General features: G+C 41.7%; 63 protein-coding genes, 6 tRNA genes, 1 other RNA gene and 1 pseudogene (1 of these 71 only partly in view). 35 read left to right on the top strand and 36 right to left on the bottom strand.

Annotated features, from left to right (window positions below; all coding sequences use genetic code 11):
* Nucleotides 1-214 precede the first annotated feature (214 nt).
* From D6D85_RS12555 to D6D85_RS12565, 3 genes are read left to right on the top strand one after another with little or no spacing between them, the layout of a single operon-like run.
* Complete coding sequence (locus D6D85_RS12555) at nucleotides 215-874, top strand: Era-like GTP-binding protein (protein WP_337189974.1); 660 nt, start codon at nucleotides 215-217, stop codon at nucleotides 872-874.
* The gene (locus D6D85_RS12560; protein WP_125672388.1) at nucleotides 871-1,137 is read left to right on the top strand and encodes a hypothetical protein; all 267 of its coding nucleotides are present in this window, start codon (nucleotides 871-873) and stop codon (nucleotides 1,135-1,137) included. Before D6D85_RS12555 ends, D6D85_RS12560 begins: the two co-directional genes overlap by 4 nt.
* A gap of 18 nt (nucleotides 1,138-1,155) precedes the next feature.
* A complete protein-coding gene (locus tag D6D85_RS12565) occupies nucleotides 1,156-1,506 on the top strand; it encodes an OapC/ArvC family zinc-ribbon domain-containing protein (protein ID WP_161969868.1) in 351 nt (116 codons plus the stop codon).
* A 2-nt stretch (nucleotides 1,507-1,508) separates the two neighbouring features.
* Here the strand turns inward: D6D85_RS12565 and D6D85_RS12570 are convergent, their stop codons facing one another.
* The 3 genes from D6D85_RS12570 to D6D85_RS12580 are packed head-to-tail and all read right to left on the bottom strand — an operon-like array spanning nucleotide 1,509 to nucleotide 2,866.
* Nucleotides 1,509-1,838 (bottom strand): hypothetical protein, encoded by a 330-nt coding sequence (locus tag D6D85_RS12570; RefSeq protein WP_125672390.1) that lies wholly within the window; start codon nucleotides 1,836-1,838, stop codon nucleotides 1,509-1,511.
* A complete protein-coding gene (locus tag D6D85_RS12575; protein ID WP_125672391.1) occupies nucleotides 1,835-2,563 on the bottom strand; it encodes a helix-turn-helix domain-containing protein in 729 nt (242 codons plus the stop codon). The genes D6D85_RS12570 and D6D85_RS12575 overlap by 4 nt, the downstream gene beginning before the upstream one ends.
* Nucleotides 2,564-2,566: 3 nt before the next feature.
* Nucleotides 2,567-2,866 (bottom strand): TRAM domain-containing protein, encoded by a 300-nt coding sequence (locus tag D6D85_RS12580; protein ID WP_125672392.1) that lies wholly within the window; start codon nucleotides 2,864-2,866, stop codon nucleotides 2,567-2,569.
* A 156-nt stretch (nucleotides 2,867-3,022) separates the two neighbouring features.
* Between D6D85_RS12580 and D6D85_RS12585 the strand changes: the two genes are divergently transcribed.
* Nucleotides 3,023-3,559, top strand: a complete 537-nt coding sequence (locus D6D85_RS12585) for a GTP-dependent dephospho-CoA kinase family protein (RefSeq protein WP_125672393.1) — start codon at nucleotides 3,023-3,025, stop codon at nucleotides 3,557-3,559.
* On the opposite strand, the gene tgtA is transcribed toward D6D85_RS12585, so the two are convergent.
* Together tgtA and D6D85_RS12595 are read right to left on the bottom strand one after the other, a co-directional pair.
* Nucleotides 3,556-5,298, bottom strand: coding sequence for a tRNA guanosine(15) transglycosylase TgtA (gene tgtA / locus D6D85_RS12590; RefSeq protein ID WP_125672394.1), 1,743 nt, complete (start codon nucleotides 5,296-5,298; stop codon nucleotides 3,556-3,558). The two genes, D6D85_RS12585 and tgtA, sit on opposite strands and share 4 nt — an antisense overlap.
* Nucleotides 5,299-5,328: 30 nt before the next feature.
* Nucleotides 5,329-5,574, bottom strand: a complete 246-nt coding sequence (locus D6D85_RS12595; protein WP_125672395.1) for a hypothetical protein — start codon at nucleotides 5,572-5,574, stop codon at nucleotides 5,329-5,331.
* Between the two features lie 427 nt (nucleotides 5,575-6,001).
* On the opposite strand from D6D85_RS12595, the gene D6D85_RS12600 reads away from it, so the two are divergent.
* The 5 genes from D6D85_RS12600 (at nucleotide 6,002) to D6D85_RS12620 (ending at nucleotide 11,361) form a co-directional block, all read left to right on the top strand.
* Nucleotides 6,002-7,147 carry a geranylgeranyl reductase family protein gene (locus D6D85_RS12600; protein WP_125672396.1) on the top strand — a complete coding sequence of 382 codons (1,146 nt, stop codon included), beginning with the start codon at nucleotides 6,002-6,004 and terminating at the stop codon, nucleotides 7,145-7,147.
* Between the two features lie 7 nt (nucleotides 7,148-7,154).
* Nucleotides 7,155-7,931, top strand: coding sequence for a tRNA (adenine-N1)-methyltransferase (locus D6D85_RS12605; RefSeq protein WP_125672397.1), 777 nt, complete (start codon nucleotides 7,155-7,157; stop codon nucleotides 7,929-7,931).
* Nucleotides 7,932-8,100: 169 nt separating this feature from the next.
* On the top strand, nucleotides 8,101-9,813 hold the full coding sequence (locus D6D85_RS12610) for an APC family permease (RefSeq protein ID WP_125672398.1): 1,713 nt from the start codon (nucleotides 8,101-8,103) through the stop codon (nucleotides 9,811-9,813).
* A 328-nt stretch (nucleotides 9,814-10,141) separates the two neighbouring features.
* Nucleotides 10,142-10,768 (top strand): B3/B4 domain-containing protein, encoded by a 627-nt coding sequence (locus D6D85_RS12615; RefSeq protein ID WP_161969869.1) that lies wholly within the window; start codon nucleotides 10,142-10,144, stop codon nucleotides 10,766-10,768.
* The gene (locus tag D6D85_RS12620; RefSeq protein WP_125672400.1) at nucleotides 10,756-11,361 is read left to right on the top strand and encodes a LysE family translocator; all 606 of its coding nucleotides are present in this window, start codon (nucleotides 10,756-10,758) and stop codon (nucleotides 11,359-11,361) included. The genes D6D85_RS12615 and D6D85_RS12620 overlap by 13 nt, the downstream gene beginning before the upstream one ends.
* A gap of 263 nt (nucleotides 11,362-11,624) precedes the next feature.
* Here the strand turns inward: D6D85_RS12620 and D6D85_RS12625 are convergent.
* Nucleotides 11,625-11,727: transfer RNA gene (locus D6D85_RS12625), tRNA-Met, on the bottom strand.
* Between the two features lie 130 nt (nucleotides 11,728-11,857).
* On the opposite strand from D6D85_RS12625, the gene ffs reads away from it, so the two are divergent.
* Nucleotides 11,858-12,171, top strand: an RNA gene (ffs, locus tag D6D85_RS12630) — signal recognition particle sRNA.
* A gap of 20 nt (nucleotides 12,172-12,191) precedes the next feature.
* On the opposite strand, the pseudogene rpiA reads toward ffs, so the two are convergent.
* The 3 genes and pseudogenes from rpiA to D6D85_RS12645 all read right to left on the bottom strand — a co-directional run.
* Nucleotides 12,192-12,854 (bottom strand): annotated as a pseudogene (rpiA, locus tag D6D85_RS17260) (ribose 5-phosphate isomerase A); the annotation flags it as partial.
* The gene (locus D6D85_RS12640; RefSeq protein WP_125672401.1) at nucleotides 12,847-13,998 is read right to left on the bottom strand and encodes a TGS domain-containing protein; all 1,152 of its coding nucleotides are present in this window, start codon (nucleotides 13,996-13,998) and stop codon (nucleotides 12,847-12,849) included. The gene D6D85_RS12640 and the pseudogene rpiA, both read right to left, overlap by 8 nt.
* Nucleotides 13,976-14,527 carry a multiprotein bridging factor aMBF1 gene (locus D6D85_RS12645; protein WP_237558851.1) on the bottom strand — a complete coding sequence of 184 codons (552 nt, stop codon included), beginning with the start codon at nucleotides 14,525-14,527 and terminating at the stop codon, nucleotides 13,976-13,978. The genes D6D85_RS12640 and D6D85_RS12645 overlap by 23 nt, the downstream gene beginning before the upstream one ends.
* A gap of 81 nt (nucleotides 14,528-14,608) precedes the next feature.
* Here D6D85_RS12645 and D6D85_RS12650 point away from each other — a divergent pair, with 81 nt between their 5' ends.
* From D6D85_RS12650 to D6D85_RS12680, 7 genes are all read left to right on the top strand, one after another.
* Nucleotides 14,609-14,941, top strand: coding sequence for a nascent polypeptide-associated complex protein (locus D6D85_RS12650; RefSeq protein WP_237558852.1), 333 nt, complete (start codon nucleotides 14,609-14,611; stop codon nucleotides 14,939-14,941).
* Nucleotides 14,942-14,943: 2 nt separating this feature from the next.
* Nucleotides 14,944-15,426, top strand: a complete 483-nt coding sequence (locus D6D85_RS12655; RefSeq protein ID WP_125672404.1) for an HIT family protein — start codon at nucleotides 14,944-14,946, stop codon at nucleotides 15,424-15,426.
* A 56-nt stretch (nucleotides 15,427-15,482) separates the two neighbouring features.
* Nucleotides 15,483-15,556 (top strand) — tRNA-Pro (locus tag D6D85_RS12660).
* Between the two features lie 275 nt (nucleotides 15,557-15,831).
* Nucleotides 15,832-16,794: a pyridoxal-phosphate dependent enzyme gene (locus D6D85_RS12665; protein ID WP_125672405.1), complete on the top strand. Its 963-nt coding sequence runs from the start codon at nucleotides 15,832-15,834 to the stop codon at nucleotides 16,792-16,794.
* Nucleotides 16,791-17,867, top strand: coding sequence for a DUF1611 domain-containing protein (locus D6D85_RS12670; RefSeq protein ID WP_125672406.1), 1,077 nt, complete (start codon nucleotides 16,791-16,793; stop codon nucleotides 17,865-17,867). Before D6D85_RS12665 ends, D6D85_RS12670 begins: the two co-directional genes overlap by 4 nt.
* A gap of 5 nt (nucleotides 17,868-17,872) precedes the next feature.
* Nucleotides 17,873-19,342: a hypothetical protein gene (locus tag D6D85_RS12675; RefSeq protein WP_125672407.1), complete on the top strand. Its 1,470-nt coding sequence runs from the start codon at nucleotides 17,873-17,875 to the stop codon at nucleotides 19,340-19,342.
* A complete protein-coding gene (locus D6D85_RS12680; protein WP_125672408.1) occupies nucleotides 19,308-19,778 on the top strand; it encodes a GNAT family N-acetyltransferase in 471 nt (156 codons plus the stop codon). The genes D6D85_RS12675 and D6D85_RS12680 overlap by 35 nt, the downstream gene beginning before the upstream one ends.
* On the opposite strand, the gene D6D85_RS12685 is transcribed toward D6D85_RS12680, so the two are convergent.
* On the bottom strand, nucleotides 19,754-20,491 hold the full coding sequence (locus tag D6D85_RS12685) for an ATP-binding cassette domain-containing protein (protein ID WP_125672409.1): 738 nt from the start codon (nucleotides 20,489-20,491) through the stop codon (nucleotides 19,754-19,756). The two genes, D6D85_RS12680 and D6D85_RS12685, sit on opposite strands and share 25 nt — an antisense overlap.
* A gap of 21 nt (nucleotides 20,492-20,512) precedes the next feature.
* Nucleotides 20,513-21,478: an ABC transporter transmembrane domain-containing protein gene (locus tag D6D85_RS12690; RefSeq protein WP_125672410.1), complete on the bottom strand. Its 966-nt coding sequence runs from the start codon at nucleotides 21,476-21,478 to the stop codon at nucleotides 20,513-20,515.
* A gap of 82 nt (nucleotides 21,479-21,560) precedes the next feature.
* Here D6D85_RS12690 and D6D85_RS12695 point away from each other — a divergent pair, with 82 nt between their 5' ends.
* Nucleotides 21,561-21,797: a hypothetical protein gene (locus D6D85_RS12695; protein ID WP_125672411.1), complete on the top strand. Its 237-nt coding sequence runs from the start codon at nucleotides 21,561-21,563 to the stop codon at nucleotides 21,795-21,797.
* A 51-nt stretch (nucleotides 21,798-21,848) separates the two neighbouring features.
* Here D6D85_RS12695 and D6D85_RS12700 read toward each other — a convergent pair whose 3' ends face one another.
* Entirely contained in the window at nucleotides 21,849-23,216 is a 1,368-nt protein-coding gene (locus D6D85_RS12700) for a glycerate kinase type-2 family protein (RefSeq protein ID WP_125672412.1), read from the bottom strand.
* The gene (locus D6D85_RS12705; protein ID WP_125672413.1) at nucleotides 23,207-24,451 is read right to left on the bottom strand and encodes a Clp1/GlmU family protein; all 1,245 of its coding nucleotides are present in this window, start codon (nucleotides 24,449-24,451) and stop codon (nucleotides 23,207-23,209) included. The genes D6D85_RS12700 and D6D85_RS12705 overlap by 10 nt, the downstream gene beginning before the upstream one ends.
* A gap of 107 nt (nucleotides 24,452-24,558) precedes the next feature.
* On the opposite strand from D6D85_RS12705, the gene D6D85_RS12710 reads away from it, so the two are divergent.
* Nucleotides 24,559-25,131: an adenylate kinase family protein gene (locus D6D85_RS12710; RefSeq protein ID WP_125672414.1), complete on the top strand. Its 573-nt coding sequence runs from the start codon at nucleotides 24,559-24,561 to the stop codon at nucleotides 25,129-25,131.
* Nucleotides 25,132-25,140: 9 nt separating this feature from the next.
* On the opposite strand, the gene D6D85_RS12715 is transcribed toward D6D85_RS12710, so the two are convergent.
* From D6D85_RS12715 to D6D85_RS12730, 4 genes are all read right to left on the bottom strand, one after another.
* Nucleotides 25,141-25,214 (bottom strand) — tRNA-Phe (locus tag D6D85_RS12715).
* A 7-nt stretch (nucleotides 25,215-25,221) separates the two neighbouring features.
* Nucleotides 25,222-25,295 (bottom strand) — tRNA-Ala (locus D6D85_RS12720).
* A gap of 21 nt (nucleotides 25,296-25,316) precedes the next feature.
* Nucleotides 25,317-25,481 (bottom strand): 50S ribosomal protein L37e, encoded by a 165-nt coding sequence (locus tag D6D85_RS12725; protein ID WP_125672415.1) that lies wholly within the window; start codon nucleotides 25,479-25,481, stop codon nucleotides 25,317-25,319.
* Entirely contained in the window at nucleotides 25,478-25,723 is a 246-nt protein-coding gene (locus D6D85_RS12730) for an LSM domain-containing protein (protein WP_125672416.1), read from the bottom strand. Before D6D85_RS12730 ends, D6D85_RS12725 begins: the two co-directional genes overlap by 4 nt.
* Nucleotides 25,724-25,800: 77 nt before the next feature.
* Between D6D85_RS12730 and sepF the strand changes: the two genes are divergently transcribed.
* On the top strand, nucleotides 25,801-26,169 hold the full coding sequence (gene sepF, locus D6D85_RS12735) for a cell division protein SepF (RefSeq protein ID WP_161969870.1): 369 nt from the start codon (nucleotides 25,801-25,803) through the stop codon (nucleotides 26,167-26,169).
* A 5-nt stretch (nucleotides 26,170-26,174) separates the two neighbouring features.
* On the opposite strand, the gene D6D85_RS12740 is transcribed toward sepF, so the two are convergent.
* On the bottom strand, nucleotides 26,175-28,055 hold the full coding sequence (locus D6D85_RS12740; protein ID WP_161969871.1) for a beta-CASP ribonuclease aCPSF1: 1,881 nt from the start codon (nucleotides 28,053-28,055) through the stop codon (nucleotides 26,175-26,177).
* 2 nt (nucleotides 28,056-28,057) lie between these two features.
* On the bottom strand, nucleotides 28,058-28,693 hold the full coding sequence (locus D6D85_RS12745) for a proteasome subunit beta (RefSeq protein ID WP_237558853.1): 636 nt from the start codon (nucleotides 28,691-28,693) through the stop codon (nucleotides 28,058-28,060).
* Nucleotides 28,694-29,356: 663 nt separating this feature from the next.
* Here D6D85_RS12745 and D6D85_RS12750 point away from each other — a divergent pair.
* The 5 genes from D6D85_RS12750 to D6D85_RS12770 all read left to right on the top strand — a co-directional run bounded on the left by D6D85_RS12750 (nucleotide 29,357) and on the right by D6D85_RS12770 (nucleotide 33,756).
* The gene (locus tag D6D85_RS12750; RefSeq protein WP_125672419.1) at nucleotides 29,357-29,773 is read left to right on the top strand and encodes a glycine cleavage system protein H; all 417 of its coding nucleotides are present in this window, start codon (nucleotides 29,357-29,359) and stop codon (nucleotides 29,771-29,773) included.
* Nucleotides 29,751-30,143 carry a matrixin family metalloprotease gene (locus D6D85_RS12755; RefSeq protein ID WP_125672420.1) on the top strand — a complete coding sequence of 131 codons (393 nt, stop codon included), beginning with the start codon at nucleotides 29,751-29,753 and terminating at the stop codon, nucleotides 30,141-30,143. Before D6D85_RS12750 ends, D6D85_RS12755 begins: the two co-directional genes overlap by 23 nt.
* Nucleotides 30,144-30,268: 125 nt before the next feature.
* Nucleotides 30,269-31,366 (top strand): HD domain-containing protein, encoded by a 1,098-nt coding sequence (locus D6D85_RS12760; protein ID WP_272914443.1) that lies wholly within the window; start codon nucleotides 30,269-30,271, stop codon nucleotides 31,364-31,366.
* Nucleotides 31,367-31,400: 34 nt separating this feature from the next.
* Nucleotides 31,401-33,320, top strand: a complete 1,920-nt coding sequence (locus tag D6D85_RS12765) for a helicase-related protein (RefSeq protein WP_125672422.1) — start codon at nucleotides 31,401-31,403, stop codon at nucleotides 33,318-33,320.
* The gene (locus D6D85_RS12770) at nucleotides 33,280-33,756 is read left to right on the top strand and encodes a hypothetical protein (protein WP_125672423.1); all 477 of its coding nucleotides are present in this window, start codon (nucleotides 33,280-33,282) and stop codon (nucleotides 33,754-33,756) included. The genes D6D85_RS12765 and D6D85_RS12770 overlap by 41 nt, the downstream gene beginning before the upstream one ends.
* Here the strand turns inward: D6D85_RS12770 and D6D85_RS12775 are convergent, their stop codons facing one another.
* Entirely contained in the window at nucleotides 33,757-34,155 is a 399-nt protein-coding gene (locus D6D85_RS12775; RefSeq protein ID WP_125672424.1) for an Sjogren's syndrome/scleroderma autoantigen 1 family protein, read from the bottom strand. It abuts the gene before it with no gap.
* Between the two features lie 126 nt (nucleotides 34,156-34,281).
* Here D6D85_RS12775 and D6D85_RS12780 point away from each other — a divergent pair, with 126 nt between their 5' ends.
* Nucleotides 34,282-34,566 carry a UPF0147 family protein gene (locus D6D85_RS12780; RefSeq protein ID WP_161969873.1) on the top strand — a complete coding sequence of 95 codons (285 nt, stop codon included), beginning with the start codon at nucleotides 34,282-34,284 and terminating at the stop codon, nucleotides 34,564-34,566.
* A gap of 3 nt (nucleotides 34,567-34,569) precedes the next feature.
* Here D6D85_RS12780 and D6D85_RS12785 read toward each other — a convergent pair whose 3' ends face one another.
* On the bottom strand, nucleotides 34,570-35,718 hold the full coding sequence (locus tag D6D85_RS12785; RefSeq protein WP_125672426.1) for a tyrosine--tRNA ligase: 1,149 nt from the start codon (nucleotides 35,716-35,718) through the stop codon (nucleotides 34,570-34,572).
* A gap of 73 nt (nucleotides 35,719-35,791) precedes the next feature.
* Here D6D85_RS12785 and cysS point away from each other — a divergent pair, with 73 nt between their 5' ends.
* A complete protein-coding gene (gene cysS / locus D6D85_RS12790) occupies nucleotides 35,792-37,210 on the top strand; it encodes a cysteine--tRNA ligase (RefSeq protein ID WP_125672427.1) in 1,419 nt (472 codons plus the stop codon).
* Between the two features lie 55 nt (nucleotides 37,211-37,265).
* Here the strand turns inward: cysS and D6D85_RS12795 are convergent, their stop codons facing one another.
* Both D6D85_RS12795 and D6D85_RS12800 read right to left on the bottom strand, forming a co-directional pair.
* Nucleotides 37,266-37,742, bottom strand: a complete 477-nt coding sequence (locus tag D6D85_RS12795; RefSeq protein ID WP_125672428.1) for a Mut7-C RNAse domain-containing protein — start codon at nucleotides 37,740-37,742, stop codon at nucleotides 37,266-37,268.
* 20 nt (nucleotides 37,743-37,762) lie between these two features.
* Nucleotides 37,763-37,835, bottom strand: a tRNA-Gln gene (locus tag D6D85_RS12800).
* 265 nt (nucleotides 37,836-38,100) lie between these two features.
* Here D6D85_RS12800 and D6D85_RS12805 point away from each other — a divergent pair.
* Nucleotides 38,101-38,985 (top strand): hypothetical protein, encoded by an 885-nt coding sequence (locus D6D85_RS12805; protein ID WP_125672429.1) that lies wholly within the window; start codon nucleotides 38,101-38,103, stop codon nucleotides 38,983-38,985.
* Between the two features lie 614 nt (nucleotides 38,986-39,599).
* On the opposite strand, the gene D6D85_RS12810 is transcribed toward D6D85_RS12805, so the two are convergent.
* Nucleotides 39,600-40,340 carry a geranylgeranylglyceryl/heptaprenylglyceryl phosphate synthase gene (locus D6D85_RS12810; RefSeq protein WP_125672430.1) on the bottom strand — a complete coding sequence of 247 codons (741 nt, stop codon included), beginning with the start codon at nucleotides 40,338-40,340 and terminating at the stop codon, nucleotides 39,600-39,602.
* 53 nt (nucleotides 40,341-40,393) lie between these two features.
* On the opposite strand from D6D85_RS12810, the gene D6D85_RS12815 reads away from it, so the two are divergent.
* Entirely contained in the window at nucleotides 40,394-40,930 is a 537-nt protein-coding gene (locus D6D85_RS12815) for an endonuclease dU (protein WP_125672431.1), read from the top strand.
* Nucleotides 40,931-40,932: 2 nt separating this feature from the next.
* Here D6D85_RS12815 and infB read toward each other — a convergent pair whose 3' ends face one another.
* The 8 genes from infB to D6D85_RS12855 form a co-directional block, all read right to left on the bottom strand.
* Complete coding sequence (gene infB / locus D6D85_RS12820; protein ID WP_237558854.1) at nucleotides 40,933-42,714, bottom strand: translation initiation factor IF-2; 1,782 nt, start codon at nucleotides 42,712-42,714, stop codon at nucleotides 40,933-40,935.
* 116 nt (nucleotides 42,715-42,830) lie between these two features.
* Nucleotides 42,831-43,022, bottom strand: coding sequence for a 50S ribosomal protein L24e (locus D6D85_RS12825; protein WP_125672433.1), 192 nt, complete (start codon nucleotides 43,020-43,022; stop codon nucleotides 42,831-42,833).
* Between the two features lie 10 nt (nucleotides 43,023-43,032).
* Complete coding sequence (locus D6D85_RS12830; RefSeq protein ID WP_125672434.1) at nucleotides 43,033-43,251, bottom strand: 30S ribosomal protein S28e; 219 nt, start codon at nucleotides 43,249-43,251, stop codon at nucleotides 43,033-43,035.
* A gap of 67 nt (nucleotides 43,252-43,318) precedes the next feature.
* Nucleotides 43,319-43,711: a 50S ribosomal protein L7Ae gene (gene rpl7ae, locus D6D85_RS12835; RefSeq protein WP_125672435.1), complete on the bottom strand. Its 393-nt coding sequence runs from the start codon at nucleotides 43,709-43,711 to the stop codon at nucleotides 43,319-43,321.
* A 58-nt stretch (nucleotides 43,712-43,769) separates the two neighbouring features.
* Nucleotides 43,770-44,837 carry a type 2 isopentenyl-diphosphate Delta-isomerase gene (gene fni / locus D6D85_RS12840; RefSeq protein WP_125672436.1) on the bottom strand — a complete coding sequence of 356 codons (1,068 nt, stop codon included), beginning with the start codon at nucleotides 44,835-44,837 and terminating at the stop codon, nucleotides 43,770-43,772.
* Nucleotides 44,827-45,672, bottom strand: a complete 846-nt coding sequence (amrB, locus tag D6D85_RS12845; protein WP_125672437.1) for an AmmeMemoRadiSam system protein B — start codon at nucleotides 45,670-45,672, stop codon at nucleotides 44,827-44,829. Before amrB ends, fni begins: the two co-directional genes overlap by 11 nt.
* A complete protein-coding gene (gene rpsB / locus D6D85_RS12850) occupies nucleotides 45,672-46,289 on the bottom strand; it encodes a 30S ribosomal protein S2 (RefSeq protein ID WP_125672460.1) in 618 nt (205 codons plus the stop codon). The genes amrB and rpsB overlap by 1 nt, the downstream gene beginning before the upstream one ends.
* 40 nt (nucleotides 46,290-46,329) lie before the next feature.
* Entirely contained in the window at nucleotides 46,330-46,521 is a 192-nt protein-coding gene (locus tag D6D85_RS12855; protein ID WP_125672461.1) for a DNA-directed RNA polymerase subunit N, read from the bottom strand.
* Between the two features lie 77 nt (nucleotides 46,522-46,598).
* Between D6D85_RS12855 and D6D85_RS12860 the strand changes: the two genes are divergently transcribed.
* Both D6D85_RS12860 and D6D85_RS12865 read left to right on the top strand, forming a co-directional pair.
* Nucleotides 46,599-47,582: a replication factor C small subunit gene (locus D6D85_RS12860; protein ID WP_125672438.1), complete on the top strand. Its 984-nt coding sequence runs from the start codon at nucleotides 46,599-46,601 to the stop codon at nucleotides 47,580-47,582.
* Nucleotides 47,566-48,789: a replication factor C large subunit gene (locus D6D85_RS12865; RefSeq protein ID WP_125672439.1), complete on the top strand. Its 1,224-nt coding sequence runs from the start codon at nucleotides 47,566-47,568 to the stop codon at nucleotides 48,787-48,789. Before D6D85_RS12860 ends, D6D85_RS12865 begins: the two co-directional genes overlap by 17 nt.
* Nucleotides 48,790-48,792: 3 nt before the next feature.
* Here the strand turns inward: D6D85_RS12865 and D6D85_RS12870 are convergent, their stop codons facing one another.
* The 3 genes from D6D85_RS12870 to D6D85_RS12880 form a co-directional block, all read right to left on the bottom strand.
* On the bottom strand, nucleotides 48,793-49,095 hold the full coding sequence (locus tag D6D85_RS12870) for a winged helix-turn-helix domain-containing protein (protein WP_161969874.1): 303 nt from the start codon (nucleotides 49,093-49,095) through the stop codon (nucleotides 48,793-48,795).
* On the bottom strand, nucleotides 49,092-50,261 hold the full coding sequence (locus tag D6D85_RS12875; protein ID WP_125672441.1) for a Cdc6/Cdc18 family protein: 1,170 nt from the start codon (nucleotides 50,259-50,261) through the stop codon (nucleotides 49,092-49,094). Before D6D85_RS12875 ends, D6D85_RS12870 begins: the two co-directional genes overlap by 4 nt.
* 109 nt (nucleotides 50,262-50,370) lie before the next feature.
* Nucleotides 50,371-51,366: a hypothetical protein gene (locus tag D6D85_RS12880; protein ID WP_125672442.1), complete on the bottom strand. Its 996-nt coding sequence runs from the start codon at nucleotides 51,364-51,366 to the stop codon at nucleotides 50,371-50,373.
* Between the two features lie 144 nt (nucleotides 51,367-51,510).
* Here D6D85_RS12880 and D6D85_RS12885 point away from each other — a divergent pair, with 144 nt between their 5' ends.
* Entirely contained in the window at nucleotides 51,511-52,623 is a 1,113-nt protein-coding gene (locus tag D6D85_RS12885; RefSeq protein ID WP_161969875.1) for an ATP-binding protein, read from the top strand.
* A 122-nt stretch (nucleotides 52,624-52,745) separates the two neighbouring features.
* Here D6D85_RS12885 and D6D85_RS12890 read toward each other — a convergent pair whose 3' ends face one another.
* On the bottom strand, nucleotides 52,746-53,081 hold the full coding sequence (locus D6D85_RS12890) for a hypothetical protein (protein ID WP_125672444.1): 336 nt from the start codon (nucleotides 53,079-53,081) through the stop codon (nucleotides 52,746-52,748).
* A 407-nt stretch (nucleotides 53,082-53,488) separates the two neighbouring features.
* Between D6D85_RS12890 and D6D85_RS12895 the strand changes: the two genes are divergently transcribed.
* The 3 genes from D6D85_RS12895 to lysS form a co-directional block, all read left to right on the top strand.
* A tRNA-Val gene (locus tag D6D85_RS12895) sits at nucleotides 53,489-53,560 on the top strand.
* Between the two features lie 20 nt (nucleotides 53,561-53,580).
* Nucleotides 53,581-53,862 carry a PRC-barrel domain-containing protein gene (locus tag D6D85_RS12900; protein ID WP_125672445.1) on the top strand — a complete coding sequence of 94 codons (282 nt, stop codon included), beginning with the start codon at nucleotides 53,581-53,583 and terminating at the stop codon, nucleotides 53,860-53,862.
* A 169-nt stretch (nucleotides 53,863-54,031) separates the two neighbouring features.
* Nucleotides 54,032-55,488, top strand: the 5' portion of a protein-coding gene (lysS, locus tag D6D85_RS12905; protein ID WP_125672446.1) for a lysine--tRNA ligase. 145 nt of this gene lie beyond the right edge of the window; 1,457 of the gene's 1,602 nt are visible here — the first part of the coding sequence; its start codon is at nucleotides 54,032-54,034; the stop codon falls past the right edge of the window.

Below are 55,488 nucleotides of genomic sequence, written 5' to 3' on the forward strand. Positions count from 1 at the left end.
CTTTTCAGCCCGGAGCCTTATTCCAGCCTTTGGACATCCGAGCCACATCCGAGCGACACGCTCAACACAACTATCATGGGCTTGTATTTAAGCTTATCGGCAATTCATCCCACGGTTAAAACCGTAGGCTTTCTTGCCGAGTTTCTGTAAGGTAATATCTTGGTATTACATCTGGCTCTCTTACTTTTTATTTATCATGAAAAATTATTTGTCGATGACAATGAAGAGCGTTGAAGTCCGAAGAGGGGGAATCTCTAGTATAATAAGGAGGCTTTTCTCCATATTCTCCAAGAAGAAAAAGGTTGTCCTTGGAATATATGGACCCGTTAATTCCGGAAAGACGACACTAGCCAATAAGATATCCAGAGATTTTGCTGGAGTAAGCGTTGGATCGGTTAGCAGAATACCCCATGAGACTAGAAAGATACAATACGTGGAGAATGTCGAGATAAGAGTTCCTGGTGGAGGTAGGCTTCTCATGGACATAATAGATACCCCTGGTATAGCCACAAAGGTCAGTTATAGGACATTTCTTAGATATGGAATGAAAAAGGAGGAAGCAATAGAGAGAGCTAGGGAAGCTGCCCTTGGTGTTATCGAGGCTATAAAATCCCTAGATAGGGTAGACATAGCCCTCTTAGTGGTGGATTCTACAAAGGATCCAACTTCTCAGGTGAATTTTGTAATAGCAGGAAATCTGAAGTTTAGAGGGATACCCTACATAGTTGTGGCAAATAAGATAGATCTTCCTTACTCTAGGCCTGAGTCGGTGATAAAATCATTTCCTGAGGAGATAGTGGTCCCCATCTCTGCTCTTACAGGAGAGAACATAGAGTTACTTTATGAAAAGATATATGAGGTGGCCAAGAGATGAGGCTTATCATTCTTGGAAAGTTGATAGAGAAAGATCTCAATGAGGCTATTGAGATGGCTGATAAGAGGAATATAGTCATAATGGGCAGAGTAGAACCAGACCTCCATGCCAAGCTTATAGAGGTAGTAATGAGCAGAGTTGGACCTGATGGAACAGCTGATATAGAGATGGATTCCATAGGTCCTGATGGTCCTGTCGTCATGTGGAGAAGAGGTTCTATTAAAATGAGAAAGACCTCTAGAAGGATGGAGTTAAGTTTGTGAAATAAGATGGTGGTTATCTTGGTCTTCAAGGTTATGGTTAGGTGTCCTGAATGCCGCTTTTCCAAGATATTAATGGATCCATCGGAGATAATGGAGACCTGCCCCTCTTGTGGAAGTAATAAGCTGGAATACATTGCATTTTGGTCTGTAGAGAAAAAGAAAAGAGATAAAAAGAAATTTAAGATAAAAGAAACTGAAAAGACCAATAAGACTTTCATAGGACCCGCTATGAGATTACAAGAGGAGGGGACATGGGAGATCGACCTTGATAAGGTCATGAAAGAAGATGTCAGCATAGCTGAGGAGGAGGATGGCGAATATTCCCTCTTCTTCAGAATAAATCCTGAGAAATTAAAAGGAGAAAAATAAATTCAACCTTTTATAAGAGAGGACACCCAAGCACCATCGCTGGATATGAAAGTAACCTCGCAACCCTTAATGGAGGAAAGGTTAATCTCTACCTTAATGCTTTCATCTGGTTTCAAGTATAAATTGGGCTCTATTACGCTCATCACTTCCCCATTGCATCTTATGATCAGCATTTTTATATCTACTACATTTGTTCCATTATTTTTTAATAAAATTTTGTTATCATATACCTCTTTTATGAAGAAATTGCTTTTCTGCTCTATATGGGAATATAGCAAAATGAAGACTAGGAGGGATAAAGCTAAAATTAGAGCCACGATTAGCACCTTCAAGTCGATCCCCCGATTTTTGCAGAAATAGATTTCCTCAAGAAAGACTCAAATAAAGGATCAAAAAGCCTAGAAAGCTCATTCTTTACGTATATATAACTAGGCCTGCTTCCTTCTATCCCTAAAACAGCTTCTTTTCCATTGCATAATCCGAATATAAATTTATTTCTAACCTTTCTAACCCTAAGATTTTCTTTCTCCTCAAGCTCCTCAGCTAACTTACTGTCCAGATCCACTAGAACTAGAGCACTGCTTCCTTTTTCTATCCTCTCCACCATATTTTTGTATTGGAATGAGATAGATGTTGGAATTAATACTCTGAGGTCTGATTTCCTTGATAGTATCCATTCCAGCACAACAGGCACGGATTTTCCGCCTATCTTCATTATATCCGGGAGATAGTCCCTCATCATATCTATTAATAGTGGATTATTAGATATTTCTGAGAAAATCGACCAAATTCTCACGATATCATCCATTTTCTCCTGAATTTCCATCGAGATGATCTCGATTGGATACCTTGCTGCATACCTTACAGGCCTTCCTCCAACAGCTTTTACAAAGCCCCTGTCAACTAGACGCTTCGTCACTTTATATGTTGTTGTGACTGGAATACCTGATATCTTAACTATCTCTGCTATGCTTAACGGCTTCTCTGAGGAGATTAAAGCCATAAATATCTTTTTCTCAGTTTTTTTAAGCTCTAATTTATCAAGAAAATCCTCCATTGCCTATTCCCTTATTATATTGGCTACTATCCTGTTATCCTTTATTTTAAGCACCCTTGCTCTCACTGTTTCACCGGGATCAGCAGCTCCATTCACTATAACTTTCATTCCCATATAATTTCCTACTCCCTCACCTCTTCTAGTTACTGAGGTCACTAGAACTTCTATTTCGTCTCCTGGCTGTACTATCTGTTTTTCCTCTTTATTAAAGGGAGTTCCATACACAAGGCCAGTAGCTTTCCTTCCAAGATTTCCTCTCCAACTGGAAAAGACGTCCTCATTCTTCGGATTCTTCCTAGGCATCTAAACTTTCTTAAAACCCAATCCTTATTAACTTTACTGTCTATTTAAATAAACTAATAGATATCTTTTATATTTGTTTAAGCCAGGAGGGGGATTAAAGTTTATGCTAGAATTTATTATTGATCAACTTTTTATTTTGTTAAGTTCCGGCATCATATGATTTTCTCCGGAAGGGCTGGAATTTATGAGCTTTCATCCGATATAAAACTGAGAATAGAGAAAGCAGATGAACTCAGAAAAGCAAGAGGAAAATTATCTCAATCTATATTGGGGGAGATATCCTCTAAATTCATCATAACAGTAGGGGATAGAGTTCTGAAGTCTGCTATTTCAGCAGGTTTTATACCTAATGTATGCATATTTGATATGATGGAAGAGAGGAATTTCATAGGACCTCCTGAGAATATCTCAGGATTTCTGCTTCTAAGAACGAGAAATGAGAGAGGAACTATATCCAAGGATGCTTGGGCATCCGTTAGAGATGCGATAATAATAGCCTCTAGAGGCATAAGAACTGCTGTATTAGTGGAAGGAGAGGAGGATCTTCTCGGTTTCCCTGCTGTAATTATGGCCCCAGAAGGATCATATGTTCTTTATGGCCAGCCTAAGGAGGGAATAGTTCATGTCCTAGTGACAGATGATGTGAAGGATGAAGCTATAAAGCTTCTTTATGAGCTCTTTGAAGTAGTTTAGTTTCTGTGTAGAGAATGGTGTCTTATTATCACAAACGGATGTCTCTCAAAATATCTAACCTCGGATGCTGAGAGAATTGTTTTTCCGGTTGCCAAGACTTCATCCAGCTTGTTCACAACTATGACCTCACTATGGGGCCTTATATTTGGATCCAACTCCTCGACAAAGTTGGAGAAAACAGTTGTTCCCCTCGCCACCTCATCTTCATGCTCCTTCTTTACCACAACTCTGCACATTGGCCAAGGAAGTACCTTAATAAGCAGCTTAGCTCCTTCTATAGAGGGAATAAAGAAGCCATCATGCGGCCTTATGAATCCAATCCTGATATCATCGCTATAGACATCTCTAGGCATTCCGGTTCTTCTAGATCTCCTCACTTTCAAGTTCCTGAATGCTCTTGTTGCTTCAACCCCAAACTGGTATGACAATATGCTTAGGATCATCTCCTCATCCGATGGCTCGTCCTTCACATCCTCGTCCATTGACACTGTTTGACCGAACGGAAAGGTATACTTGAGCCCCAGAGGAACATCGCCGTATATCGATGTCCTGAAGAATCTCTTTGCTTCAAGTTTTCTCACAATCCTTCTTGCACGAATAACTTCAGGTCTCATCAGAGTTTCAGGTCCGCTGTAGAATATTGCACTTCTTTTTGTGACGGGCTCTCTTTCCTCAAGCTCATCTCTATATCTCCATAAGATGTGAATAAGTGCTTTTAGTAGTTTTGGATGTGCTCTAGTTCTCTCCTGAACTAAATTCCACAGCCATCCCTCTCTTATAGCTGTCCTTATCTTTTTCATCTCTTGAACGCTTACATATAGGTTGTGAATCGAGATTAACCTCTCTCTTTCCCTTCTCTCCATCTCCTTTATCTCCTTAGCGGAATACTTCGAGCATACAGGACAGCTACAGGGAAGCTCCTCCAGCTCTTCTAAAGGTATTGTCCTCTCAGGAGTCATGTATCTTCCCTCGGCCGCATAGAGAGCATATGATGCGGAGTCAAAAGTATCTGCTCCCAGCGCAACGAAAAGAGAGAAGCTGGATGGAAGGCCTATGCCCCAGAAGTGAACCGGCTTATTTGGTTGAAGGAACATTCTCACTTTCATCAGCAAATCTGCCTGCATAGTGAAGTTATATTCTTCAAGCGCCACTTTTATCGATCCGACACCGTAGTAATCAAACCCAAGTTCAGAAATTCTTTTTGCAGATTCGCGTACTAAATCATCATAAGGGCCACCCTGCGGCGTGCCTAACCATAGAGTCCCCCTAAGTTCATTTGATAGAGATTTCCATTCCATAGCATGTTCTATTGTTATATTAACTCCTCTCTCAGCTTCCTCCCTGCTCATATCGGATGACATAGGCACATCCAGTATGGTTCCTATATCAGTTCCTATAGCATGCTGAAATCTCAGTATCTCTTTATTGCTTATCTCAACATCACCATACCTGTAGAGCTGATAAGCACCTGAATCCGTCATTATTATGCCATCAAAGCCTATTGCTGAATGAATTCCGCGCCTTAGGGCATCCTCTCTTAATTTCTCGTTTTTATAAATTATATATGAATTCGTTATTATTGCCTCAACCCCTATTCTCTTCATTTCTTCGGGAGTTACAACAGGCTTATTCGGGTTGAACACAGGAAAGAAATTGGGCAACAGGAGCTTCCCGCTCTTCGTGCTTAGCTCGGCAATTCTGGCTGAGGCATCCCTTCTCTTCACCTTTAGGTCGGGCATCAACTTACCTCATTAATAAAAAATAGGGGGTCATGAGACTATTTCCTCTCCCATCGACTTTAGAAGAATTAGCCCCTTCTTCGTTATGAAAACTCTTTCTCCCCTGAACTTCTTTCTTCTCTTTATTAAGCCATCGCTTGAAAGCATCCCCAAAACCAGTTCTCTTGCCTCCCTGCTTGGAATAAGTTCAGATGCAACAACCCCGTCCTCTCCCGCTTTTTCCAGCCTTTTTAGAATCCTAAAGTGCGCACCTAACAGAGTTCTCAATACAGGCACCCTTCCCCCCTCTCAGGTCTCCTCAGCTCCCCCCACAAGTTTATAGGAGCTCTTGGCTTAATAAAGATTAGCATTTGACAGTTTCCTTGTCTGCGATTGACGAATAAGTTCTCCTCAACATTTAAAATAATTAGCAAGACCGTGCAGGAGCTTCTCTTGATATTGATAATAGTTTGAATGAGCTTTTTCTGCTAAGATAATAGATTTACAAGCCTTAATACTGGCTAAGAGTCCGTTTGGAAGTCGAAGCCCCATCTATTCAGCTTGAAATATTTCATGATTATGGTTTTAGTAGAATATCTTACTGAATATTCTAATTTTAGTTAACATAGGAGATAAGCTCTACTTTTCGAATATACAAACTTATCTGGAAGTTTCTTCCGCAACAGATTTATAGAACCCGAGAAAGGTAGAAAAGGGGAGTTTCATGGAGAGATGGGATGTAATAGTAGTCGGGAGTGGGCCAGCTGGTGCTGCTGCAGCGAAATCTTCTGCTGAAAAAGGTGCAAAAACTCTTCTTATAGAGGCAAAACCTGAGATAAAGGCATGGAAACCATGTGGAGAGGGAGTGAGCAAGGAGACTTTTAGGACAGCTGGAATAGAGCCTGAACCTGGCATAGTATCAAATGAGTTGAATATGAGAGTTTATGCACCAAACGGAAAATATGTAGAGATAGGACAGACCGGGTATGCTATAAACAAGGATCTCTTTCTGCTTGAACTTGCAAGAAAGGCCGTTGAAGCAGGCTCAGATCTTATAGTAGGCGAGCCTGTGGAGTCAGTGTACTTCAAAGATGGAAAAATTTCCGGAGTTAAAACAGTTAGATCGATATATGAGGCTAAGGTTGTCATAGGAGCGGATGGATACAACTCCGTTGTCGCCAAGTCCTGTGGAATCAACAACAAGACAGAGCTAATACCAACATACCAGTATAAGATGACTGGAGTGAAGATAGATTTCCATTCAGGACATATCTTCTTAGGAAACAACATTGCGCCCGGTGGATATGCATGGATATTCCCGAAATCAGATAGGATATTCAATGTAGGCATAGGGGTTAGACCAGGGAGCCCGAAGCTTTATCTGGATAAGTTCATTAAAGATCATCCAGAGTACTTCAGCGGAGCTAAGATATTGGGGGCTGGAGGTGCAGCTGTTCCAATAGGTGGTTTAGCGAAGGAGATAATGGCAGATGGGGTTATTCTAGTCGGGGATGCAGCAGGTACTGTTATACCGTTCACAGGAGCTGGCATACACTCATCAATATCTGCAGGAAAAGTGGCAGGAGAGATTGCTGCTGAGGCATCCCTAGCAGATCAAGTGAGCAAAGAGAGCTTCAAAGACTTCTTCTCAAAGTACGATCCATGGATAAGGAGGATAAATGATAGTTTAAGAGCGATGAGAGTTTTTGAGAAAGTCACAGATGATGAGTTCAATCAGCTTGCAGACATACTCACAGCTGAGGACGTGCTAAACTTGGCCAATGGAATAAACATCAGGAAAACAGTGCAAAAGCTTTTGGGACACCCAATACTAGCAGTTAAGATAGCCCATAAACTTCTTACATCGTAGTGGTATTATGCCGATAGAAAGCGGGGATTACATTCTCCTCGTGGTTGAGGGAAGGAGAGAGAAGAGATTTCTGGTCAGGGTGAAACAGGGAGAGAGCTTTCATACACATAAGGGATATATAAATTTCGATGATATTATAGGAAAGGAGTTCGGTTCTGTCACCAAAACGAACACAGGGGCCAGAGTCCTGCTTCTTAGACCGACAACGTATGATGTGATGGAAAAGCTCTCCAGAGCAACTCAGATAATATACCCCAAGGATGCCGGTTTTATGATAATAAAAGCTGGGATAATGCCTGGGGCCAAGGTACTGGAAGCAGGAACAGGATCGGGATCCATGACAATAGCTCTTTCAAGGGCTGTAGGTCCAGAGGGCAAAGTTTACAGTTATGAGAAAGATGAGAGATTCTATGAAGTGGCGAAGAGAAACATTGAGAGATTTTCTCTAGGGAATGTGGAGCTTAGACTTAAGGATATAAAAGAGGGAGTTGATGAAAAGGATCTTGATGCTGCATTTCTGGATCTGCCGGAGCCATGGGATGTCACTGAAATTGTTAAAAAAGCGATAAAGCCGGGATCGCCAGTAATCGTATTTGTTCCCTCATTTGAGCAAGTGAAGAAAACAGTTGTTCAAATGAGAAAGACAGGTTTTGGACTTGTGGAGGTGAATGAGATCCTTATAAGGGGAATAGAATCAGATGAGGAAAGAACTAGACCTTCTACCAGAATGATAGGGCATACTGGCTTTATAATATCGGGAAGGAGACTTCTGGAACAGGAATGAAGTAGTTTTAGACAGAGTTAAGCTAATTAGCTATGATTATACTATTTTTGTTATCAAAGTCACTTAATTAAAACCCTATTTCAGCAAGGATTAAATAATAAACCTTGCTGAATTGAGCATCCCTCGTCGAAGAGGGATTGTGAAATCGACGAATGCAGAGGTGATATGTGTGGGAACGGAGGAGGCGCCTACACTATTCGTTAGGAGGGCCTCTGGTCTTGTTAGGACCGTTGGACCTTTCACAGCATTCATGATAGTGTTCTCCCATGTGGTAGGAGGAGGAATACATAAAATGGCTGTAATTGGCATATATACTGCCCCTGGAGCTGATATTCCATTGGCATTTTTGATAACAGGCATCCTTCTAGCCCTACCCACTGCTTTAATCTACACATTGATGGGAGCAATGATGCCAAGGACTGGAGGAGATTACATATTCATCTCAAGAGGTCTGAATCCAGCTATGGGCTTTATTGCCTCCTGGGCTTTTTGGGTAAAAGAAGCAGTAAGTTATGGGCTCCTATCGTGGATGTCTGTTGACTTCTTTGCTGGTGCTATCACCGCTGCTGGAATAGCCCTTCATAATAACTCTCTCCTAGGAATGGCCAAGTGGATGGTAACGCTACAGGGTCACTTAGTTCTGGGATTTGCATTTGCTTTCATATTCGGGATTATAGCATACCTTGGCATGAGGGTTTACGGCTGGGTAATAAACATACTAGGCGTAATAGCTGTTATAGGATGCCTGACCAACTTGATAATCCTAGGAGCCTGGGGATTAGCTCCAATGGGAGCCGTTAAAGGATGGGACAGTCTCTATGGCCCCGGTGCCTATGAAAAGATAGTAAATAAGGCGTTTGAGATAGGAATGGCAAAGGGAAAGCTTCCTTTGGCTCCATTTAGTATAGCAGATACAATGAGCACTACATCTGGGGCTGTATTCGCATATCTTGGGATAACAGCAGCAGTTTATGTTGGAGGAGAGCTAAAAACCCCAGTAAAATCTCTTTTCGTAGCCCAAACATTGGGAACTGTGATAATAATGCTTTATTATGTTGGGTTACCATTAATTGCCTATTCAGCATATGTAGTTCCTCAGGAGGTGCTGGCAAAGATCCCAGGAGCCATGGATTACCTAGCTAAGAATAATATTCCTGCAAACAGGGTCTACTTTACCGTCCTTTATAATTATCTAATGAGTACTCTTGGCGCCAAGGAGGTTGCAAAGCTTATAGGCGTTCCAGATGCCTCATATCTGCTTCCCCCGAGTGCAGTAACTTCCTTCACTATACCTCTCGTTCCTAGAGGACTGGAGTGGCTACAGGTGATTAACGGAACCTTTGTTGGGATAGTACTTCTGAAGGATCTCCCTGCTTTCTTCTTAGTGGCCACTAGAATAGTATTCGCGTGGGCATTTGACAGGTTCTTCCCAGAGATGTTCGCTGCTGTTGACTCTAGATTCCACTCCCCATACTGGGCGATCACCTTAACATTGATATTTGGACTTATATTCCTACTATTACCATACTTCGGAAGTGATTGGGCTGTGGCGGGAGTCTCATCCAACCTGGCTATGTTTACCGGAATGCTCGGTTGTCTTGCAGGAGCTGTTCTACCTTATACAAGGAGAGATCTATATGAAAAGTCTCCTATCACCTGGAGCATAGCAGGAGTACCTGTTCTCACCATAATAGGGATATGGGGATGGGCCGCCAACTTCCTCTTCTTCCTGATATCAGCCACGCAAGTCCAAGTTATTGGAATGCTCCTGATAAGCATATTCCTCGGAGTGGGCTCAGCTGTGTACGTAGCATTCCTAGCATATAACGAGAAGCGCGGTGTAGACATCAGGACGATCTACACAGAACTGCCTCCAGCCTGATTTCCTCCTCTTTTTTATATATTTTTTTTCAATTATTTGCCTCAACCCTGAAGTTCCTGATTATTTTTGCTACAGATAACCATGAATATCACATTAATTTTATAAAGATATTCTTAGCAACTAAAATGAGTTTATGCGCACATATAGAAAGCTTGTGGTTTTAAACAGAAGGAGTAAAGATAACGAGATACCTCTAAAAGAGATATTATGGAGGAGTACTTGACTCTTAAGTTTTGGAAGAGTGAGAAAAATGGCTTTCCCCGGGCATAAATTCCTCATTTCTGAGGAAATTACACGCATATTTCCGGAATTAAGAGTGGGAGTTTTGGTGGGTGAAGGGCTCTCTATTGAGCATGAGTGCCAAGAGCTGGAGAATCTGAAGAAAGAAGTTGAAGCGCATATAATCTCTCTGAAGGAGAGATGTGAGCTGCCGCAAGCCATAAACTTGTGGATGGATGCCTACAGGAGGATGGGAGTTAGCTCGAAGAAGCATGTCCCCACTCTTGTAGCCATGTTCAATCGTGTGGCTAAAGGTAAGCCCATTCCCACCATAAATACATTGGTTGACAGCTACCTAGTTGTTGAACTGAGATATCTGATACCTGTCGGCGGATATGACCTAGCGAAGATAGAGGGGAATATCCACCTCAGGACATCCAGCGGGAATGAGGAGTTCATTCCACTCGGCTCCACTGAGAAGGAGCTGACTAGGCCAGGAGAGATAGTATATTCTGATGAGAAAAAGGTGCTCACGAGATTCCTGAACTACAAGGATAGCGAGCTGACAAAAATAGAGGCACACACTAGGGACGTTGTGCTTATGATGGAGTCTCTGTCCAAGGAGGACAAGCTTGAGGAGGCCCTAGAGGAGCTCAGCAAGTTGATAAAGAGGTTCTGCAGAGGATCCACTAGCACCTTTATAGCGGAGGTTGGTGATGGCCCATGGGAGTTGTAGAGAATCTTTTTGTGGGATTTGTCTTGGGCTTATCATCAATCGCATCTCCGGGTCCTTTCAATGCTTATCTTGCCAATTTAGCCCTTAAAGGTTGGAAAAGAGCTTTTATTTTTGGAATTGGAAATGCTATCTCCGACTTTGTCCTTATGGGAGCCACTATCATGCTTTATGAGATGCTAAGGTCGAAAATAGAGGGATTCCTGTGTTACTTCTATTTAGCATCCGCAGTGATCTTTGCATACCTAGCATTTGATGCCTATAAGGGAGGGGAGCATGATAAGACAGAGGGCAAGCCAATTTCCGGATCATTTCCTCTGTTTTTGAAGGGATTGACTATAGGAGTAGTAAACCCCGTTCAGATTACGTGGTGGTTGACAGCTGGCCTAGCATCAATCTCGATGTTCGGGATACCGTGGATGGCTGGATTAGCACTAAGTGGCATGATCTGGATTTCGCTATTTCCCAAGATGATAGAAACTGGATGTGATTATAACAGCAGACTTGCTACATTCATCATAAAGCTTGTATCAACATCAATATTGCTCGCATTCTCTGCTTACTTCTTGCTACTCTTTATCATCAAGTATCTCTAAATATTATGCAACCGCATGAAATTTTTATTTTCATCTTCTCTATCTAATCTGGCTTTTTGACGATGTCGACGCTTCTCTCTTAGCAAAAGCCCAGAAATTTCTGTTTTTAGGGCTTCATCGATTTACGTTGCCATCAAGCCCTCTTTAAAAGCGAGAATATATCATGATTCATTATCAGATGGAACTGGACTGCAATAGGTTCCTTTTATCGAAGCTTTCTGCAGGGTTCGCTGCCAAGGATGAATTTCCCATGACAAAAATAGTGCCGGGGGCGGGCTTCGAACCCGCGACCTCCGGATATCTCATCGAGCCCTCCTATGCAGAGATTATGAGTCCGGCGCTCTCACCAGGCTGAGCTACCCCGGCCTTTTTTTACAGAGCCAGCAGAGAAATAAAAGCATATGCACTATTGTAGTGTAGATTCATTAATATATATTAGATCTACAACTATCTAAAGAACTAGGTTTATATAATCAGGCTTCCAGAAAGAAGTGGGCGGTGGGGTAGGGCCGGGGAGGTAGCCGCTCCCTGTACCAGAAGGCTAATGCTGGGGCCGGATAACCAGCTCGGGCGGATTGCATTCCTGATCCTATAGGGTGGGGTGAGCTGATGATCCTTCGACCCTGCGGATCCCCGGTGGGGAGAGGATCGCCCGGAGGGGCGATAACCGCTCCTTTGCTGTGGAAATGGGTCAGGCCCGGAAGGGAGCAGCCCTAACACAGACGGAGGATGCTGCAGGATATCGGAGGTGAGGGTTAGCCCTTCTCCTGATGGATCAGGACTGCATTCCCACCGGGCTGGGGCCCACCGCCCCTTCTTATCCCCTTCACCTTATCCCCAAATGCTACATATGCCTCATCTGCCATTGAGAGAAAGAGACCCACTTCAACAACACCGGGTATCTCCTTTATCATCCTCAGCACCTCATGGGGTTTCTCCAAGGGTCTATCTGGGAATAGATCGATTATGTAATTCCCATTGTCTGTGATATATCTTGACGATCCAGCCTCTCTTATCCTGCAAACCCATCCAGTCCTCTCCATTATCCTCCTTAAGGTTGAAGAGGAGCCAAACCTGATGACCTCAACTGGGAGAGGTTTTCTTGAGCAGAGTTTTTCAACAAGTTTTGTATGATCTGCTATTATCACATATCTTCTCGAGGAAGCTGCTAGAATCTTCTCCCTCGTCAAAAATCCTCCTCCTCCCTTCAACAGGTTGAGATCCCTATCTATCTCATCGGCACCATCTATTGTTATATCTGCATACTCAAATTCCTCTAAATCTGCGATCTTTAAGCCTATCTCCCTCGCTTTTCTCGCTATCTCCCCGGATGATGGGATAAAGATTCTCCCTTTTCTTCCCTCCCAGCATCTAACAGCATCAAGAAATGCCATCATTGTGGTTCCTGATCCAAGTCCTATCACCTCAGCATCTCCTATTAATGTCAGAGCAAACCTAGCCACAATCTCCTTCTCATTCAAGTTATCACCCAATTATCTCAATGGCATCTCCATCCTCTAGCTCAAAGTCAGGGCCAACTCTCATCGGGCTATAGGGAAGCCTTTTGCTCCACACTTTCGCATATCTGAAGTTCTCATAAAGATCCTTGTGTATTATTCTAGCGACCTCCCTTGCTGTGGTCCCCCTTCTCACCACCAGAGCTCTCTCTGAGAATCCTTTTTCAGCCTTGGACTTTGTGTACACTCTGATCAGATTTAACTCCTTCAAAATATACTCCCCAAGAAACTCCCTGTCAACTTCAGAGCTCAGGTCTACTGGTATTACTAGGACACCAAGTTTTCTCAGGGCTTCTACATTCTTCTTCGCAAGCTCATCATCCGCATGAGTGACAAAGAGGATAAAAGGTTTGTATTTCTTCTCTGAGAGAACTGACTCCTCAACATCGGAAAGGGAGACCTCTCCCTCTATCTCAACCCATGCTTGTCTTACTCCATAATTCTCTAGAATTTTTCTCACATCATACTCGCTTCCATCCAGTATCCTTCCCTTATTTTTCACTATTATCCCTGGAGCTGCCTTGCTTCTGATCACCCTCACTACTCCTCTAGGCTTCTTAAGTGATATGTTATATTTCTCCAAAATAGAAGCTATCTCATTGAATTGATCGACTGGGTTGATCCTTCCATCTAAGACTATACCGAGTATGTCTGAATTATATGATAGAGAAATAGCAAGATTTGTAAGCTTACCTCCATCTGGAACTATAGGAGGAGCCTCTACAACCTGTATCTGTGCTCCTTTGAACTCCATCATACCCTCCTCAGGCTTTTCAACAGTAGTAAATGGATAGGGAGATATAAGAGGATTTGCATTTGTCAGCTTTGACAGAACAGTGCTTCTTCCTGAGTTTGTGAACCCTATGAGCACCATTTGAGCAGCTCCTCTCTTCTCAACAGCAAAACCTCCTCTTTTTGACTTTGCTGCCTTCTGCCTCTCTATCTCATCTCTAAGCTCTGACATTCTTCTTTTCACAAATTTCTCTAGTTTCTCTGTTCCCTTGTGTTTTGGCATAAGAGAGTAAAACTCTTGAAGTTTTCTCAGCTTCTCTTCAGGACTTTGAGCTTCAGAATACTCCTCCCACTTTTTCAGGGCTTCAGGAGGAAGATTCGTTGGCACCTTTCTCCCCCTCCTTGCCCTTTATTCTTATCATCTCACCCAAAGTGAGCCTGTCATGAATAGGTTCTGCATGTTCCTTCTCAAGCTCCTCTGCATATGCCGGGTTTCTCACAGTTATAGATATCTCTAATATCCTCTCCAAGCTTTTCACGATTTCAGCACTTGGAAGTATCTCTTCAGCTTCTATATGTCTGAGAAGAGAGGACTTTATCCCCAATGCTTTTGCCAGTTGATCTATTGTCAGGCCTAGATCCTCTCTCGCCTTTTTTATAATTCGGCCAAACCCCTCAATAAGCTCTATTTCTCCTGGTTGCCTTCTCCTGACTGTAGGTCTAGCAGGCTCTTCCTTGATTCTTGGGGGAGTTTTCTCCTCCTTTATCTCCATTACCCTCTTTGTACTTGCTCTAAGGCTTCTTGCACAGCTAGGGCAAGCTGTTAGCTTATAACTGCCGAGATCCACAGTGACAGGAGTTCCTACAAATGTCCCACCGCATACCTCACATACATATATCTGCTCCTTCCTCTTCATGCTCCCCATTGATGTTCAATGGAGGTTAGTAGTAAAGTTTACTTTTAACTTCAGTCATGACATTTTATGCATGGCAGAAGCATGAGAGATTTGAGAAAAGCTCTTAGGGGGATGAACATAGATTTCCAGGAGATTGACGCAGAGACTGTCCTCATAAAATTGAGAGATGGGAGAAGTTATGTTTTCAAAAACCCTAGCGTGATTTTAACAAGAGTTCAAGGACAGGAAACATTTCAGATAGTAGGAAATTATGAAATAGAGTTGCCTAAAAGCAGCTACTCCCCACCTGATGAGGATGTCAAGCTTGTCGCGTCGCAGGCAGGAGTAAGTGAGGAAGAAGCTAGAAAGGCCCTAATAGATAAAAATGGGGACCTCGCAGAGGCAATAAACTATTTGTTGCAGAAAGGAGGGTGATTATGGACAGGCTCTGGGCTATATGGAGGATAAAATATATCGAAATAGCTTCGAAAGGGGAGAGTGGATGCATATTCTGTTCTCTTCAAGAGGAGAAGGATGATGATGCACTAATAATACATAGATCGAAATACTCGTATATACTAATGAATCGTTATCCATATAACCCAGGTCACCTAATGGTCGCACCCTATAGGCATGTACCATCGCCGGAGATGTTGAGTCAAGAGGAATCAGCTGACCTCTGGAACTCCTTAATGATTTCAATAGATGTCATAAGGAGGGCTATGAATCCTGATGGATTCAACATAGGGATGAACTTGGGAAGAGTTGCTGGTGCGGGTTTTGAGGGCCATATTCATATACACGTGGTGCCGAGATGGAACGGAGATACAAACTTCATGCCAGTTATATCCGACACGAAAGTCCTAGGAGAAGCCCTTGAAAGCACTTATAGGAGGCTGAAGGAAGTCATGGAAAAATAGTAAAAATATTTATAATTAGGGAAGCAGATTTATATTAAGGGATAGCGCATGAAGACGGGGGCGTAGTCTAGCTTGGTTAGGATGGAGGCCTTGGGAGCCTCAGGCCTGGGTTCAAATCCCAGCGCCCCCACTATAATTTTCAACTCCAGAAAAGTTTTCAAGAGTCCTGTTAGGATTATAGTGCTCTTTTCATTGGAATTTCTGGTTAATATCTCTATTTAAGCTACTGATATAAACAAGCTAACCTTTCACCATGCTAAACTGTTTCCCGCGAGAATGTTACAGAACCCATTGGGATCTAATGACATATAGATGACCGGTTGTCCCTACTCAGTCTCTCAAGCTTCCTCTGGAATTTTTTTATACGAATAGCCTTAGGAAGGCGTGGAGGTAAAAGGATAGAAGATGGAGCTGGAGGAGTCTGAAGCACATCAACGACTTGCCCTGGAGACCCCGTTCTTCAGGGCATATGGTCTTGAGAAGGTTTTCGGCTTTGGAAGGATATTCATAAAATACGAGGGAGGAAACCCAACAGGTACTCAGAAGGATAGAGCTGCTGTTCTTCATGCCAAAAGAGCTGCTGAGAACGGATTTGATACGATAACTGTTGGAACTTGTGGAAATTACGGTGCATCAATAGCATACTATGCATCACTAAGTGGGCTGAGATCTGTTATCTTTGTTCCCAAGGGATATCTTCTTATCAGAGAAAGAGAGATGAGGGATTACGGAGCTGAAATAGTACGGGTAGATGGAAAGTACGAGGAGGCTGTGAAACTCAGTTCAATAATGGCATCAAGAAACGGATGGTATGATGCAAATCCGGGTGGAAAAAGCAGAAGAATAAGCCTCATGGGATATGCAAGAATAGCACATGAGATATACAGGGAGCTTGGAAGAGCTCCTACAACTGTCTCTGTCCCTGTTGGAAATGGAACTACTCTGGCTGGGATATATCACGGTTTCCTTCTGCTGAGGAAAAAGGGCTTAATAGAAAGAGTTCCTAGGATGATAGGAGCAAGCACAGTACACGGTAATCCTGTTGTCAGAAGCTTTAAAATGGGATTTAGAAGAATGGTTCCTCTAAGCCCGGACAGGATAGTTGAAACAGACGTGAACGAGCCTCTTGTGGCCTATTATTCTTATGAAGGAGATGAGGCGTTAAATGCAATAAGGAGAAGCGGCGGATATGCGGGTTTCGTCTCTGATGAGAAGATGATTTACTATGCAAACCTTCTCAGGAACTTGGAGGGAATAAGCGTGCTTCCTGCGTCTGCATCAGCAATAGATGCTTTAAGACAGTTCGTCCTTAGAAGAAGAGTTCGTGGAGATCATGTTGTTGTGATAACAGGGAGGTCGATCATATGAAAAAAGCAGTAATACTGGCTGAGGGTTACTTCGGCACAACAGATGGAAAGACCGCACATGGACTGGTGAGATACTCAAGGAAGTACGAAATTCTGGGGGTTATAGATAGCACTCTTGCCGGAAGGGATGCCGGTGAGGTCTTGGATGGCATAAAGAGGGGGATAATGATATACAGCTCCCTTGATGAGGCCTTAGCAAGCTGTCCGGATGCAGATACTCTGATAATCGGCGTTGCAACTCCAGGAGGTTTTCTTCCGAAAGAATATAGAGAAATAATAAAAAAGGCGATAATGAGAGGCATGAACATAGTTTCAGGCCTTCATGAGTTCTTGAGCGATGACCCGGAGCTTTCATCGCTAGCAAAGGAGAATAAGGTGGAGATAGTTGATGTGAGGAAGATTTTTAGAGATATGAAAATATTCTACACAGGAAAAATAGAGGAAGTTAGGTCCTTGAGAATAGCTGTTCTCGGAACTGATTCAGCGATAGGAAAGAGAACAACGGCTATAAAGCTTGTGGAAGAGCTAAATAGATCCGGAATAAAAGCTGTCTTTGTTGGAACTGGACAGACTGCTTGGATGCAGGATGGCAGGTATGGAGTTGTCATAGATGCGATGATAAATGACTTTGTTGCAGGGGGAATAGAGCACGAGATATGGAGAGCATATAAGGAGGAAAACCCCGATGTTATTGTCATACCCGGCCAAGGATCAATACTTCATCCAGCTTTTCCTGGAAGTTTTGAGCTTCTGGCTGCAGGAAAGCCCCATGCAATAGTGTTGCAGCATGCTCCAGGCAGGAGATATCTTGATGGATTCCCAGGATATCCCCTTCCGGATTTAGATAGAATGATCAGAGTGATAGAGCTCTTGACAGAGAAGAAAGTTATAGCCATAACTATAAATCATGAGAACCTGACAAGAGAACAAGTGGAGGAGTACATAAGGGAGTATGAGAACAGGTATGATGTAGTGGCCTGCGATCCAATATGGCATGGGGTCGGGAAGATAGTGGAGAGAATAAAGAAGGAGTTTCCTGAGATAGGAAGCAAAGCTGTTGTTAGGGCAAAGTGATCTAATTGCCCGATCTTAAATGCTTTGACAGGATATCCATTGGTCCTCCTGTTGTAGAGGGCAGAAGGATATATGCAATCTATAGAGTTGAGGGAGATGGTTTCTGCGATGAGTTTAAACTTATTAACAGCTATGAGGAGGATCTGAATGGAAGCTTAGCGGATAAGTTCGCAAGATTAATGGTTCTCATGCCTGCAATTAACTACGGTCTCTTCTCGGATGAAATAGAGGTGAGATACGGTCTGACGAAGGAGGAGGTAGAATTTCTCAAACATAATATGGATGCGACCGCAAGAGATATATTTGTCAATAGAATAGCAAAAAAGACAGGATTTATAAAAGATGAATATATTCCGAAGGATTTTGGACCGAAAGATGCGGAGGTCAGAGCTAAAATATCGGTGAAGGAGGTGATAAAAGACACAGTTGACCTAAAGCTGGACTATAAGAAGTGTGCTGTGATGAGCTCTGGAGGAAAGGAGTCCCTGCTCACATTCGGTATCCTGAGGGAGATAGGATGCGATACCTATGCTTGCTTCTTCAATGAATCAGGAAGGCATTGGTTCACGGCCCTGACAGCTTATAGGTATTTCAAGGATAGGTATTCAACGCTGAGAGTGTGGTCTAACGTCGACAGATTCTATATGTTCATGAACAGAAGAATGAAAATCCTAGTCCCGAGATTTGAGAGGATAAAAGCTGATATATACCCAGTACATCTCTTCTTCTTCGAGCACTTCATATTCTCCTTTCTGCCACTTCTATACAAGAGGAGGATCGGAAACATAGTAATGGGAAATGAGTACGATGATCCCAGAGGACAGAGCTATGAGGTGAATGGAATAAAACATTATAATGCCGTCTACGATCAGACACAGGAATTTGACAAGTACATGACAGAGTGGTTCAGAAGAAGTGGGTTCAACTTCAGGCAGTGGTCAGCTGTGAGGCCTATAAGCGGCTTGATAGTTGAGAGAATTTTATTTAACAGATATCCTGAGCTATTTAGGCTTCAAAGGAGTTGTCACAGAACTCATATGGAGGGAGAAAGGATAATTCCATGCGGAAAATGCATAAAGTGCAATGGGATAATGACCTTCCTTCTTGCAAATGGGATAAATCCAGAGCTCATCGGGTACAAAAAGGAGGATGTAGAGGATCTGCCGAACAGGATAGAGAAGGGATTAGTCAGACTTGATGAATCCGAGCTGAGACATTCCTCATATCTCATAAATGAGAGATATGGAAAGAAAATAGGAATTGCGAGAAGGGACGATACAGTTGAGATGCTGCACTTTGACAGCAGAAACTCGCATTTCGATAATATACCCGAGGAGTTCAGGGAGCATATATACAGGATATTACTTCAGTATGCAAAGGGAATCGTCTACCTCCAGAAGGATGAGTGGGTTCCTATAGGGCTTGAGGAGGCGTTAAAGGGTGAGGATAGAGGAAGTGGGAGAGGAAAGACTTGAGGAGATAATAAAGCTGGATGAAGAAGTCAGCTGGGAGTTTGTTGATGAAAAAGTAAAGGAGGAGCTCGGCTATGAAGAGTATGCCAAGAGACATAGGGAACTCTTTCTCGAGCTGCTCAGAAGTCCAGGGGAGCAGAGGTTCTTCGCAGCCTTGGATGAGAATGGAGATATAGTTGGGGTTGCTTGGATAAAGATAATATGGGACACTGTGAACTATGTGAAGTTCCCCTACCTTATGGACATAAATATAAAAGAGGGGTACAGAGGAAGAGGTATTGGAACAATGTTGCTCAATGCTGTTGAGGAGTTCTGCAAAAGAAAAGGATATAGGAAGATAGGGTTGAGAGTGGAGAGCTCGAGAGAGGATCTAGTGAACTGGTATAAAAAGAAGGGATATATCGTGAAATCCCTCTACATGGAAAAAGAGCTAAAATGACAAAGGCAACTTATATTATATTTTTCAACTATTTCTTTGTAGAGCTGACACCTCTTGTACAGCTCCTCATGCGATCCAGCATCTATTATCTCCCCACCGGACATCACGTATATCCTGCTTGCATGTCTAAGCGCTGAAAGTCTGTGCGATACAACCAGTATTATGGAGTTTTTCAGATATTCTATGACTTTCCTCAGCACCATATCCTCTAGAGGAGTTTCCAGCCCGCTAAGAGATTCATCAAGCAGAAGAACCTGAGGCCTCCTTATTAAGGCCCTAGCAAGGGCAATTCTCTGTTTCTGCCCAAGTGATAGCTTTTCAGGATCGACAATATCGTCCAATGTGGCAAAGTCTATGCCAGCTACCTCAACTGCTTCCCTAAGCACATCCTCTTCTGCATCATCTCCTAGGGAAAGGTTCTCGCGCAAGGATGCCTTTAGTATAAAGTCCTCGGAAGGAACATAGTAAATAAGCCTTCTCAGATCCCTCAATCTGAAGGTTCTGTAGTCTGAGCCGTTGATCAGCAGATGCCCTGAAGAGGGCTCCACAAATCTTATCATAGTCAAGAGAAGAGTTGTCTTTCCGGAACCGCTCGGGCCCGTTATACCTATTATCTCTCCCCTTTTAGCAGAAAGATTGATTTCCCTCAGAATAGAGAAGCCATCCAGCGTGATGCTCATTTTCTCTGCTTTTAACTCCTCTATAATCTCCAATGATCTACCGCTATTAATGTCCTATTCTTCAAGGCCAATGATCTCCCTGTATCTCCTTACATAGGGAACCATGCTAAGAGCACCTACGATTTGTCCTGATATGTTCACAAGGGGCTCGTATATGTTGTACATTGCCCCGGTAAATGATATCACGGTGCCGACCGTGGTATGCCCTATGTAGACAAGATATCCTCCGGCTATGAGCATTATAAAGCTGAGCATTCCATACACAGAGTAAAAAGCTTGGTTGAAGAAGACCTTAAAGAACAAAAGCTTAGTTAGATTTCTCATCCAAGAAATCGCAGAATTCCATGTTCTGTTCAGAAAATACCCTTTGCTTAAAGTTCTTCTTACCAGATCGGAAGCATCAACAACCTGCTTTATCTCTGATGCCATGCCTGACATTGCTTCTCTCTCCCTTGATGAGTATGTAATCGTCATCCTTGAGGTATACCTGTAGAGAAAGTAAAGCGGGGCTATCGCAATCACAGCGAGCAGGGTGAGCTCAGGAGATAGAACCAACAGAATTATCGAGCCTCCAATTATTCTTATTATCTGTATAGCGAGAGATGGGATGAAACCTCCGAGGGTATCGCTAAGATTGGGCATATCTGAGATGAATCTGGTGAGAATATCTCCACCAAGCAGCCTAGAACGTGAGTAAAATATCTTATCAAGTGCTTTTCTTGATATAATATTGTAGGCTTTTACTCCCAGAATCTGTAACCTGTACTCTGAGAAGAAATTCATCAGACTTGCTACGATGTCTAGAAGAAGCAACAGCAATCCTAGCTTTATAATTAAGCTAAGTTCTTTGGGTGTCGAGGTAAGATAGTCGATAAGATCCCTTCTGATAGTAGCAAGGAAGAGAGATATCACCATCATCAATGACCACAGGGATAGTATTAGGAGCTGATCTAGGAGAAGATGCCTCGAGACCTCTAAACAGGAGGAAATGATCCCCTTGAGAGATCCTCTCTCCTCCAAGCTAATCTACCTTCTTGTACGTAAGTATTATTAAAGTTTTCGCTAAAAGGGTTTAAAAAGCTTCTCTATGATTAACAGCACAATGAAGAGAGTATCTATCTTACTGCTGGGGATAGCCCTTGTGGTGATAGGTATTATTATCCCAGAGATGCCTACAGAGTATGGATATCCAGTAAGAATGTGTGCACACGATCATGTTGCACAAATGCTTCTCTCCCTGAGTCTCATTATAATAGGAATAGTAGTTATTATTGCCGGTTTAGTGGAGAAAGGGCCTAAGTACTTTACGGATACACATCCTATGCCTCCACTTTTCTAGCTGATTAGTCCAGTGAGGTTATGTGAACAACTTCTAAGCACCTGCTTCAAATTAAATGATTAAAGCTATAAATATATCCATTACATTTGTCAAAGTCGGTCCTGTGAATATTAGATCCCCAAGTCTACTGAAGAACTCATATGAGTTGTTCTCCTTCAGATAGAAATCTGGATTCATCCCCATTCTGAGAGACTCCTCCAATGATTTTCCATCTGCGATTGCCCCAGCTGCATCCGAGTTTCCATCTATTCCATCTGTTCCGATTGATGCAATACAGCAGCTGCAGTTTGATATCTCCCTTAGAGTTGAGAGAACAAATTCCTGATTTCTTCCTCCCCTTCCCTTTCCCCTTAAAGTTACCGTGGTCTCCCCTCCTCCAATTATTGCAACAGGTTTTGAAACCGTAGACTCTCCATATTCCACTGATTTTGCTATAGAGGCGATGACAGAGCCTGAATCTCTAGCCTCCCCTCTTATCCTAGATCCCAGATCCACTGTTTTTATTCCAATTTTCTCAATATATTGTGCCATACTCCTCACAGCAATTCTGTTGTTGGCAATTATGTAGTTGTCAACTCTGTTGAAGATATCATCACCCGGCTTTGGGGTCTCCTCTATCTCACCCCTGATTCCCTTTCTCAACACATCCATAATGGATGCAGGCATTTTATCCTCCAGATCATACTTCTCTATCACATCCATGGCATCCCTAAATGTCGTGCTATCGGGCGCTGTAGGACCAGAAGCTATGGAGTCGAGCGGATCGCCTATTACGTCAGATATTATGAGGGATATCACCCTAGCTTTAGTAGCTTTCGCAAGCCTTCCCCCTTTCACCCTAGATACATGCTTCCTCACTGTGTTTATCTCCTTTATATCAGCTCCGCAGGATATGAGCAGCCTGTTCATCTTTATCAGATCATCCAGCGATATCCCCTCCTGAGGAAGCTCCATTATGGCAGACCCTCCTCCTGATATGAGGACGAGGAGAAGATCTTCTTCTTTCAGCTTTTCGGCAATATTGAGAATTTTCTTAGTTCCCTCTATTGAGCCCAGATCAGGTAGAGGGTGACCGGCTGGAATAAGCTCTATCCTACTTGTGCTGACAGCTTTTTCAGTACCTCTCAGCACATTTACCGCTCCAGATTTTATAATATCCCCTAATGAATCCTCGACAGCCAGTGCCATTTTTGCCCCTGCTTTCCCAGCTCCAACAACATGAAGCTCTCCTTTAGATGGATTCCAGCTTGAATTTAGTATTAAAATCTCTTTCTCAAGCCTTATCGATCTTTTTGTGGAATTGTATGAGTCAACAGCTAATATGGCATTTTCAAGAGCATTGAGAACTATTTCTCTTGCTCTTTTCAATATTCCGTCTCTTCTGACTAGAAGAAGATCTTTATTTACTATTATCTGCAAACTCTCCTCCTCCCTATCTCAAATCCTTGATCCGAGAACTTAATAAATCCAAATCTCAGGCCACTAGGTCTCTTCTCACATTTTGTGAGAACTCTTATTTTGCCCTCAGATATGCCTTTGAGCAAACCCACTCCCTCGCATAAACCCTGTTCATCCAGAAGGCCAACATATAAGTTCATATAATCGCTTACTGCCTCAGTTTTCATCCTTTTCCCGGTAAGCATCTCAATTTTCCTTATACGCTCTGCATCAGGACAGCTTTCTGTCAATAGATATACAAAAGAAGGTCCTTCATGACCACATATTGCCCTGACTCCAAGCTCCTTAGATAGGAATTCTAGGGTCTCATTCCCAATATTTCCACCTCCAAGAGGAGACCACTGGATGAAAAGGCTATTTATATCCAGTTCTACCTGATCTGAGTTGTTAAGATATCTTCCTATGTTTATCCTCCTTCTTTCCATTCTTTCAGCTACCCCTTTTTTCCTGATCTCATCTGGAGCTCTTATCCGGATCTTCTTTACATAAGGAGGGATTCTGGATAGTAAATCCCCAAGAGAGCCATCATCTATTCCCACGACCCTATCTGGTCTCAAGTTTTCGATTTTCCTGAGTTTAAGCTCGACCGCAGCATCATCTGACACGTATCCAGTCGTGTTTACCAGTATAGCATCAGCTTTTGTCATATCTGCCAGCATCCTGACGCCAACAACCATTGGGAGAAGATGTCCTCTCGGGGTCTTATCTCCTATGAAATACATTTTGTCAGGCTCCTTTAACCAAGGTATAATGGGCAGATCAGAGAAAACAGCTGAAGATATTGTACCAACAGGTCCTATATCCTTTTGCCCTATATCAGAATCCACTATCCCCACTCTAAGCCCTCTTGCCACCAATTTATTGGCTAAATAAGCTATTATGCTGCTCTTTCCGGAGTCAGAAGCACCGATAAATATAGTGATTCCACTATCAACAGATTTTTCCACCTCTCTCCATGAATCTGGAATTTTAGTTTCAGCAGGATGGAATTTTGACCTTATCAGAAGTCTAGAATTCGAAATAGACTCTATTAATAGGGGGATCTTCCTCTCTTCTATTCTTATCTCTGAGGAAATACTAGCCCCCCATATCTCCACATCCCCGCTTATGACCTTTATCTCAGCCGGAGAATTGAGAATCAGGCTCTTACCTGCGTTGAGGGAGAGTTCAATCTCGTTAAGCTCAGATGATTCCATCAGGATTTTCGGGAACCAACTAATTTTTAGCTTTTTCACTATTGAACGAATTGTTGAAGCAGATCACCTAACTTACTCTTTAAATTTTAAGTGCTTGTTAGGGTTTTGTGGAATGCAGAAGGATAATAGTAGTAACCGGCTCTGTTGGAGCTGGTAAAACAACGCTATCGCGGGAGCTAGCTAGAATTTTGCAATGTAGATATATTAATTTAGGAGATTATCTGATCTCCAAGGGTTTAACGGCTGGAATTGACAGAAGAAGGAAGAGTATAGTAGTGAAAGAAGGGAATATCATGGATGAGCTGAAAAAGGAGGATTGCCTGATAATAGAGACGATATACCCAAATCTTCTGAGTGGAATAAGTCCTGATCTCGTCATAGTGTTAAAATGCGACCCAGAGGAGCTCTATAGAAGGCTTAAGGATAGATATGATGCAGAAAAAATAATAGAAAATGTAGAAGCTGATGTAATTGATACATTTACAATAGAATCTATAAATACATTTGGAGATGATAAAATAATGGAAATTGATACAACCAATACAACACTGGAGGATGAGGTTAAGTTGGTGCTGAGCGCCTTAAATGGGTCTGTCAAATTACCAATATTCTTGAATAGGGGATTGGATATCTATATTAAGCTTAACAGCATAAGAAGAATGCTGCTTGGGCATTCCTGAAAATCTAAGTGCCGGGGGTGGGATTTGAACCCACGACCGCCCGGTCTTCAGCCGGGCGCTCTCCCAGTCTGAGCTACCCCGGCACAAAAATGGACCGGGAGGGATTTGAACCCTCGGCCTCCCGCATGCCAAGCGGGCGCGCTACCAGACTGCGCCACCGGCCCACTAAAACATATTATCTATATTTAAGCTTTGCTCCAAGCATAGCTTCTAAGTCTCTTGCTCCTTCCAAAGCCACAAGAGGCACAATATCCCTTTTTTATGTTAAATGAATTCCTACCACACCTTCTGCATCTCACATGAGTTTTTCCTCTGCTCCTCCTTCCCATTGATGGTGTTCCTTTTGTCATTCCTTCACCTCCTTAGGCATAGATATAGCAACAACCATATCTCCTCTCACTAAAACTCTTTTCCCCAGCCTTATGGACTTTCTTTCTCCCTTGTCAACTATTAACTCTTCAGCATCTCCCAGTATCAGATTAAGATGTCTGTCAAATGATTCCAGCTTTCCTCTTATCCAAAAGCCTGTCTTCAAAGATACGAGGACATCTTCCCTCATGTTCTTGCTCAGATAGGCTGCTGTGTCGGGCATCAAGGCAAGACCATCGACGATATAAAAACTTAATCAAAGGTTTTTATTCCCCAGCTTCAGCACAGAGGTGTGGGAGCATGAGCAGGATATTCAAGAAGATACTGGGAAAGGAGGAAGAAAAAGAAGAAGAAATTATAGAGGAGGAGAAACCCTTATCTCACTTCCCATCTGTGTCCGAGAAGGCAATGGCAATAAAACCAATGAGCATGAGATCAATGGATGACATAGACTCAATTGTGAATGAAGTAAACGATGGAAATATAGTTATACTGAGGTATGATGACATGGCATCAGAGCCTGAGAAGCTCAAGATGGCACTAGAGAGGTTGAAGGAGAGGATCTTGGATATAGGAGGAGACATGGTTTTAGTGAAATCTGGAAAGAACAGTCCTCTCCTAATAGCTCCAAGGTTCGTGGAGATATGGAGGACTCCAAAGGAGGAATAACAGCGTCACACTAACCTTAACTTCTCTCCAATTGATGGAGCCATGACAGCAGCTCCTATACTTCTGCTCAGCAGTGGTTTAAATGATCTGATCTTCTCTGCCTCTCCATGTACCAGTATTATCCTAGATGGTTTAGGTATCGATGATGGATATGTGAGAAGCTGAACTTTATCTGCGTGAGCCGAAAATCCCTCTACAAAGTGTATCTCAGCCTTAACTTCAATTTTTCTCATCTCACCCATCTCATCCCTTATTCTGATCTCTCTAGCTCCTTCTTTCAGCTCTCTTCCCAGCGTTCCCTCAGCTTGATAGCTCACTAAAACTACTGAATTCCTTGGATCAGGGCTCATTCTGATGAAGTAATCAACACTAGGTCCTCCGTTAAGCATGCCCGATGGTGCTATTATGATGCTTGGTCCTCCTGTTGCTATTGAATCCTTATCTTCAGTTCCTTTTAGCATTGTGAAGTGCTCATCCGTGAAGGGATCCTTGTCCTCACCGAAGACCCTAGCCTTTATGTAATCTGAGAGATAGCTTGGATAAGCTGAGTGTATTGCAGTAGAATCATATACCATGCCATCTATGTAAACAGGAACGTCAGGTATTTCTTTCCTTGAAAAGGCCTCCACCAAAGTTATCATTATCTCCTGAGCTCTTCCAACAGATAAAGCTGGTATAAGAACTCTTCCATTTCTCTCAATAGTGTCCTTTATTATTTGTATCAACTGCTTCTCAGCTTCCCATAAAGGAGGCAGAACGTCCTGCTCCCCTCCATAAGTGCACTCCATTATCAGGGTCTCTACTCTAGGAAATGAGGTATCTGCCTTTCCAAGAAGCTTCGTCTCTCTGAACCTGAAATCTCCTGTGTATAGGATGTTATGCTTCCTTATGTTCAGATGTACTAGGGCTGAGCCGAGTATATGACCTGCATTGTAGAAGGTAAGCTTGACATCTGGTGATATATCAACTGTCTCCTCATAATCCAAAACAATCATGTGATTCAGCATCCGGGCCACATCTGCCTCAGAGAAATAGGGAATTATACCCTGTCTTCTCGATAGATTTATGTAATCAAGGAGAAGAAGCACTATTAAATCTCTTGTAGGCCTTGTAACGTAAACAGGGCCCCTGTATCCATATTTGAAGAGAAAAGGAAGAGCTCCTGAGTGATCAAGATGAGCATGGGATATTATCACTGCATCTATCTCATCTAGATCTATTAGATCATAGCGAGGAAATGCCTCCCCCCTACCCAAGCTTATTCCTGCATCAAGAAGTACTGATCCCTCATTTGTGGTAACAGCTATGGAACTCCTTCCAACCTCTCTTGCCCCACCAAGGAAGCTTACAAATATCCCTCTCTCAATACCGATGGGCTCTCTGTATATCCTCTCTGCTATTTTTCTCATTATCTTCTTTCTCTCAGCTGAGCCTTCGATTAAGTAGTTGTATATTGTGTTAAGAAGACCTGACTCCATCGTTGGAGCCCTTAAGACAACAGGCCTCCATCCAGTCTTCTTCAGTATTTCATTTATGTAATAACCGCTTTTTCCCACGACATAGCCAGTCCTTTTAGCTATTATGTATATCTCTCTTGTCTCCTCTACAGCTCTTATATCTGTTATCTCAGCTTTTTGGGGTATCATCTCCCTTATAACTCTTTTCGCATCCTCCTCTGGAAGCATTTTTCCTGAGGACATCACTATTATCTTTTTTCTCAGAAGCTTTGCTGCCTCACCAACAGTGTTATTTGATTCTAGGAAGCTTGATGGATCATCCACATAAACCACAACAAAAGGACCCTCAAGTTCAACCTTCTTGACTTCGCCTATCCTCGAAAGAACCTCCTTTACTTTCTTCTTTATCTCAGAAGGGCCTCCTTTCAAGATTACCTCCTCTCAATCATCTTCTGTATCTCATCTCTTTCCAAGAATTTCACGCCTCTTTCATCGACAACGGTTAGATCTATGCCATCTCCTGTTGCAGAATCCCTCGAGAGAGCTGATAACATCGCATTTAGCGCAAGAATTTTCCCTTTTTCCACGCTTATTTCGGTTGAATAGCCCTCTTCGATCACAGAAATTGCAACAGGGGAGCCTGAGCCAGTTGCTATATAGTTCTCCTCTGTTAGTGTGCCATAGAAGTCTACATTAAAGAGATGAGGTCCACTTCTGTCAACACCACCCACTATGAGATGAGCTATCAGTATATAGGGTCTGTATGATCTGAGCATCAATGCAAGGTACTTTGCTATCGAGCTTATTGGCATTTCCCTCTCTTGATCTAGTTCGTACAAACTTGATATGGCTGAGAGAATTGTTGTCAAGTACTGCCCATCTGCCACAAGACCTGATATCGTTGCAACAGCTCTGTTTGATATCTTTATCGTCTTTCTAGCATTTTTGCTAGCAATGAAGGTCTCTGATGATGCCCTCCTATCCGATGCTATCACAACTCCATCCAAACACTTTATCCCGACTGTTGTAGTTCCCTTCAGCATCTTCTCATAGACATCGGGTTTCATGAAAACCACCTTAAAAGCAATTCAAATAAGAGCTGCTTATATTTAAGCATAATCTCAAATAAAATAAAATTCGCTTCAAATCTCCTAGTTTCTAGGAGCTTCTATCGGATAGTTAAAATTTACTATCCGTTCCACCCCAGTCTTAGCCTCATAAGTGGCTGTTACCATATTAGCTTAAATCTATTTAAGTCTACCTATTTTGAAATCACTGGCTGCAGCTTTAAGGTTTTTTGTATTGTCGCATTACCGACCCTATTGCGACGATGTAAAGAGAAAAAAATTATTTAAAAAAATTATACTTATTAGTTATAGAAGCTTACTGATTTTTAAGCTACTGAGTAGTATTTACTAGACAATAGATTAGCCTCCTAGCAGACCGTTGTCGGATAGTCATTTTATAACTATCCGTTCCATCTCGGATAGCAACTATCCTCATTGATGGCTTTCAGGGGCAACGGGGCTCCCCTCATCCTGTGTATATCCTGTTCATGCCCATTCGGTGCTACATACCACCACATATCGGGCACAGAACACAGGGATCTCCCATTTATGAATTTATCGTGTGGTTATATCCAGAAAGGTTATATAAAGTTAACTATCTGGAAACTGCTGAGGAACCCAATAAGGTTAAATATTCGACAATTCCGATGGCATGTGACCTCTATGAGCGTGCCAGCAGACAGGTATTACACTAAAACCCACGAATGGGCCCTTCCCTTGGGTGGAAAAAGGATAAGGGTTGGAATAACAAAGCATGCAGTCGAGGAGCTTGGAGATATAACCTATGTGGAGATCAGACCTATTGGAACTAGAGTCAGAGCTGGAGAACCCATCGGAACTATAGAAAGCAATAAGGCCACTGAGAAGATATATGCCCCTATTAGCGGGATTATAGTTGAGAGAAACAGGGAAGCTGGAGTAGTTGAGGAAGGATCTGAGGAGTTCGGAGCTGGAGAGATTGAAAGGATAGCGGATGACCCCTATGGAAGTGGATGGATAGCCGAAATCGAGGCAGATAATCCTGAGGAGTTAAATAATTTATTAAAGGCTGAGGAATATGAGAAACTGCTTAAGAGTTAGGATAAAGGGAAATTGCTCTGAGAAACTCATATCAGCGCTGAAGATAGCTTCAGAGGTGATCCCAGAGCTTTGCTTTTTCTTCTCAGATATAAATACAGAATATGAGGTGACAGTGGGAAATGAAGAACCGCTGAAGGGAGCATCAGGCGTATTTGATATCCCAAGAAAAACAGCTTATGTGGTGGATTTGGATGGAAGATACAGGCTCTCGAGAGCAATACTTCATGAGATAGGTCATATGCTTGGATTGAACCATTGTAGCAACAGGAATTGTGTGATGAGCGAGCTTTCGTGCCTTGATGATTCATATCCTGAGTTCTGCCATGTATGCAGGGCTGCTCTTAGGGAGGGGATAGCACGAAGTACATAAAGGATCCTATTCATGGATACATAAAAATAAATGATATTGAGCTTAGCATTATAGAGACAAGGCCTCTCCAGAGACTGAGAAGGATAAAACAGCTTGCGGGCTCTGAGTACGTCTACCCAGGAGCTATACACACAAGATTTGAGCATTCCATAGGCACTATGCACATGGCTGGCCTCATTGCTGAGACACTTAAAGATTTAGGAGTTGATGTAGTGCAACTGTCAAGACTTCAGGGTCTACTTCATGATGTCGGACATGGGCCCTTTTCTCACACCTTCGAGCCTGTTCTTGAGAGAATATGTGGGTTAAGCCATGAGGAAATGACCCAGAAGATAGTAAAAGAGACTGAAATATCAGATGTTCTGAGCAAAAATGGATTTGATCCAACCGAGGTTGCGGATTACTCAATAGGAAGAGGAAAAATAAGGTATCAAAATCAGATAATAAGATCTCCATTCGATGCCGACAAGCTAGACTTCACGATGAGGGATTCCTATCACACTGGAGCTGGTTATTATGTAGATGCATACAGAATAGCATATAATGTGGGAATTATTGATAACTCACTTGGATTGAACATAAAGGCACTACCAACGCTTGAGTCCCTGCTCATCTCAAGGCTTCTATCCTTCAGATCCATATACTTTCACAAGACATCAAGAGCCGCACAAGTTATGTTAACGAGGGCAATGGAGATAGTTGCTGATAGGCTTGAAGTTGAGGAAGCAGCAAAAGATGTGGAAAAATACATTCAGCTAGATGACTACACAGTGTGGAATGTGATAAGGAGTGATCCAAGAACAAAGAGCATATTTGAGGATCTGGCGAATAGAAGGCTACTAAAAGTCGCATATGAGGATATCTTATATAGAAGAGAGGGTGATCTATCCCTTCTCGAGAGGAAGAGTGTGATAGAGGGGATAAGGGATGAGATAGCTAATAGATCAGGAGTTCCGAGAGAGGAGATATACGTAGATACTCCACTGCTCCGCACACTTCCCATGGAGGATATGTCCCTTGAAGTTCTCTTCTTCTCATCAGAGGGAGGTGAAATCAAGAGATTAAATGCAGAGGAGATATCTCCAATAATATATCAACTGAGAAGGACTGTTATGAGCACTTTGAGGGTTTACACTAGAAGAGAGAATGTGGAAAAAGTGAAAAAAGCAGCTGAAGAGGTCTTCAGAGGAGGAAGCTCATTTTATTACAGGGTGTCATACTAGCAGATTTTTAATTAGGTCTCCCTCAACTAAAGCTGTGGAGAAGCAGAGGAAGTATATAGAGCATCCTCTGATAAAGCCGGAAAAGATAGAAGCAAGGATATACCAGCAGGTCATAGCAGCAAGAGCGGTCGAGAAAAACACGCTGGTTGTCCTTCCAACGGGCTTAGGAAAAACAGCAATAGCAATAATGGTTATCGCATATAGGCTTCATAAATATGGTGGGAGGGCATTGATAATGTCTCCAACTAGACCTCTTGCAATACAACACTGGAAGAACTTGAAAGATGTCCTGAAAATAGATGATATAGTCCTAGTGACAGGAAGGGTGGGTCAAGAAAGGAGAAAAGAGATATGGAGCTCTGGAAGGGTTTTTGTGGCAACGCCACAGGTTGTAAAGAATGATCTGGAGAGAGGATTTCTCTTTTTGGATGACTTCACGCTACTTGTATTCGATGAGGCACATAGAGCTGTTGGCTTGTATCCCTACGTGAAGATAGCGGATCTTTACATGAAAAGGGCAAGAAATCCGAGAATTCTTGCTCTTACAGCTTCTCCAGGAGGAAATGAGGAGAGCATATTGGAAGTTCTCAAAAACCTGTATATAGAGAACGTTGAGGTCAGGACAAGAGAGAGCAAAGATGTCGCACCTTACCTCTCGGATCTTGAGATAGAAGTAGTGAATGTCCCCCTTAGCAAGGAGTATGAGGAAGTAATCGGTCTTCTCAAGAGTGCAATTAAATCAAAATCCGATGAGCTCAGAGGAATGGGTGTTGATCTAGGACAAAAAGTTAGCATGAAAAACCTTCTTGAGACCCAGAAGATTCTAGCCGCCGATGGAAGAGGAAAAGAGCTTCTAATAGTGAGTGCTATGATAAAAATTCAACATATCTTGGATCTAATGGAGATAGAGGGGGCTTCTATGGCTTACGACTACCTGAAAAAGCTTATGAGAGGAGAAAAAGCTGCTGACAGGATTTTGATAGAGGATCCTTTTATAAAAAAGCTAATTCCAATGCTTGAGGAGCTATCAGGAAGACCTCACCCGAAGATGGATCTTCTTAGGGAAATTGTGATGAAGTTCAGGGGAAAAAAGATGATGATATTCACAAACTACAGAAGAACAGCTTATGAGATATATGATCTCCTTTCAAATATGAATGGAATAAAACCTTCTGTTCTTATAGGCCAACAAAGGAAGGGAGAACAGGGAATGAGTCAAGAGGAACAGAGAAAAATATTAGAGGAGTTTATATCGGGCAACTGCAATGTCCTAATATCAACTAGTGTTGGAGAGGAGGGATTGGACCTACCAGATATGGATATCGTCTTGCTTTATGATGCAACTCCATCTAGCGTGAGACATATACAGAGGAAGGGAAGAGTAGGAAGAATTCGCCCTGGAAAAGTAATAGCACTTCTTAGCAGAGGAAAAGAAGCTGGATTTTTCAAATTAGCATCAAGAAAGGAGAAGGAAATGGAAATAATGCTAAAAAGAGCTCTTTCTATGAGTAGAGCTTCTCCTCTTTCCCTAGAGGAAAGGCAGAGGGAAAAGATTCCTATAAAAGTGGACTTTAGGGAGGTAAATGGTCCTGTTGCAAGACTTCTTATATCCAGAGATGATGTTTCAATCGAGCTGGTGAAGATGAACGGAGTTGATTATATGATAAATGATAGAATTTTTGTAAGCAGATTAACGCAGGGAAAAATTCTACTTATAGGGGATATGAGTCTGTATCTTAAGGAATTGAGAAGAAGATATCCCTTGCCAGTTATTCTGCTTGAAGGACGTGTTCAGGAAGAAGAGAAGATAGCAGAACTGGCATCTCTTCTAGGAATTCCTGTTGTAAGGACAAAGAACCCTGAGGATACTGTAGATGCTTTAATCAGGATTTCAAGGGAGGGGGAAAGATCATATGGCGGAAGTAAGAAAGGAAAGATTCTTAATAGTCCATAAGAGCAAGAGAAAAGTTCTCTCTGGAGCTGTCCTAGCACTGGCAGATATGAATGGATCAAGAGATGAGCTTAAAATAAGACCGAGTGGGAAGAGAGGAATAAGAGAGTTCTCTGTTTTCGTAAAAAAGAGTAATACCTTCCCCCTTTCCCAGAGTGAGGCCAGAAACATAGCATTAAGAATAATGAACAGAGGGGAAGAACCTCTATCCTTTTATTTAGTAATAAAGTATTTTTACATAAACCCTTCTACAGGAAGAAGGGTAAACCTGAAATATGACAGATACAATCTGGAGTTTCTCCCTGAGAAAAGAGGTATATTAATGCAGATAGAAGGTATTAAGACAATGTACAGAACTCCTCCAAATGTTCTAGCAAGTATGCTGATAGAAGGGATAAGGCTGAAGCTGGGAGAAGATGTGAGACTTGAATTCGCTTGATCAGTGCTTAGACCTTTTTTCCTCCTCTTTCTTTCTGCCAAGCCTCTCTATTATCTTCTGAATTGTTAAAAGAGCTTCAGAGATCTCTTTTATTGATGCTGACATCGTAATAGAGGATTCTTTCGGGTAGAAATCTCTCAGCATCTCCTCAAGTTTTGATGAAAGGATATCTCTGATCCCAATAAGCCTCATTCTCACCTTTTGCTCCTCTGCTTCCTCCTCCGATGAGACCAATATGACAGGTATTCCACAGTAAACACAAACCACTTCTCCATTTGGCTTCTGAAAGAGGGGTGTCCCACATCTTGGACAAGTGTCCTCTAACATTTTGAACCCTCTTTTTAATGCCTCAGCCATCTTTTTTGCCCTTGTTCCCTCATCTATAATCTCGTCCGGCATCCTGATTTTTCCCTTGAATCACATATTTAACGGTTACGATGATATCCATTAAAATATATCACAGAAAGCTTATATCCGAGATCCTCTGCTGACTGCATTAGACCTGTTGTCTGTGGAGGTGGTGTTTTGCCCCGCAAAAAGTCTGTTGTTAAGGAGGAGTATGAGAGGATACTTCAGGAGGCAATACAGAGGTTGGATAAGATATCCCAGAATAGAAGTGCACCGAAAAACATAAGGAAGGCCACTACAGATGCGATGGAGATCCTAAGAAGTGAGGATATCTCATATGGCATGAGATCAAGCAAAGCTATAGCAATATTAAACGAGATAATGAACGATATAAACATGCCCTTCCCCATAAGATCTGAGATACTGCTCATAGTAGGTTTACTCGAAAAGATAAGAGACTAAAATCTATTCTGTAAGCTTATCACCAAGATAAGGTCTCATAGAACTAAGAACAATTTTCCATTCCTGATCCCCGAAGATTCCTTCCTCTCTCTGCCATTTTTGTAGCTCGTATAGGGGTTTTATCAGGTCTGGATCGCTTTCAAACTTATCTCTGATAGGTTCCAGAAATTCGATCAGAAAATCTGATGCAAACTCCTTTAGATCTGCTGGGTGGATCATTCCATCCATGTAAAGCCTTTCTAGCTCCTTATATGATGAAACTTCTACAGTTCCTCCTCCAGCCTTTCTCGACAGTTTTAGCTCAGCTTTTCTATTACCTCTCAATATTATATCTCTGTATATCGAGAGAACTGGATTTATCAAGTTTCCCTCCTCATCGTACTGGTTTCTCCCTGGAGGACAAAAAGCCGCCTTTATCTTTTCCTTTATCATATCAGGAGGATCGTGTACAGCTATGTGTGTCTGGGGCTTTGATTTACTCATCTTCTCTCCCTCCAACAACCCCGGAGAGATCTCCGTGTGTATAGCTACTGGTATATATCTTCTAACCTTTAGATCCAAATTTTTCGAGAATATCTCCCTAGCTAGGGCGTGTATTTTCCTCTGATCAGTTCCTCCTATCGCTATGTCCACTCCTAAGTAGAGTATGTCAAGCGCCTGCATTAATGGATATATCATCTGTGACACGTATGGATTTCTGCTCTCTCTAGCTATTATGGACATAGCCCTCCAAGATCTCCTAGAGGTTACCTTTGTGGATATGTAGAGGAGATCCATCACATAGTCCTGTGAGAGCTGATAATCACTTCCAATAACTATCTTTATCTGAGGAGATCCTATTATATGAAATACTTCCTTATAATAAGTCTCGCAAAGTCTTCTTATCACATCTTCCGGGCCTTTTCTGTTTAAAACTGCATGCACATCTGCCATCAGCGCTATAGCATCTATACCTGCTTCAATCATCTCAGCCAGCTTTATTATAGTGGAAACAGCTCCAAGATGTATTGGCCCTGATGGTTCATATCCCACATATGTTGTCAGCTTTCTTCCAGAGGAGAGCAGCTCCCTGAGCTCATTCATTGTCATCACATTTTCCTCTATGGGTTCAGCAACACCTCTTAGGACGAGGGAGAGCCTGTCCATCTGCATCAGAAGAAGGTTACGGCACACATATTAAATCTTTTGGATAAATGTTTATGACCTTCCTCATCTCAGCAACCCGATGACCCTGCCTGACCTAGTGCTGAGCGATACCCTAACTGGTGAGAAAAGCAAATTCATACCCATAGACCCTCCACAAGTGAAGATGTATGTATGCGGCCCGACAGTATACGATGAACCCCACTTAGGTCATGCAAAAACCGCTGTTTTCTTTGATATCGTCAGGAGATATCTTAACAGACTCGGTTACAGCGTTTTTTATGTAGTAAATATTACTGATATAGATGACAAAATAATAAATAGAGCTCTCGAAGAAGGAGTTGACTGGAGAGATATAGCTAAGAGGTATGAGGAGGAGTATTTCAGAGCAATGGACTCTTTGAAGGTGCTTCCAGCTACAGTAAATCCGAGAGCAACAAATTTCATATCAAGGATGGTTGAATTTATATCAGGTCTTTTGTCAAGCGGGAAAGCTTACATAACTCCTGATGGAGTTTACTTCGATATTGAAAGCTTTGAGAGATATGGTCTTCTGTCTAAGATAAGAATGGAGGATCTTCTAAGGGATCCCAGGATCGAAAAAGGAATAAACAAGAAAAACCCTGCTGATTTTGCTCTCTGGAAATTCTCAAAACCAAACGAGCCAAGATGGAAATCTCCATGGGGAGATGGAAGACCAGGATGGCATATAGAGTGCAGCACAATGATATACGAGCTCATGGGACCATCTATAGATATACATGGAGGGGGAAGTGATCTAATATTTCCACATCATGAGAATGAGATAGCACAAATAGAGGCCCTAACTGGAAGAAAGTTCGTCAGATATTGGATTCACGTCGGTCTTCTCCAAGTAAGGGGGGAGAAGATGGCAAAATCCCTGAAGAACTACTTTTCTGTTAGCTCAGCCTTAGAAAGCTACGATGCAGATACCATCAGGATATTCCTCACATCAGCTCACTACAGAAAGCCCTTGGAGTTCTCTCCAGAATCCATAAACAGTACCAAAGAAAGGGTGAGATCTTGGAAGGATTCTACAATGAGAGCCCTGAAGTACTCAGAAGAGGGAAGAAAAGGTGATCTAACTGAAAATGAGAGAAAGATAAAGCTGGTGATTGATAATGAGGTAAGAAAATTTTTCTCGGCGATGAGCGATGATTTTAACACTCCACTGGCATACTCATCCATCGATATCATCTCGGCAACTGCCTCTAGAATAGTCTCTGAGAGTTTATCCTACAATCTCGCATCAGAAGCCTTCTTTGGTCTAGCAGAGATCTCATCGATATTAGGGATAGACCTTGTTGCTAAGAAAGAAACGAAGGAAAGGGGATATATAGAGGCCTTAATAGAGGTCAGAAAGCAGTTAAGAGAGATGAAAATGTATGAAATAGCTGATAAAATAAGAAAAAAGCTCATGGATATGGGAGTGATAGTTGAGGATAGAAATGGAGAGACTATTTGGTGGATAAAAGAGTAGATCAGAGGCCTCAGAGCAGGTCAGTGAGATCACTGTTCACTCTCGTCGCCTCTCATCATCGGCCTCTCAGGCTTCTAGCAATCTCGAGTTCTGAGAGCATGTTCTCATAGTGAGTTCCAGTCCAGTAATATTTATTACACTTGTTACAGACAAGTATCTGTTTTCCTGATCTCACAACAGCATCAGGAACTTTTCCGATCGCCTCCTCCGGTCTAACCCTTCTAAGAGGAGTGTTACACGTGGGACATCTGGTTTTATCAAGATTTATTTCAAGCTGAATCCCATACTTTGCTGATATTTCTGCCAGAGCTCTAATTGGATCCTCGGGGACAAATTCAACCCTTATGTTTCTCTTCACAGCTCTCTTGAACAGATTTTCATCTCGTGTTAATATAACACAATTTCTCTCTTCTGCTGCCTTAAGGGCTAGATCATCAAAATTTCCCATACCAAGATCTGTTATTACACTTACTCCAAGAATTCTGAGCCATCTAGCAAGTTTTCCCAGCATCTCATCAGCTATGAACTCCATACAACCGCCGTTATAAATGATAGCCCCGGCCGGATTCGAACCGGCGTCACCGGGTCCAGAGCCCGGTGTGCTTGACCGCTACACCACGGGGCTGAGAAAAGGGGAAGCTTGGTATAAAAATCTTTTTCAAAAAAGCTTTTAAAGTGCTTAAGTCATATATTTTCTAATGTAATAGTTTATTATTAAGATTCCTTTTTTCCCTCAAAAGAAGGAATAGCCCTCTATTATTCCTCTAAGATTTCGGTCGCTTTTCCCCTGTTCTGTCAGAAACACGCTCTTGTAGAAGAATTTTAAAAAAAAGAAAAAAATGTAGATAAAAGAATTTTAAATAAAACATCTTTAGAACTGATGACCTCATATGAGGGAGAAGCTGGGCTCATGTAGTTTCTGCATCAGGTGGTCCACAAGAGGATTTGCAATATCAATCCTGCTACTAATAGCTTCAATATACCTCAGGATAACCCCTCTTATCGTGATATCTGCCGCTGTATTCACCTTCTTCTCCGTGCTTACCACTCTACACTTTATATTTTACGTCAGAAGAAGGGAGAAGTGCATAAGAAGGGTCAGCGGGGAGTCAAGGAGGAGGTTTATATCAACTGCATTTAAGCTTGTTGTGGGCCTCGCTTTGTACAGCATGCTGGGCAAAATACCGGAGATATCAGCTAAACCGGAGATAAAGCCTATGAGGTCGGTTGAGCTTGCTGGAAAGGATTTGGAGGAAGCTGTAGGTAAAGCTACTGCATCTAAAGATCTGAGAAACGTATTGGATGGATTTAAGGCAGATTTAAGAAGTGCCAAGGCAATCCGTCACTTTTTGTCCTTTAACGGAAGGGAGCTAACACTTCTAGCTGTCGTAGTGCCTATTAGTGATAACAGTATTGCAACTTATTATGAGTACTCTGAGCCAGTAAGCAATATAAGAACACGAGCATATCTAATTAGCATAGAAAATGAGAAAGCGGCTATTAAAAGAATAAGCATCAACAATCACCTCATAGAAACAGAAGGCTCATGCGTATATGAATGTAGCACAGATAGCGACTGTCCTTGGGGAGAGACTTGTATTTCAGAATGCTGCTCCTGGGATCAAGGATGTCTTGGGCGATGCTGTGGTCCATGCATGGTGGCCTGTGCGGGCAGTCTAGCCTCATGTCTAACCTGCGTGCTTCTTTGGTGTCCATTATGTGCAATAATATACTGCTGCACACAAGTAGAATATATTTGTACACCAACCCCGTAGAGATGATCGGAAATGAGCAGAATGGAGGTTCTCTCTGATATTCTTATCCTTCTATCCATTCTCCTTTTTTCCATCCATTCCAAGCTTGGCCTAGATTTCTTCCCGGAGATACCTTTCCTCTACACCTTCTCACTTATAGTTATACTTATATATCACTTTTATAAAAAGAAAGAGGGGATATCGAGGACATTCTATCTAGTGAGTATTATAGCATTTATCTTATCATCTATATTAAATCTGTTTTTGTTTCTTATACTTGGAAACAGTATAATACTTAGTCTTCAATACTTGCTTAATTTGGTAATCAGCTCGATAACATACCCCTATTTTGTTGTTCAAAAGCCAAAGATAATTGCATTAAAAGCTTCCCTTACAATATCAGCAATTCTCTTCCTTACTTACCTAGTGACATACGAAGAACATCCTTCCATGATCCTAATGTGTCTATCAATCTCTTTGCTGCCATGCTTACCCTTTCTCCACCTCCTCATCTCTTCTATTTGCATGAGTTTACAAAAAATAAAATAAATTACTAGTAAACTAGATAGGATTGCATGAGGATTAATGTTATAGTCTTTATTAATCCATTTCATGTTGACGTAGAAAAACCTTTTTTAGATCCTGCTAATTGCCTTTTTTATGATCTCCACTTTTTCTTTAATATTCTCTTCTCTCTCTACATAAGTCCCTATCACGATAATATCAGCTCCAGCCTTAGCTCTTTCTGCAGCAAGCTCAGGAGATCTTATTCCTCCTCCCACTATTACTCCAAGCTTTGTGTTCTCTGATACTATTTTCACAGCTTCGACTGGAACTGGTTCCTCTGCACCACTTCCGGCCTCTAAGTAGACCCATCTCATTCCGAGAAGCTCTGCTGCTGTTGAATAAGCTAGAGCTATCTCTGGCTTCTTTCTAGGTATTGGATTAACCCATCCAACCCATCCTGCCGCACTTTTATGACCTGGCTCGAATATCAAATAGGCAGTCGGTATTGCCTCTATTCCCAGTCTCTTTACGGTGATTGCAGCTAAAGCCTGAGCCTGTATTATCCAGTAGGGATTTGATGAGTTTAAAAGGGACATGAAAAGTATTGCATCTGCCTTTCCTGATACTCCGTCCACATTTCCAGGAAAGAGAATTACAGGAAGGGAAGCAGATTTTTTTATCGAGCTTACCACTTCATCTAGCATTGCACCTGCTCCTATTGATCCTCCCACTAGTATTATGTCGGCTCCTCCCTTTTCAGCTTCGTATGCAATTTTCCCAGCTTTATCAGGTTCAGTCGAGAATGGATCTATAAGAATAGCAAGTAAAGCTTCCTCAGAAGACCTTCTTCTTATCTCGTCCTCTATCATATGGATCCTCTCCTAGCCTCACGCTTATTTAATAAATTGGCGTCCCTGTTTTTATGGCCATCCGTGTGCTTGCAGTAGATGATGCACCCTTTAAAAAAGGAGTTGATAAGTGGACCTTCATAGTCTGCCTTTTGTTCAGAGATCTAATTCTAGAGAAAGCAATAAAGGCTAGAATCGAGGTAGATGGTTCCGATGCAGAGGAGAAAATAGTGGAAGTAGTAAATAACCTCAGAGGAGAGGTTAACATCCTCATGCTACATGGAACGACAATGGGTGGTTTTAACATGATAAACCTGAGCTCTCTCCACAACAAATTGGGGATTCCAGTAATATCATTCCTTGAAAGAGCTCCCAGAGATGATCTGGTTGTTCATGCACTTAAATCCGCTGGAAAGGAGGATAAAATAGAGGATTTCTTGCGACAACCTAAGTATACTCCTTTTAAGACTAAATACGGGATAATTCACTGCCTTTTTGAAGGTATAAATGAGAGAGAAGTCGAGGAAATTTTGAAAAGGTATTGCATTGAGTCAAAATTTCCAGAACAGTTAAGGATAGCCAATATAGTGGCATCCATTGCGAGATGCTAGCTTCATTCCATTTTTCCATACTTAATCCAGAGTATTTTTCTATAAAGAGCTTTTTCCTGTTCACTGAGCTTTGAGAAGAACAATGATCTAAGCTTCTCATCTTCTATTTCTCTAACATCTGTATAGAGAACTTGACCTTCTTTTATGTTTCTTCCAACAACCCCTCCTTTTATCGAGATAGCTACCCTTTCACCAGCTCTAGCCATCTGCTTTCTGTTTCCTTCTTGTTGAATCTCAAGTACTGTCCCAACCTTCTTTCCTTTATCATTTATAAGGGGATAGCCAGGTAGTATTCTTCCGGAAACAACCTCAACTCCTATTATAGCTGGATCGCTGTTTCTGAAGGTATAACCAGGGAGAAAAGTCAATTCTGCTGGAAATACCACAGTTGAAAGTAGCTTTTCCTCCAGCTTTCTTTCAACTTCAGCTATGTGTCCCTTCAGGCCTTCTACTAGTTCATATATTATGTTACTTTTTATTATCCTAACTCCTCTCTCACCTGCCTCCTGCTCAACATCAGGCGGGACTCTAACATTAAATGCAAGAATTACTCCATATTTTTCATCCTCCTTCGAAATTATTGAGGCTTCAAACACATCTGATCTGCTTACATCTCCTATATCGCCTCTTCTTATTGGAATTCCTTCTGCTTGAAGCATACCGGATATCGCTTCCAAGGAGCCCAAAGCATCTGCTCTTACAATAACTCCTATCGCATCCGATCTTATAAGTATGCTCCTCACCTCTTCCTCTATTTCTCTTTTTATCTCTTCTGCCTCCTCTTCACTCTCCACGACATATATTGGGGCTCCTGGAATCACTTTATCCAGATCTGGAGCAACTATCATGATGCCAGAAGCAGCTTCTGCGAACTCAACTCTTTGAAATTTTGACTTTATCCTTATTTCTTCTAGCGGTCTTGGTCTCAATATCGCTCTAACCCTTGTTATAACAGAGGAATCAACACCTCCTATGAGTATTCGATCTCCCTCTCTTAGGATCCCATCGTATAAAATTGCTGCAACTACAGTGCCCTTTCCGGGCTCCTTCTTCACTTCAAGAACCACTCCTCTTCCTTTTCTCCCACTTATCTCCAGCTTATCCAGCATGTACCTCTGGACTAATCCTATTAGAACAGCTATAAGATCCGGAATTCCTTCCCCTGTCATCGCACTTGTTGGAACTATTGCTAGTTTCTTTGTAAAATCCCTTACTCTATCATATCTATCTGAATCAAAGCCCATCTCAGCAAGCTGTCCAACCACCCTGTAGAGAAGTCTGTCAAGCTCAGCTATTGTCTGCGGACTTTGATCATTTACTGCCTCTATGAAAGGCCTCCCCTCCACAGATTTCCATCCCTCAAGTGTGTCTATCTTGTTTAGTGCCACGACAAACGGAGTTTTTCTCAGCCTCAGTATATTTATTGATTCTACTGTCTGTTGCTGAACTCCACTGTGCACATCAACAACAAGAATTGCTATATCTGCTAGTGATCCTCCTCTCCTCCTGAGATTTGTAAATGCCTCATGCCCGGGTAAATCTATGAAAAGAAGTCCCTTTGCCTTAAACTCAAATTTTAGTCCTATCTTCTTGAAAATAGGATCACAAAGAGATTTTATGACGTCATATGGAACTTCTGATGCTCCTACATGCTGTGTTATAGCCCCCGGTTCTTTTGCAGCTACTCTTGTCTTCCTTATGTAATCCAACAACGAAGTTTTGCCAGCATCGACATGACCTAGCACTGCAACAAGGGGCTGTCTGTACACCTTCTGATGGGACACATCAATCTCCCTCCTAAACATGCTAAAGAACTTATTTAATATTTACTCAGCATTAAGATAACCACATTACCTCCAGTTGCTTCAATGCTTTAATAATGAAAAACTTGTATATAAAGTTAGCTACTCATGGATTTGGCAACCCACTTCAATTTCTTGGGATTCCTTCCCAGTTTTATCATGTTCTTCATGCATTTAGACGAACAAAAGAACAGTATCGATCCGTCAGATCTCACGTACATAATCCCAGTTCCAGGGGGAATTTTCCTACCACAAAGCTTGCATTTTCTAGCAAGAGAGCTAACTGACATAAATAACACCTCACTTCGGCTTCAGTTTCCTAGCTTCTATTTCAGTTTCCCTTAAGAGCAGTATATCTCCTACTTTCACGGCTCCCTTCACATTCCTAGTCAGCACTCTTCCCTTATCCCTACCGGCCAGAATCTTGGCTCTCACTTGCGTAACATCGCCTGCTATTCCAGTTCTTCCTATTATCTCAACAACCTCCGCAGGAAATGCTTTGTCCTCCTTTTCTGGCATCTATACCCCCTTTATCTAGAGGATCTTGCAACCCGGTATTTAAATTTTTATGGGAAAGATAAAGGATCTATTGTGGGGTTCCTCTTATCTCATTTATCTTCCCCTTTATAGCATCTATGAGATTTCCTGCTTGTCCTGGATCTACTATAGCCACAGAAGATGAAGCAACTTCTAATCCAGCAGCTTTTCCAAGCTCAAGTTTACTTGGAACGTATGCATATGGTACCTTTCTCTCATCGCAGAGCAGTGGAAGGTGCGCCACTATTTCTGGAGGATTGACATCCTCTGCTATCACTACAAACTTTGCTTCTCCTCTTTCTATGGCTTTTGTTGTCTCGTTTACCCCCTTTCTTAGCTTTCCACCTGAAGTCCTCACAAGATTTACCATTTCATATATCTTTGGAATTACGTCATCCGGAACCTTGAACTTCACATAGAAGGGTTTGTCACTTCTGCTCATTCTTCATTCCCTCCCACCGGCCTTGTGCAAATGAGGTATTAAAGCATTACTTCCATAACTAAAGTATATTTCTCTGCAGAGCCCATTCGAGAGTCCTGCCTGTTAAAACAAATCTCCTCGACAGCCTCAGCTCCTCCACAGATCTTGAGTTTGTTAAAGCCATCGATAACCTTAGCTCTTCTATCATCCTCTTTAATAAAGATCTTATTCCATCAAGCCCTTCTCTTTTAAACGAAACTAAAAATGGCCTAGCTGCTCCAACGAAGTGAGCCCCCAAGGCTATTGCTTTTGCTGCATCTATTCCAGTTCTTATTCCCCCAGATCCTATTATTTTAGCCCTCTTTATATGTTTTCTCACTTCTATTATGCCAATAACTGTTGGAATCCCCCAGTTTATAAAATTGTATGCTGTATCCCTTCTCAATCCGCCTGATCTGCTCCCTTCTATAACTGCCCAATTTGTCCCACCAGCTCCAGCTACATCTATGTATGAGGCACCTGCTGACTCCAGCAAAGTTGCTACTTCTCCAGAAATACCGTTTCCAACTTCTTTCACGACTAAAGGTACATCTACCTCCCTAGAAATATCAACTAGATTGCTAAAGAGCTCTGGAAACTCTCTGCAACCCTCAGGCTGAAGGAGCTCTTGAAGAAAGTTCAGATGGATCGCCAGAGCATCTGCTTCTATTGCCTCAACAACAGCTTTTGCATTCTCAACAGCTTTTTCTGTTGATATATGAGACATGCCCAAATTTGCTATTAGAGGTACATCAGGTGCCCTTTCCCTAACTATTTTATATGTATCTATTAGAGATTTATCCTCTAGCATTGCTCTTTGGCTTCCGACGCCTATCGCAACACCAAATTCCGATGCTGCTATTGCTAGTGCTTCATTTATCCCCTTAGAGAGGTCACTCCCTCCTGTTATTGCTTCTATTATTATTGGTGCTTTTACAGGCTTACCGGCAAAATTGGAGCTTAGATCTACTTCATCAGGGGATATATCAGGAAGTGCATGATGTAGGAGAATCACTTCATCAAACCAATTCATCTCTTTCCTTTCTACACTCTCCAAAAGGGCCAGTTCTATGTGCTCAATTTTTCTTTTAGATGTCTCATTCTGCACGAAATATCACCGATGCGTACCCGACAACCGATCCCCTTTCTCCAGTCATCTCTCCACTTGTCATGTATCTAACCAGCTCCCCCTTTTTCACCCCACAGAGCTTTGAGAACTCGATGGCAATAGCGACAGGACTTGGACCGCACATAGATATTCCATGCTCATATATGGCGTTGAACAATCCCTCTGAATCCATCTCTACTATCCTCCTCAGAGCAATTTCATCCTTCTTCCTAGCTATATCATCTGGCTCGTAGTGAGTCATATCAGAGGAAGCAATGACAATGGCATCTATTGAGTTTTCTTTCACAATTCTCCATATCGCATTTCCTATGCTTCTAGAGAATCCCTCATCCTGATCCAAGACTATCATCGGCACTATTTTTATATCCCCAAATATTGCTTGAATAAATGGTAATTGAACCTCGACTGAGTGCTCCATTGTGTGAGGTGAGTTCTCCAACCTTATCCCACTGACCTCTTTTGAAAGCCTTCTTGATATATCTAAATCAACGCTCACCAATCCTAATGGTGTTTCCCACTCCTCATAAAGCGGGATTGATGCTCTTCCTCCAATTCCTGTGTGATTAGGTCCTATTATGAAGAATATTTCTGGCTTTCCATCTTTAGAGAGCTCATAATACCCAGCAGCTGCCGTTGGACCAGAATACACGTATCCCGCATGAGGAGAAACGATGCCCTTTATTTTCCTGTTTCCTGAAACACCTTTTGGTATTCCCTCAAATCCAGCTCTTTTGAAAGCCCATTCCAGCATTCTGATTAGATCTTCTTTCCTATCAGGATAAAAGCTTCCAGAAACTGCAGGAGATCTTCTCATTATTTCAGCCCTATTATCCTAGTGGCAAAACTATCATAACCCTCTGGAAGCTCCCCGTCTGGGGGTATAGATCCTCTAGCCCTGAGAACTTCTCTTGTGAGAAGCCAAAATATGAAGGCCAAAGCTCTTCTTCCCTTGTTGTTTGTCGGTATTGCCAAGTCTATATATTCCAGCGTGTTATCCGCGTCGACCAGTGCCACAACTGGTATTCCTACTTTAACAGCTTCATCATGTATCTGCTTGTCAACTCTCGGATCGGAGAGCAGTACAACCTCTGGTTCGATGTAGAGAGGAGCTTGTGGATTGGTTAGCACCCCTGGCAATATTCTGCCAGTTATGGCTCTGCATCCAGTGTACTCCGAGAATTTTTTAACCGGCCTAAAGCCATATATTCTAGCTGATACCGCCAGAACAGCATCTGGAGGAAATCTTGATATAAACTTTGCCGCTATTCTTATTCTTTCGTCTGTCTTCTTTATATTCAGCATTGAGAGACCATCGGATCTTATTTTGTATATAAAACGGCTCATATCCTTGGTTCGCATTTTGGAACCGACATGAATTCCGGCTGACAGATATTTCTGCTTCGGTACCAAAAGCTCGCTGTCATCCACCATAGGTATGTTGTACAGATCGGATTTTCTATCCGACAACACATCACCTCCTCATCGACACAACTTCCCTGATCTCCACATGACTGAGAAACATCCTTCTACAGCAGTATCTTTCTATTCCTAGCAAATCTAAGACATCCTCTGGGTTCTCCCCAGCCCTCACTCTCTTTATATATTCTTCCCACTTGTCTCCTATTAGCTTTCCGCATGAGAAACATCTTATGGGGAACATCAACACTCCTCTTGCGATGATCAATATCACCGGTTAAAAAGTTAAGGGCTACCTCCCATCTAGATAATAGAGGTGTGATCATGTTCGAGTTGTGGGTTGAGAAGTACAGGCCAAAAAGGCTAAAGGATATAGTTGGACAGGATGAAGTGATAGAAGCCCTAACGGGATTTGTTGAGAAGAGATCAATGCCGCATCTCCTGTTTGCCGGACCAGCTGGGACAGGAAAGACCACAACTGCTTTAGCTCTTGCAAATGAAATTTATGGCTCTGAGGAGCTTGTTTCTGCTAACTATATGGAGTTGAATGCCTCAGATGAGAGAGGAATAGATACAATAAGGGTGAAGATAAAAGATTTTGCTAAGACAAAAGCTCTTGGAGAAGTTCCATTCAAGATAATACATTTAGATGAGGCCGATAATCTCACATCCGATGCACAGCAGGCTCTTAGAAGGATAATGGAGATGTATTCAAGCAATGTTAGGTTCATATTAGCTTGTAACTATTCATCCAAAATAATAGATCCTATTCAATCAAGATGCGCTGTCTTTAGATTTAATCCCTTGACTGATGATGCCATAATAAAGAGGTTGAGCTACATAGCAGAACAGGAGAAGATCCAGATAGGGGATGATGGATTCAAGGCAATAGCTTATGTTGCTGAGGGAGATCTAAGAAAGGCCATAAATATACTACAAACGGCATTTGCTGTTGCAAAAGGAAAAATAAGCCCGGAAATAGTGTACAAAATATCTGGTTTAGCCATGCCAGAAGAGGTAAATGACATAATACGCCTAGCTCTAGAGGGTCAGTTCCTAGAGGCGAGAACATCCGTGAGGAATTTGATGATAAACTATGGAATCTCTGCTGAAGATCTGGTTAGACAGCTCCATAGACAGATATTGCAGTATGATGGTATAGATGATGTAAAAAAGGCTGAGATAGTCTCCTATATAGGAGAGATAGATTTTAGACTGGCTGAGGGCGGAAATGGAGATATACAGATAAGCGCACTTCTATCAAAAATAGCCTCCATAGGAAGGGGGTCTCATGCTTCCGTGGGTTGAGAAGTACAGGCCAAAAAGGCTAAAGGATATAGTTGGACAGAATGAAGCTATCGAACAGATAATGAAGTGGATAGAGGATGTAAGAGCAGGAAAAAAGGTTAAACCTCTGCTGATATATGGACCAGCTGGGACAGGAAAGACCACAGCGGCATACGCAATAGCAAATGAACTTGGATATGATATAGTTGAGATAAACTGCGCCGATTTGAGAGATAAGGAAAAGTTAAACAGAGTGCTTGGAGGATTAGGATCATTCTCTCTTATCGAAGAGTCGCCAAGAATAATCCTCTTTGATGAGGTTGATGCCCTTCCAGCGGAAGGAAAAACAATATCCTCTCTTCTCAAGGAGATACTCTCAAGAGGAGACATGCCTGTTGTAATGACAGCCAATGATGTATATGAGAAGCATATGTATGGAATAAGGAACTTGGCTGATACTGTTGAGTTCAAAAAGCTCGGTGTCAGGGATATTGTGAAAGTTCTGTCCAAGATAGCCACAATGGAAAAGGTAAACCTACCTGAGGAAGCAATAAAGAAAATAGCATCCGGATCTGATGGAGATCTGAGATCTGCTATAAATGATCTTCAGTCTCTAGCTGAGGGATCTGCCGATCTGGTAAACTACTATGGAAAGATATTTGGCCAAAGAGACAGAGAAGCTGATATATTCAGAGTATTAGGATCTGTTTTCTCTGGCAAATATTGCACCAGAACAAGGTTCTTAACAAGCACACTGGACATGGATCAAGATATGTTCATGCGATGGATTGAGGAAAATCTCCCAATAGCAATAAAGGATCCCCCTTCTCTGTCTCTTGCTTATGAATATGTCTCTTTAGCTGATATATTCAGATCAAGAATTGTGAGAACGGGAAATTGGAAGTTAATGACTTACATAAATGAATTTTTGACCTTAGGCGTTTGCTCAGCCAAATCTCTCAGCAAATCGTCAGGATTTGTGAAGTTCAAGTTTCCATCTATAATAAAAGAGCTGGCATCTACAAAGGAGGAAAGAGCTGAACTTAAGGATGTACTAAGAAAAATAGCCAAAAACACCCATACCTCGAGCAATGTTGTGAGAAGAGAAATTCTTCCACTTATAGCTGCCCTCTGCAAGAGGAATAAAGACTTAATGAGAAAAATTGCTAGGGATATAGGAGTGGAAGAGGATCAGCTAGAGAGCATAATCGAATCTATAAAAATATAATCTTTAAGTTCCAGTTTTTCCACTTCTTCCAGAGAGTGAAAGAAGGAAGTTTCTTATCTCTACAGTTAGGGGATTATTATAATTAAGATAAAAAACTCTTATCCTCCCAAATCTCTTTTCTCCAACTATTCCCCTGCTCAAAAGGGCATTTAAATGCCTGCTTACAGCCATATAGCTTAGTCCTGTTTCCCTAGATATCCTCATTATGTTTGCCTCTTCTTTCAGAAATAAGAATACTATTATTTTTAATCTAGGTGCCGGAGCCAGTACTTCCTCTAGGTTTCCCAGATAATCCAATTGACTCAATCCTCTTTTACCTTTAATAGAATTGAGAGATCCTTTTTTAGCTCAGAGGATATGCTGGAGGATGGTGCTCCTTCAAGAGATATCAATGTTGTTTGTCCTTTAACTCCCTTTCCAGACCTTCTCGTTGTTATAAATCCAGCTTTATCAAGAGATTTTATTCTGCGCCACAATGCTGTGTGCTTGAAGGGAGGAATTCCATACATTTCACATAGCATTCTGTACTCCTCTTCTACCTTTCCCATTGGTATCCATGCATCCGAAGATTTCTCCAGCAAGTTTGATATCGCTAGCAGAAGCACTTTCTCATGAAGCTCGAGAGACATCAAAGCTCTTCTGTCTGTAAGCGGTTGATCCATCGAAATAGCCATCCTTACATGTTCGGGGGTTATCCTATCCGATTTATTAGCCTCCGCGAACATCGCTGACTGATAAAGCATGCTTAATGCTAGTCTGGCATCACCACCTCTAGCTGCTATTTCAGCTATCATTGACAGAATGTCATCATCATAGGATCCAGAAAAAAGCCCTATTTCTGCCCTATACCTCAGTATATCCATTATTTCCTCCTTGGTGTATGGCTCTAGAGCTATCCTTATGGTTATAAATGAAGAAATAGACCTATCTAGGAGATAATCTGGTGTCCACTCCCTAGATATAAGTATTATAGCTGGAGGTCTCGCCCCAGATCCCTCGCTTATCCTGAAGAGTGAGTACAGGAGATCTCCTCCATCTCTTAAATACCCAATCTCATCCAAGATTATCAAGATATTCTTATCTTTTATGAGCTCTTCGAATGCCATAAGTGCCTCTTGAAGCGAGAGACCTCTCTCCGGGAGGCCAGAACTTAAGCCCTTCATTATCTTATGCAATACTAAAGAAGATGTTCTGTATTTCCTACAGTTAACATGTAAATATTTTATTGAGATCTCCTTGGATATATTTATCGCAAATCTCAGGGAGAGAGCTGTCTTTCCGAGGCCTGGTTTCCCCATTATATATGCATTCCCTGCTATTCGACCAGACTTACTTACCATCGCAGATTCAAGCAGTTCCAGCTCTTTCTCCCTGTGTGGAAGACGTTCTGGGACGAATGACTCTGAGAAGCTGTCTTCGTCTCTGATTATTCCTCCAGAAGCATGTTTTAACATGCCTATATTCAAGGACATCCCCGATTAAGATCAATGGCCTTCATTGATAATACTTTCATCTGTTGTGCTAAATAGAGAGGTGGGGAAAAGTTTTCTCATTGCTGCCGGAAAGCTGGCCTATTAACTTTTATACAACTCTTTTATATTTTTTATATCTGATATAATACAGAACTAGGATAATAGATGATATAATGGACGCTATAAGAGGTGGTGCATATATGAAAGCTGGGTTCACTATACTGGACATTACCTGATTGTAATAAGCGAGCAACTCTGTCTTGTTGTATTTCAGGAGAGGAGGAGTTAGAGTAGATAGCGCTATAAACCCTTCAAAGAACTTTCTCGCAGAAGATCCTGTATTAGATGGACTATTTGAGAAAACCTTTCCGGAAAGTGCTTTGTACGCCTCGTTATAGTTTTGAGCAATGGATCCGATATCTTCTGCTGAAGTAGATGCATATATTTTGAAAATACCTATTTCAACTCCTGTTAACTTAGCTGAGTATGGATTTGTTGTGAACCAATTCACAGCAACTCTCTTAGTTCCTTGTTGTTCCACAATATATATCATTGATGGTTCTGATGGCAGCACAAAGCTAACTTTGTAGTTCGGTGGTAGTATAAAGGTGAGGTTAAACACATCATACATACCTAGATAAAGCTCAGATATTCTAGAGTCCTCCGGCATTGTGCTATACACTACAGCTCTGGTTCCATTCGATGTACGTATTTCCCCAGATACTACCTCAATGGGGATTGAGATACTGGCCTTCAGGAACCTGTAACTTCCTAAAGTACCATTTACAATCGATATAGAGGGGTCGGATGAGGGGGAGAATTTAAGAAAGCCTCCTAAAAGCGGTTTATCTGTCAGATTTCTCACCTTACTTACCAAAATTCCCTTGAACTTCTGTTCTGTTATATTTGAGATCAGTTTCATGTACTGATCTGCCATGGATCCATACCATGAGAAATCCACGTATATGTTTCCCCTAGTCTCTGAGTATATGTCGAAGACCACGTTTATCGCAAGGGAGTAAGGTTTTTCAGAGAGGGGTTGAGCCCCGACATAGAGTCCCTGTAATAAAAGGATTAGAATGACAACAGCTTTTTCGGAGTTCATAATAACTTCATGCATGGTACCCTTATTAAATAATAGCGGTGCCATTTTGACGTCCTTGATTTTGGCTGTAGACGAGGTAATTAAATAAAAGAAAAACCCTATCTTTAGAAGAAAAGCTAAAATATATGAGTGGAGGTTATGCTCATGATGAATTCTGCAAAGAAGGCAGGAATAGCTGAACTTGGATATTTAAAGTGGCTTCTCAAGAAAAATCCATTCTCATCCATCTCTAGCGAAGCTCTGAGCGAGATTACTCCCCTTCATGTTGATACTGAGGTGGATAAAGATTTAGCTAGAATTGTTAGGAGCACGATAGAGAGGGGAACTAAAGGTCTGCTATTTGTAGTGGGAGAGTTTGGAAGTGGAAAGACTCACAGGCTTAGGCTTATCTCTGAGCTTGTAGAGAGAATTCCCTGTTATTACATAAAAGTTGATGTAGAGAGCCTAGGAGGCCTTGTGAGAAGAATATATGAGAAAATAGAAGAAGAAGGCCTCCTGTCTAAGATAGAGGCAATCTTAAAGTTGAGAGAGGAAAGGATAATACATGACAACTATGAGGATCTAGCGGAGGACATAGCAAATATATTGTCTCAGAAAGGGTATTTTATATTAATGTTAGATGAAATTGAGAATCTTGTCCAGAGAAGCAGTAGGAAAGAGCTTGAAAGACTCGGCTCTTTCCTCCACAGACTTTATGATAGGATCGAGAGAGGGATTATAGTTATAGCCTGCGTGCCCAAAGCATTCAATATACTCAATTTGTATATAAGGGATATACCTTATAACAGAGTTGTTGTGAAAAGAATAAGTAACGAGGAAGCGGAGCTCATACTTAGCAAGAGGCTTCAGCTTTGCAGGGAAGGAGCTGCCAGAAGGATTTCTCTTGACTCGCTTTATCCATTTAAGAGGGAGACTGTACATAAAATGAATGAGATTGCTGGAGGAAATCCTAGAAGACTCCTTAAATATGCTAGGATGCTTCTTGCTTCATCTGTTGCTAGCGTGCTTGAGGGAAACGCTATAGGACCAGAATTTCTCCTGAAGGAGTTTTCTCCGACAAAAGGAAGTAGCCATGTAAAGAACGACTACAATGGAGTGTTTAAGACAATAAGAAACAAATTCGGAGAGAGAAGTTTTTCTATAATAGAGGCATCTAAGGTAATTAACCTCCCAATATCCGAGACAAAAGAATTACTTGAGAAATTGGTTGAGGAGAACAAGCTTATGAGGGATGGGTTTAGATATAAAGTCTGTTGACATTCTTGCTTTCTATTTTTATCGGAGAAAAATTTCTGGGATTTTCTCCAGTAATCTCATCTTTATGCGTTTTGATGCAAAGCACATCAATACAAATCCTAGAATCTTATTGATTAAATAGCTTAAGGCTGATTTGCTGATTGACCTTTCCTTCTTTCCATTTCTCTTATCAGGTTTTTCCAGAACTCAACTATTTTAATTTCCCTTTCATCCGGGTTTCCAAGATCAAGAAACCATTGATCAAGCTTTCTTCTTAGGTCTATCAGTTCATTTTTTCCGAGAGATTTTACCCTAAACACAATCGCTTTTGATTCTCCATCCTTCATTGATTCTATTATTCCCTCCACCATCTTTCTGTAAACCAGATCGTCTATCTCCTTCGATAGATCCTCCAGTTCTTTGATTCTATTCTCTCCTCCATTGATCAAAATATCGGCTAACTTCTCAAATAATTCCATAAAAATCACCTCAGAGGTCACTACTCAAGATCTTCATCATAGATTATCAGCGGGCTCGATGAGATCATCCCTCCTCTTGGCAAGAACTAGATAAGCAAGTATTTATAAGTTTTTGCAGGAAGAAGAAAATAGGAAACCTTATAATATGTAAAATTAGTATACATATTGAGATACATTTAAATTTCTTGTGTTTATAAAGCTTTTTTGTTCTTTCCTCTCATAAGAGCATTTATTCTCAGGAGCTTCTCTATCTAATATCTGTTAGGCTCCTTTTAGATTTATTTCTTATTTAAAACATTTTTCTCGAGGGATACAGTTACTTGGGTTCTGTTCTGAGAGGCTGCTTGGAAAAATAGCATTTAGTTATCTGAGGGATAAGCTTTTAATTTATCTTTAACCCAGTATAGGGGCCGGTGGTCTAGCGGTATGACGCCGCCCTCACGCGGCGGAGGCCGTGGGTTCGAGTCCCACCCGGCCCATTTTGAGATAAGGTGATTAAATGGCAAGATTTTCCGTGGATAGGCTTGCTAACATGCCTGTTGTTACAGACAAAGGTATAATGCTAGGAGAGATAGTAGATCTGATAATAGACGAGCTTACGGGAAAGATTACATATATAGTAGTGAAAAAGACAAAAGGGTCTTCTGAGAGCTTCCTGCAGAAGCTAAGGCATGATAAGGAGGGAAATGTACTCCTACCCTATGCATCTATAAAGTATATAACTGAGATGGTTGTTGTAGATGAAAGATACTTAAGAATCCAAGCGAGCAAAGGTGCATAGTTATAAATATTATAACAGAAATCAAAAAATCACCCTTTAAAAAGCCCAAGAAATTAACGCTCTATACGATACCTATCAAACCTTTTATGTTTATAAAACTTAAATAATGTTGTGAAAAGTCAACTTCAGACGCCAAATTTTATAAACACAACAATAACCGAGTTATTCAATGCAGACATCCCGCTTCTGGATAGATGAGCTCGCTAATAGAATAATAGAGGATGTGGAGAGAAAGAACAGAAAAGTTCAGGTTTACAGAGTTGAATCTGGAATAGGAGCTAGTGGTTTTCCTCATATAGGATCTGTTGGGGATTCTATAAGAGCATATTCTGTAAAACTTGGCCTAGAGAATCTTGGAAAGAAGAGCGAGTTGATAGCATATAGTGATGATAGAGATGGTCTTAGAAAGATTCCCCATGGGATACCGGAGGATTTTAGAAAATATCTAGGGATGCCGGTGACAGATATACCAGATCCATTTAGATGTCATTCCAGCTATGGAGAACATATGAGCAGCATGCTTATTGAGTCTCTAGAGAAGCTGGGTATAGAGTTCACGTTTATATCAGGCACAGAGGCCTATAGATCAGGTCTCTTGACAGAAGAGATATCAATTTTACTTAAAGAAAACGAAAAAGTGGATAGAATAATAAGAGAGGAAGTTGGAACAAGCAAGCCAAGAGGGTGGATACATTACTGGCCTGTTTGCGAAAATTGTGGTAGGATTTACACCACTAGAGTCATAAAAGTACTGCCTGAGGAGAGAAAAGTAACTTACGTATGTGATCAGGAGTTCATGGGGATTAAAGGTTGCGGTTATACTGGAGAAGCTAGATATGACAGAGGAGAAGGTAAACTTTCATGGAAAGGAGAATTTGCTGCTAGATGGAGGGCCTTAGGAATAATATTTGAGCCCCATGGAAAGGATATAGCTGATTCCTTCAGAGTAAACGCAAGAATTTCAAAAGAGGTACTTAACTACGAACCTCCGTATACTATACGTTATGAGATGTTTCTCGACTCAACAGGAACTAAGATATCCAAATCAAAGGGAAATGTGATAACTCCTCAAGATTGGCTGAAATATGCTCCTCCTGAGACTATAAGACTTCTTATGCTCAAGAGATATTCAGGAACAAGGAATATATCCTTGGAGTCAATACCATCTTACATAGATGAGCTGGAGAAAGCTCTTCTGAACTACAGCAACATAGATAGAATAAAGAATCCTAGAGATAGAGAAAATCTGAGAAGATTGGTGGAGTACACATTTCTCATGAGAGAAGTTCCTCCTCCTCCGAAATTCTCCTTCAACACCATAATGAACATAGTGAGCATACTCCCCAAGGGATCGGAGGATGAGCTTATCAATCTAGCTGCCGAGCTAATTGGAAAATATTACGATATCCCAAAAGATGAGCTCTTATCAAATAGGGATTTCAGGGAAAAGGTAATATTTGCATTAAATTATGTAAGGGATATAAAGCCATCTGTCACTCAGGAGATCCTTTTAAGAGAAGATATATTTAATGCAATTAAAGAATTTTTAGACAGACTTGATGAGAAGATGAGCGCAGAAGAAATACAAAATCTAGCTTTTGACCTGATAAAAAAGCATGAAATTAA

The organism is Candidatus Methanodesulfokora washburnensis (genome assembly GCF_003947435.1).
GTDB lineage: Archaea > Korarchaeota > Korarchaeia > Korarchaeales > Korarchaeaceae > Methanodesulfokora > Methanodesulfokora washburnensis.

Bases quoted from the DNA above. Each gene is read 5' to 3' on its own strand.
- D6D85_RS12900 (WP_125672445.1), top strand. From the start codon at position 53,581: ATGGCAAGATTTTCCGTGGATAGGCTTGCTAACATGCCTGTTGTTACA.
- D6D85_RS12600 (WP_125672396.1), top strand. From the start codon at position 6,002: ATGGAGAGATGGGATGTAATAGTAGTCGGGAGTGGGCCAGCTGGTGCT.
- D6D85_RS12645 (WP_237558851.1), bottom strand. From the start codon at position 14,527: ATGAAGAGGAAGGAGCAGATATATGTATGTGAGGTATGCGGTGGGACA.
- tgtA (WP_125672394.1), bottom strand. From the start codon at position 5,298: ATGCCCGACCTAAAGGTGAAGAGAAGGGATGCCTCAGCCAGAATTGCC.
- D6D85_RS12810 (WP_125672430.1), bottom strand. From the start codon at position 40,340: ATGATAGAGGACGAGATAAGAAGAAGGTCTTCTGAGGAAGCTTTACTT.
- sepF (WP_161969870.1), top strand. From the start codon at position 25,801: ATGAGCAGGATATTCAAGAAGATACTGGGAAAGGAGGAAGAAAAAGAA.
- D6D85_RS12860 (WP_125672438.1), top strand. From the start codon at position 46,599: ATGTTCGAGTTGTGGGTTGAGAAGTACAGGCCAAAAAGGCTAAAGGAT.
- cysS (WP_125672427.1), top strand. From the start codon at position 35,792: ATGACCCTGCCTGACCTAGTGCTGAGCGATACCCTAACTGGTGAGAAA.
- rpl7ae (WP_125672435.1), bottom strand. From the start codon at position 43,711: ATGAGCAGAAGTGACAAACCCTTCTATGTGAAGTTCAAGGTTCCGGAT.
- D6D85_RS12785 (WP_125672426.1), bottom strand. From the start codon at position 35,718: ATGCAGATGGACAGGCTCTCCCTCGTCCTAAGAGGTGTTGCTGAACCC.
- D6D85_RS12805 (WP_125672429.1), top strand. From the start codon at position 38,101: ATGAGGGAGAAGCTGGGCTCATGTAGTTTCTGCATCAGGTGGTCCACA.
- D6D85_RS12650 (WP_237558852.1), top strand. From the start codon at position 14,609: ATGAGAGATTTGAGAAAAGCTCTTAGGGGGATGAACATAGATTTCCAG.
- D6D85_RS12730 (WP_125672416.1), bottom strand. From the start codon at position 25,723: ATGCCCGACACAGCAGCCTATCTGAGCAAGAACATGAGGGAAGATGTC.
- D6D85_RS12880 (WP_125672442.1), bottom strand. From the start codon at position 51,366: ATGAACTCCGAAAAAGCTGTTGTCATTCTAATCCTTTTATTACAGGGA.
- D6D85_RS12770 (WP_125672423.1), top strand. From the start codon at position 33,280: ATGGCGGAAGTAAGAAAGGAAAGATTCTTAATAGTCCATAAGAGCAAG.
- D6D85_RS12890 (WP_125672444.1), bottom strand. From the start codon at position 53,081: ATGGAATTATTTGAGAAGTTAGCCGATATTTTGATCAATGGAGGAGAG.
- D6D85_RS12560 (WP_125672388.1), top strand. From the start codon at position 871: ATGAGGCTTATCATTCTTGGAAAGTTGATAGAGAAAGATCTCAATGAG.
- D6D85_RS12795 (WP_125672428.1), bottom strand. From the start codon at position 37,742: ATGGAGTTCATAGCTGATGAGATGCTGGGAAAACTTGCTAGATGGCTC.
- D6D85_RS12655 (WP_125672404.1), top strand. From the start codon at position 14,944: ATGGACAGGCTCTGGGCTATATGGAGGATAAAATATATCGAAATAGCT.
- D6D85_RS12775 (WP_125672424.1), bottom strand. From the start codon at position 34,155: ATGCCGGACGAGATTATAGATGAGGGAACAAGGGCAAAAAAGATGGCT.
- D6D85_RS12705 (WP_125672413.1), bottom strand. From the start codon at position 24,451: ATGGAATCATCTGAGCTTAACGAGATTGAACTCTCCCTCAACGCAGGT.
- D6D85_RS12745 (WP_237558853.1), bottom strand. From the start codon at position 28,693: ATGAAACCCGATGTCTATGAGAAGATGCTGAAGGGAACTACAACAGTC.
- D6D85_RS12695 (WP_125672411.1), top strand. From the start codon at position 21,561: ATGAAGAGAGTATCTATCTTACTGCTGGGGATAGCCCTTGTGGTGATA.
- D6D85_RS12830 (WP_125672434.1), bottom strand. From the start codon at position 43,251: ATGCCAGAAAAGGAGGACAAAGCATTTCCTGCGGAGGTTGTTGAGATA.
- D6D85_RS12755 (WP_125672420.1), top strand. From the start codon at position 29,751: ATGAGAAACTGCTTAAGAGTTAGGATAAAGGGAAATTGCTCTGAGAAA.
- D6D85_RS12825 (WP_125672433.1), bottom strand. From the start codon at position 43,022: ATGTCAGTTAGCTCTCTTGCTAGAAAATGCAAGCTTTGTGGTAGGAAA.
- D6D85_RS12815 (WP_125672431.1), top strand. From the start codon at position 40,394: ATGGCCATCCGTGTGCTTGCAGTAGATGATGCACCCTTTAAAAAAGGA.
- D6D85_RS12580 (WP_125672392.1), bottom strand. From the start codon at position 2,866: ATGCCTAGGAAGAATCCGAAGAATGAGGACGTCTTTTCCAGTTGGAGA.
- D6D85_RS12620 (WP_125672400.1), top strand. From the start codon at position 10,756: ATGGGAGTTGTAGAGAATCTTTTTGTGGGATTTGTCTTGGGCTTATCA.
- D6D85_RS12555 (WP_337189974.1), top strand. From the start codon at position 215: ATGACAATGAAGAGCGTTGAAGTCCGAAGAGGGGGAATCTCTAGTATA.
- D6D85_RS12585 (WP_125672393.1), top strand. From the start codon at position 3,023: ATGATTTTCTCCGGAAGGGCTGGAATTTATGAGCTTTCATCCGATATA.
- D6D85_RS12750 (WP_125672419.1), top strand. From the start codon at position 29,357: ATGAGCGTGCCAGCAGACAGGTATTACACTAAAACCCACGAATGGGCC.
- rpsB (WP_125672460.1), bottom strand. From the start codon at position 46,289: ATGGTGGATGACAGCGAGCTTTTGGTACCGAAGCAGAAATATCTGTCA.
- amrB (WP_125672437.1), bottom strand. From the start codon at position 45,672: ATGAGAAGATCTCCTGCAGTTTCTGGAAGCTTTTATCCTGATAGGAAA.
- D6D85_RS12725 (WP_125672415.1), bottom strand. From the start codon at position 25,481: ATGACAAAAGGAACACCATCAATGGGAAGGAGGAGCAGAGGAAAAACT.
- D6D85_RS12885 (WP_161969875.1), top strand. From the start codon at position 51,511: ATGATGAATTCTGCAAAGAAGGCAGGAATAGCTGAACTTGGATATTTA.
- D6D85_RS12865 (WP_125672439.1), top strand. From the start codon at position 47,566: ATGCTTCCGTGGGTTGAGAAGTACAGGCCAAAAAGGCTAAAGGATATA.
- D6D85_RS12670 (WP_125672406.1), top strand. From the start codon at position 16,791: ATGAAAAAAGCAGTAATACTGGCTGAGGGTTACTTCGGCACAACAGAT.
- D6D85_RS12665 (WP_125672405.1), top strand. From the start codon at position 15,832: ATGGAGCTGGAGGAGTCTGAAGCACATCAACGACTTGCCCTGGAGACC.
- D6D85_RS12875 (WP_125672441.1), bottom strand. From the start codon at position 50,261: ATGTCCTTGAATATAGGCATGTTAAAACATGCTTCTGGAGGAATAATC.
- D6D85_RS12605 (WP_125672397.1), top strand. From the start codon at position 7,155: ATGCCGATAGAAAGCGGGGATTACATTCTCCTCGTGGTTGAGGGAAGG.
- D6D85_RS12575 (WP_125672391.1), bottom strand. From the start codon at position 2,563: ATGGAGGATTTTCTTGATAAATTAGAGCTTAAAAAAACTGAGAAAAAG.